The following is a 57,031-nucleotide window of genomic DNA, read 5'->3' as shown; positions in this document are numbered from 1 at the left end:
GGCGAACGCGAGGCGGTCGCGCACGCCCGAGACCGTCGTGTCCGCCGCGCCCGCGATCACGGGGACGCGCCCGTCGACGGCCTCGGTGACGGTCTCGATCACGGTCCGGTACTCCGCGTCGGTCAGGCTGGCGAACTCGCCGGTCGTCCCGCAGGGGACGATCCCGTCGAGGCCGGCGTCGACGAGCGTCTCGGCGTGGCTCGCGAGCGCGTCGGCGTCGACGTCGCCGTCGGCGTCGAACGGCGTCACGATCGGGGGCGAGACGGCTCCGTGGCGGAACTCGGGTCCGGTCATGCGTGTCGATTCGGCAGGCCGTCACAAAGGCGTTCGTCCCTCCGCGGCGGTTGCCGGGAGTGAGGGGCCGGACGCGGGAGTCGAGGGCAGGGTTCGGATGCGGGAGTCGAGGGCAGGGTTCGGATGCGGGAGTCGAGAGCAGGGTTCGGATGCGGGAGTCGAGAGCAGGGGGTCGGACGCGGGAATCGAGAACGGGGTGGCCGAACGACGCTCGGGACACGCTCACGGGTCGGCGGCGGTACAACTATAATAGCCGGTCTCGACGTACCGGTCGGAGTATATCATGGAAATCTCCGAGAAGCTCCTTTGTCTGTTCAGCGCCGACGTCCGCGAGGAGGACGGCGAGTACGTCGTGGAAGTACCGCGCCGCGAGGTCGAGACCGGGTCCGTGGAGCCGGGCGAGACCTATCGGGTCGCGCTCATCGAGCGGGGCGGGACCGACGGCGGGGTCGCCGAGCGCGACGACGCGTCCACGTCCGCCGGCGACGGCCCGCAGCCGCCGGTCGAACCCGGCGAGATGCGGTACGTGGAGATCGAGGACCTCGGCAAGCAGGGCGACGGGATCGCCCGCGTCGAGCGCGGATACGTGATCATCGTCCCCGACACGGAGGTCGGCGAGCGCGTGAAGATCGAGGTGACGGAAGTGAAATCGAACTTCGCGGTCGGCGAAGTGATAGACGAGGACGTCTAGACGGACCGAGTCGGCGAGTTCGGTCCGCGAGGCGTTTCCTTCCGGCGACTCGTTTCCCCGTGAGTCGGTGGCCTACTCGTCCGCGATCCGGGCGTCCCAGTAGGAGACCGAGGCGACGTAGTCGCCGGGGACCGTGTTCCCGATCAGTTCGTCGACGGCCCGGAAGGGTTTCGCGACGACGCTCGGGAGCCCGCGGTAGAACCCGTAGGGCAACACGAAGTCGTGTTCCTCGCCCGCGAGAGTCATGTCGACTTCCCCGAGCAGGTCCGCGACCTGTCGTTCCGAGTAGAGCCGGGAGCCCATCGGGAGCAGCCACGTGTACAGCACCCGGAGGCTGCGGGCGTTGAACGTGTCGAAGAACACCTGCTCGCTGCTCACCCGGCGGAGCTCCCGCATGAACTCGAGCGGGTCGTCCATCAGGTGGAAGAAACGCATCGCGACCACCGAGTCGAAGTGGTCGTCGGGAAACGGCAGTCTGGAGGCGTCACCCCGCAGGAACTCGACGGTGCCGGAGAGGCCGGCGTCGGCCGCGTTCTCGCGGCCCTGTTCGAGCATCTCCCTGGAGATGTCGAGTCCGACGATGTCCGCTCCTCGGTCGGCGAGCATGGTCGTGAACCGACCGGTGCCGCAGGCGACCTCCAACACCCGGTGGCCGTCGTCGATCGGTCCGAGCGCGGAGAGCACCGCCTCCCTCTCGCGCCGGTCGATGAGGGCCCCGCCGCCCGAAAAGCGGAGGTCCTCGTACTCCTCGGCGACCTCGTCGGCCTGATACCAGTCCTGACCCTTCACGTTGTCTCCGGTGGACGCCGAACGACCAAAACCGTACTGGATGTGCGTCGCCGGAAGCCGTCCTCGTCGCCCCGACCGCTCGGGGGCCGACCGGATGGCCGCGGGAGCGGCCGGGCGATCGTGATATTAACACCTTATATAATAACGATCGTATACTTCCATATGTAGCCAACCTTTACCACCGATCGGGAGTTTTTCCGGACGTATGAGTACCAGTCCCGTGGGATCAGCCGAAACAGACCGTCTCTCCGAGAGCGAATACCGCGACCGCCTGCGCGAACTCCCGCCGAGCGCCAAGCTCGTCGCGAAGGTCCTGGAGGGCGACGCGCCCCTCTCGCAGGGCGGACTCGCCGAGGAGTCGCTCCTGCCCGACCGCACCGTTCGCTACGCGCTCAACCGTCTGGAGGAGGAGGAGCTCGTCGACTCCCGGTACAGCTTCAAGGACGCCCGCAAACAGGTCTACTTCCTGACGGTCTAGTTCGGATCGACCGCGCTCGTCGTCTCACCACGGAGCCCTTTTTTATCCTCGACCCGATGGACACGCGTATGGACCTGTCGGTCGTCGTCCCGACGCTCAACGGTCGGGACCGGTTAGCCGCCTGCCTCGACGCGCTGGCGGCGCATGCGCCCGACACGGAGGTGGTCGTCGTCAACGGCCCGTCCGCTGACGGCACCACCGGAATGGTTCGCGACCGCGACGACGTCGACGTGCTCGTCGAGATCTCCGACCGGACCGTCAACGTCGCCCGCAACGCCGGCATCGAGGTCGCGAGCGGCGACGCGGTCGCGTTGGTCGATTACGACAACCGGATCGACGAGTCGTGGCTCGAGGGCGTCCGTGAGGGGCTCGCCGACGCCGACGTGGTGACCGGACCGGTCCGATCGACCGAGTCCGAAACCGACGAGGACGGAAGCGGTGACGGAGGGGACGGAAGCGGTGACGGAGGGGACGGAAGCGGTGACGGAGGGGACGGAAGCGGTGACGGAGGGGCCGAAAGCCCGGACGGTCCGGAGCGCCGCCGGATCGCGGGTCGGTCGGTGACGTACTTCGCGGGCGGGAACGTCGCGTTCCGCCGGGAGACGCTCCGTGACCTCGACGGGTTCGACGAGTACCTTCGGGTCGGCGGCGCGCGGGACGCCGCCCACCGGCTCGCGCGGATGGACCGCGAGGTCGCCTGGCGTCCCGGGATGGCGGTTCGTGAGGAGCCGCCGAACCCGACCGCGGCCGACGGCGGACGGACCGCCCGCGACTGGGGCTGGAAGTACCGGGCGCTCGCGTACCGGCTCGTCAAGAACTACGGGGTCCGCCCGACCGCGCTCGCCCGGACGGGCAAGCACGCGGTCACGGACGCGGTGGACGTCGCCCGCGACGTGGTCCGCGGCGAGGCCACGCCCTCGGGGTGGGTCTCGAACGGCCGCGACGTGCTGACCGGGATCCTCTCCGGGGGTTCGGACGGACTCGTCGCTCGGGCACGCGACCGAAGCCCCGCGCGCAACCCGAACGGCGTCTCGACGCGCGCGGACCGCGCGGTGTCCCGGTACGACGCCCGGGAGTGAATCGGCGACCCCGCCGATGGGAGGGGGAAACGGCCGACTCCGTCCCCGCGCCTTTTACTTCCCTCGTCGCCAACGGTCGGTAACGAATGGGACTCACGAAGCGGATCATCCCCTGTATCGACGTCGACCTCGACGACGACGGCGACGCCGCCGTCTACACGGGGGTCAACTTCGAGAACCTGGAGTACACCGGCGACCCCGTCGAGCTGGCGAAGAAGTACAACGCCGCGGGCGCGGACGAGTTCGTCTTCCTCGACATCACCGCCAGCGCCGAGGGGCGCGAGACGATGCTCGACGTGGTGAACGCGGTCGCCGACGAGTGTTTCATCCCGCTCACGGTCGGCGGCGGCATCCGGACGAAAGCCGACATCAAGGAGACGCTCCGCGCGGGCGCGGACAAGGTGTCGATCACGACCGGCGCGCTCGAACGGCCCGAGCTCATCGAGGAGGGCGCGGCCGCCTTCGGCAGCCAGTGCATCGTCATCTCCGTCGACGCCCGGCGACGCCACGACGACGCGGGCGAGCACTTCTATCGGGACGCCGACGGCGAGGAGGTGTGGTTCGAGTGTACGAAGAAGGGCGGCCGCGAGGGAACCGGGATCGACGCCGTCTCGTGGGCGAAGGAGGCCGAGGAGCGCGGCGCGGGCGAGCTGTTCGTCAACTCCATCGACATGGACGGCACGAAGGACGGGTACGACGTCCCGCTGATGAAGGCGGTGTGTGACGCCGTCTCGACGCCCGTCATCGCCTCCTCCGGCTGTGGCGGCCCCGAGGACATGTACGAGGTGTTCACCGAGGCGAACGCCGACGCCGGCCTCGCCGCCTCAATCTTCCACTTCGGCGACTACTCCATCGAGGAGACGAAGGAGTACCTCGACGAACGCGGCGTTCCGGTCCGCCTGTAGGTCTCAGAAACGGACGTTCGATCAATATTCCGTCGAACGGTGTGGTTTCGACGGATCAGCCGACGGATCCTCTCCGATGGAGACGAACCAACAGCTATTATCCGATGGACCATGAACGATCATGTATGTCCACGTCACCGATGCGTGTTCGCGGCGAGCGGCCGGAGATCGTCTGCCGATCGGCGGGTGAGGAGTCCCCGGACGCCGAGGTGACGTTCTTCGAGGCCGACCGCGACCCCGACGAGCGGACGACGCGGTGGATCACGGTGCGGGCGGACGACTGCGTGCCGCGCGAGGAGTGGCGGTAGCGAAGACGTTCGGCGTGGCTTCGCGAGCGATCACTACCGCTTTATTATCGACCGCCAGCAACGCCCCATCCGACGTGAAATCCGGATGATACGGAGGTTCGTCTCGCGGTTCTCGAACCTGCTCCTCGTGCTCGGGTCCGTCGCCGTCGGCGTTCTCGTTCCACAGCCGTCGCCGTATCTCGATCCGCTGATCACGCCGCTCGTCGTGTTCCTCGTGTTCACGTCGCTCCGAGGGGTTCGGCTCGCGGCGATCGACTACTCGTCGTACGCCGCGGTGGTCGCCCTCTCGCTCTGTCTCTCGTACGCCGTGTTGCCGCTCGCGGGGATCCGTCTCGTCGAGTTCGCGTTCGCGGAGGCGGACGCGGCCGTCCTCGGGTTCGCGATCGCGCTCTCGGTTCCGACGACCGCGGGAAGCGCGATCATCTGGACGCGGCTCGCGCGCGGCGACGTACAACTGGCGACGATCACCTCGATCGCGTCGCTGCTCCTCGCGCCCGTGGCGACCCCCCTCGTACTCACCCGGCTCGTCGGCTCGCGGATCGCCGTTCCCACCGCGTCGATCCTCACGGATCTGGCCGTGATCGTGGGTGGCGGGGTGCTGCTCACGGCGGCCGTTCCGGCCGGCGCGTTGTCGGCCGACGCGATCGAGCGGGGGTCGACGCTCGCGATACTCCTCCTGATCTACACGGCCGTCGCCGGCGCGGGCGTCGGCGGGATCGACGCCACGGCGCTGCTCGCCGTCATCGGCGTCGCGGTCTCCCTCTTCGGTCTCGGTGCGGCGCTCGCCGTCGGCTGTCAACGCGCGTTCGGCATCGAACGAGGCCGGGCGTTCTCCCTGTTGTTCACCACGAACCTGAAGAACCTCGGGATCGCGCTGTTGGTCTCGATCCCGTTCGCCGACCCGCTGGTCACCGTCTCGATAATCGTCTACTACGTCGTCCAGCAGACCGGCGGTGCCGTGCTCGCGGACGCGACGTGAGACGGGGACCGTCCGCCGTCGACGCGCCCGAGCGCGCCCGAGCGCCGCAGCGGTGGATCCCCGCCGTCGACCGCCCCGGTCAGTCGTCGGCGGGAACGGGCTCGACCGCCAGCAGGTCGTGCGCGTCGAGCAGTCCGACCGTCGCCAGCCGGATGGCGTGGGGCCACCCCAGCGGCGTGGCGCTGTCGGGCGTCCCGTCGTCGAAGAACTGCTCGGGGAGGTAGCCGGTCGGCTCACACAGCGGGCCGTCCGGCGAGACGATCCCGAGCAGGTCGCGGGCGCGCTCGGCGAACCGCTCGGCCCGCGGGTCGTCGCGGGCGGCGAGCAGGGCCGAGAGCTCCCCGCAGGCGTGAGCGCCCCACGCGGTCGAGACCGTCCACACCTTCTCGACCGGCTGGTCGCCCCGCCGCCAGCCGTCACCTTCGTAGCGGAACAGCCCCGAGACCGCGTCGGTCTCGCGGGTCAGCCCGTCGACGACGCGGTCGACGTGTGAGACCAGCCGGTCGAGCCGCTCGTCGTCGACGCCGCCGGCTCCGGGCGACTCGTCGTTCCCGACCCTCCCGTCGTCGCCGAGCGCGTCGTACGCGCGGTGTGCGCTCGCGAGCGCGAGCGTCGCGGAGTCGATCCGGTCGTCGAGGTCGCCGTGGACCGTCTCGCGGAGCGCGTACCGGCCGCGGTCGGGGACCCAGAGGTCGTCGAGCGCGTCGTACACCTCTCGGGCCCGGCGGCGGGCGTGGGCGGCGGGGTCCCCGCCGAACCGGTCGGCGTCATCGACGAGCCCGTCGCCGTGACGCGCAAGCGCGCCGTACGCCTCGAGGAACGTCGCGGCGGTGTGCGTGAACCGGCCGCCGGAGTCCTCCCAGGCGTTCTGACAGACGACGGGGCGGCCGTCGTCCGCGAGGGTCGAATCGAGGCTCGCGAGCGCGTCGACGAGGGTCCGATCGAGTTCGTCGACATCGACTCCCGCTCCCCGCGCCCGCGCGAGAAAGGCGATGACGCTGCCGGTCTGGTCGGCCTGGTAGTCCACGTCGGGACCGTCCTCGATGCGCGCGTTCGCCCAGCCGGGCGCGAGCGCGCCGTTCCGCGGCCAGACGCGGTGCGGCCAGGAGCCGTCGGGTCGCTGGGTCTCGACGTACATCTCGGCCGAGCGGGCGTGCCAGTCATCGAGCCCGAGCCCGAGCCGGTCGTCCGACTCGAGGAGGAACGTCGCGATCTCGGCGTCGTCCCGGAACCAGGTGTAGCCGTAGCCGCCCGAGTGCTGGTAGTGCGGGTCGAAGTCGGGGCCGGCGATCCGCAGGCCGCTCTCGGCCGACAGCAACGACAGCACCCGCAGGTCCGCGACGACCGACTCGCGCTCCGGGGTCGACGCGGAAACCGTCGGGACCGTGTCGGCGGCGGCGTCCGCCAGCGCCTCCGGGGAGTCGAGCTCGGCGAACAGCGTCGAGAGGCGGCCCCGGGCCTCCTCGCAGGGCGTCTCCGAGCCGTCCGTGAGCAGCGTGCCGACGGTCGTCGTCCCCCCCTCGAAGGGGGCTTCGATGACGACCTCGCCGGAGAGCCGCTCCTCCTCGTAGCGGGCCGCGCCGCGGTCGCGGGGAAGGTCCATCGGCGCGTCGTCGAGCACCTCGGGGAACGTGGGCGGGAGCTGGCCGCGGAGGTCGGCGAGGCCGGTGGCGCTCGCGAGGAAGTCGTGCTCGTCGGCGTGGTACACCTCGACCGCGTCGTCGTAGCGGAGCTGTCCGACGCGCTCGTCGCGGCCGTCGGGGGCGAACGCCGCGTACGCGACGAGCACGAAGTCGTCGGCGTCGAGGCCGGCGTCCGGCGCGGGGTCGACCGTCGCGCGCGTGAGGTGGGCGTCGCCGACCGTGAGGTCGTACCGGCGCACGGTCGCGCGGTCGGTCTCGTGGACCGTCTCGACGAGCGGCGTGTCGTCGACGTAGCGCTGCCGGGAGCGGGACGCCTCGAACCACGTCACGTCGCCGTGGACGGCCAGCCCGAACCGCGAGCGGGAGAGCCCGCTCCCGCCGGTGAGCGGGTACCCGAAGTCGCGGAGTCCGCCGTCGGGATCGACGTGGACGAGCCGGCCGTCCCCGCCCGTGAACCGTCCGGTTACGGTACGTCGCTCGCCGGCGAAGAGCCGGTCGTCGCCCGCGTTGCGCTTGTAGTCGTCGAGCGCGTCGCGTAGTTGCATTGGTCGAGGGGACGTGTCGAGTAGGAATGAATCTTTGGTGAAATTATCAATCACGATTTTTCACGACGGAAACCCTCAAGCGAGTCCGCTTCCGGATGGGAGTATGCACGAGCCCGGACCGCCGCGAGCGACGAGCGTCGGTCGGTCGGTCGAGTTGGCCCCGCGCGACCCGGACCCGTCGGGACGCTACGAGTGGACGTTACTCGAGACGCCCGCCGACGGCGACGACATCGACATCGACGGCGGCGTCGACGACGACGGAGGTGACGGCGACCGCGCTGACGACGTCCTCGAGCCCGGCGAGACGGGCCGTCCGGACGACCCGGTCGTTCACCTCCACCCGGACGCGCCGGGGACCTACGTCCTGCGGCTCGACGCTCCCGACGGGACACACCGGCAGCGCGTGCTGGTCTTCCCGGACGAGCGACGCGAGACCGAGATCCGCGTGCCGGCGGGCGACCTCCCGGTCGAGGACGACGCGGTCGATCGGGTCTCCTTGCTGTGGCGACACAACGACCGACTGCTCGCGCGCGACCGGCCGACGCGCGAGGGCGACGAGTGGGTCTACCGGACCCGCGTCCCGCCCGGCCGTCACGGCGTCGGGTTCGTCGCCAACGACGACCGCGCGACCGAACGCCACGTCGTCCACGAGGTCGAGGGACCGGGACGCCCCCGACTCTCGCTCGACGGACGGATCGAGGCGGCCGAGGGAGTCGAAACCGGCGACGCCAGCGATGCCGACGATGTCGACCGTCGCCGCCTCGTCGTCGACGCGGAGGTCGGCGTCCCGCGGGACTCCGACATCGATCCGGAGGACGTCGACGTGACGTTCCTCGTCGACGACCGGGACGCCGACCCCGGGACCGTCGAACGGGTCGAGGGGTTCTCGGACGGACACGCGCTCGCCGTGCCCCTCGAGGAACTGGACGGAGTCGACGACGGGCTCAGGATCCACGCCGTCCCGCACGCGGAGCGGCACGGCGCGATGGCGACGGTCCGGGTCGAGCCGGACGGGGACGGGTCGGCGGCGGCGGGACCGGTGACCGTCACGAACCCGCACGCCCGACCGGCGTGGGCGGAGTCGCCGACGGTGTACGAGGCGTACGTCCGGTCGTTCGCGGGCGACACGCTCCCGACGACGTTCCGGGAGATCGAGCGGCGGATCCCCTATCTGGAGGGTCTCGGGATCGACGCGCTCTGGTTGACCCCCGTGCTCGCCTCGCCGACCGAACACGGCTACCACGTCACCGACTACTTCGAGACGGCCGACGACCTCGGGTCGCGGGCGGCGTTCGAGTCGCTCGTCGACGCCTGCCACGACGCCGGGATCCGGGTCGTCTTCGACCTGGTGATCAACCACACCTCCCGGGACCACCCGGCGTTCCAGCTCCACTCGGCCGGCGTCCCGGCGTACGCCGACCGCTACCGCCGGGCCGACGCCGCCGTCGACGTGACGGGGATCGACTGGGCGGCGCTGCCGGCGGGCGAGGTCCCCGAGTACCACTTCGACTGGGGGCGGATCCCGAACCTGAACTACGACGACCCGGCCGTCCGAGCGTGGATGCTGTCGGTCGTCGACGAGTGGGCGAGCGTGGTCGACGGGTTCCGCGCGGACGTGGCCTGGGGCGTCCCGCACGGGTTCTGGAAGGAGGTCGCCGACCGCGTCCCCGACGGCTTCCTGCTGCTTGACGAGACGCTCCCCCACGACCCCTTCTACGGCGAGGGGGAGTTCGACCTCCACTACGACACCTCGCTGTACGGGACGTTGAACGCGGTCGGCGCGGGGCGGGAGTCGGCCGACGCGCTGGCGGACGCGTTCGAGCGCGCGCGCTGGCTCGGGTTCGACGACCCGAGCGCGCAGTTGCGCTACGTCGAGAACCACGACGAGGACCGATACCTGGCGTCACACGGCGAGGCGGCGCTGCGCGCGGCGGTCGCGGTGACGTTCACCCTCCCGGGCGCGCCGATGGTGTATGCGGGCCAGGAGCGCGGCAACGAGACGACGCGCGGGCCGTTCCGCTGGCACGACGGCGACAACGCGCTCACGGCGTACCACCGGCGGCTCTCGGCGCTCCGGGACGCCGAGCCGTCGCTTCGCTCCGGGACGGTCGACTTCGCGGCCGGAGCGGAGGCGATCGAGGTCGTCGACGGCGACCCGGACCGAGTGACCGCGTACGCACGGGCCGTCGATCCGGCGCACACGGAGGGAACCGCCGACCGGCTGCTCGTCGTCGTGAACTTCGGCACGGGATCCGCGACCGTCGCGGTCCCGGATCGGATCGACCGGGAGCTGTTCGCCGACCAGCCCGTCGACGGGGACGTGACGGTCGAGAGCGTCGCGGTGCTCGCGTGAGGCGGCCGCTTCGTCCGTCACCGACCGGTATAAGTGTCGCCTCCTCCCGTTCGACGTATGGACGACCGGACGCTGGCCGACCTCCTCCGTCGGTTCGGGCTCTCCGAGAAGGAGACGGACACGTACCTCGCTCTCCTCGAGTACGGCGAGGCGAAGGCCAGCACCGTTGCCGACGCCGCCGGCGTCTCCAAACGATACGTGTACAGCGTGAGCGAGTCGCTCGCGGACCGGGGGTTCGTCGAGGTCCACGACCACGCCGTGCCGACGACGATCCGCGCGAACCCCCCCGAGGAGGTGATAGAGCGGCTCCGGTCGGACGCGGACGCGATCCGGCCCGGGCTCGAGGAGCGGTATTCGCGGGCGGAACGTGAGACCGAACAGTTCGAGGTGGTCAAATCCCGCGTCACGGTCATCAAGCGGATCCGGTCGCTGCTCGAGGGCGCCGACGCTGAGTTGACGCTCTCGATCCCCGCGAAGCACCTCCCTACGGTCCGGGACGCGCTCGCGGACGCGCTCGACCGCGGCGTCCTCGTGTTGCTCATCGTCACGGACGTCGAGGACGCCGCGGAGGTCCGTGACGTTCTCGGGGGAACGGAGGGTCCGGAGGACTCCGTCGACCTCGTGACGATCGCGAGCGTCGTCAGAACCTGGAGCGAGGCGATGTCGACGATGCTCACCGTCGATTCGGCGCGGGGGCTCGTCGCGCCGCCGGAGCTGTTGCGCCGGTCGGACTCGGACCGCCAGGCGATCGCCTTCTCGCAAGCACAGCTCGCTCCCGTCATCGTCGGGGCGTTCATGGGCAACTACTGGCCCGCCGCCGACGAGGTGGCGCTCGCGGAACCGACCGCCCTACCGGTCGAGTACGAGGACTTCAGACAGGCGGTGTTTCAGGCCACGCTCCACCTCCGGGCCGGACGGACCGTCCACGCGACCGTCGCCGGGAGGTGGATCGACGAGGACGCCGAACCGGTGGAGGTGTCCGGTCCGGTCGGCTCAGTCAAACAGGCGATGATCGAGCCGACGAACAACGAGTTCCCCGTCGAGAACTCGCTCACCGTCGAGACCGACGAGGGGCCCGTCTCGGTGGGCGGACGGGGCGCGTTCGTCGAGGACGTGGAGGCGGAGCTCACTCGCCTGGCGGTCGAGTGACTCGCCGGCGGCTCAGATCCGCCGGTCCCGGAACGCGCGGATCACGTCCTGTCGAGCGATGAGCCCGACCAGAGTGCCGTCGTCGTCGACGACCGGCAGACGGTTGATGTCGGGGTCGCCGCCGGAGAGCAACTCGAGCACCTCGTCGACGTCGGCGTCGGGGGTCACCGTGGCCGGGTCGGCGGTCATCACCTCGGAGATGGGGCGGTCGGCGTTGCGGACGAGGTCGATCCCGAGGTCGAGGTCGGCCCACGGCGGCTTCACCTGATACGTCAGCGTGTCGACGAACGGCGGGAGCCCGATCGGGATCCACAGCGTCTCCTCCTCCGGTTCGAAGAGATCGACGAGGTCCGACTCCGTGATCACGCCGACGACCCTGTCGTCGTCGTCGACGACCGGGAACCCCGAGAAGGGGTTGCGGGCGAACTTGTGGAAGACGTCGCTCACGTCGTCCTCCGGGGAGACCGTCTTCACGTCCTCGACCATCAGGTCGCGTGCGTTCATACCGAACCCTCGCGGTCGCGGGTGGTAGGCGTTACGACGAGGATCGCGACGAGACAGAAATTTCGTATCGCGGAATGTGATTTATGACTCGCCGAACGCCCGAACGGTCTCGAAGGAGCCGTCGGCGATCGCGGCGGCGATCGCGGCGGTATCGGTCTCACGGTCTATCTCGTGGGGATACTTCCGTCCGAAGTACCGCAGCAGGTTGGCCACGTCGCGTTCGAGGAACTCCCGGGCGTTCTCGTGGTCGGTCGAGACCGCCTGGGGCCAGTCGAACACCGTGACCCCGTCCTCGGCGACCGCGACGTTGTGTTCGGACATGTCGGCGTGGATCCAGCCGAGCTCGTGGGCGGTCACCAGTTGGCGGTAGATCAGGTCCAGAACGCCCGCGGCCTGTTCGGGCTCGAGCTTGGCGCGGGCGAGCTCGACGCCGGCGAACTTGTCCATCACGATCGCGTGACGGTTGTGGTCGACCGGACGCGGAACCGACACGTCGGGGTACAGGTCCTCCATGGCCTCGTACTCCCGTTCGGCCGCCTTGCGCGCGGTGTACAGCCAGGAGACGTGGTCGCGGTCGGCGGTGTACTCGCGCTCGCGGTTGACCGCCCGGAAGTTGGTGTATCCCTCACGGTGGTACTTCAGCGCGAGCGGCTTGAACGACTGGACCTCGTAGACGTCGCCCTCCTTGCCGAGCCCGAGCGGGGAGCCGACGCCGTCTATCGTTCCACGCTCGGAGAACGTGTGAAGCGCGAGCGCGTCGTACCCCTCGAAGGTGAGCTGGTACCCCTCGTACTGGATCGTCTTCCGTTCTATCAGTTCGCGGTCGAGACACCGGTCGATCCGGTAGGAGATCTCCTCGGGCGTCAGGTCGGCGTAGTCGGGCAGTTTGTCGCGGCGCACCCACTCGGAGAAGCGCATCCCCTGCTCGACGCCCGAGAGGAGGTAGAAGTCCTCGGGGTCCAGCTCCGCCATCTCGCCGGCGACGTTGCGTACCATACGGCCCCTACTCCGGGGATTCGTAAAAACGGCCCGCGTTCGACGGGCGCACGCGATAAACCAAATGCTGCGATAGCAAATCCGAACCGACCGCGATCGACCGGCGAACGCAACCGCTTTCGGGCCGCCCCGTCGACGGAGGGACATGACCGCGCCGGAGGGCGACTGGCGGTTGATCCGCGAGGAGCGGCGACCGGGACCGATGCAGATGGCGCTCGACGAGGTCGCGGCCGAGACCGCGAGCGGGGGCGGGCCCGCCACGGTCCGGACCTACCGGTGGGACCCGACGTGTCTCACGCTCGGGTACGGACAGGACCCGGAAACGGTCGATTGGGCGGCCTGCGAGCGTGCGGGCGTCGACGTCACCCGCAGACGGACCGGCGGCGGCGGGATCGTCCACGACTCCCACGGCGACGTCGCCTACTCGATCGCCGTGCCCGCCGAGGACGTGCCCGGAAAACTCCTCGACGCCTACCATCAGTTGTGTGAGCCGATACTCGAGGCGTTCGCCCGGCTCGGGATCGACGCCGACTACGTCGAGGAGGCCGTCCCGGAGCTGTACCACCCCGCGTGTTACCTCCGGGAGTTACACCCCGCTCACGACGTGGTCGCCGCGGGACGGAAGATCGCCGGCAACGCGCAGTACCGCACCCGCGACGCGGTCGTCCAACACGGCTCGCTCTCCTTCTCGGTCGACGCCGACGCGCACCTCGACGCGTTCGCGGACCCACCGGTGGATTCGACGACGTTCCGCGAGCGCGTCGTCGGGATGGACGAACTGGCCGACGTCGACCGCGCGGAGGCGGTTCGAGCGGTCGAAGCGTCGCTCCTCGAGTGGGTCGAGGCGGGGATCGGCTCGGAGGACGGCCCCGAGGGTGGCGACGGGTCGGTGGACCGGGACGGCTCGTGGACCGACGCCGAACTCGAGCGAGCGCGCGAGCTCGTCGAGGAGAGGTACCGCGACGACGACTGGGTCCGGTCCCGTCCGGGCGACCGGAAGTAGCCGACGCGACGGCCCGGCCCGTTGGGGGCCGACCGCTTCCGAAGCGGCTTTTCCCCTCGCCCGCCTACCGAGCGTATGAGCCTGAGAGTCGGCGCACACGTCTCCATCTCCACGTCGAGAGCATCGAACGACCCCGAGACGCCCCCGCACGGGAACATCGCGAACGCGGTGTTCAGACAGACGCAGTTCGGCGGCAACTGCGGACAGATCTTCACCCACTCCCCGCAGGTGTGGGAGGACCCGAACATCGACGAGGAGGAGGCGAAGCTGTTCCGCGAGCACACCGAGCGCGACCTCGACGGGCCGTGGGTGATCCACACCTCCTACCTCGTCAACCTCTGTACGCCCAAGGAGGGGCTCCGCGAGAAGTCCCTCGAGTCGATGCAGCGGGAGGTCGATGCCGCCGCCGAACTGGGGATCCCGTACGTGAACGTCCACCTCGGGGCCCACACCGGCGCGGGCGTCGAGGGTGGCCTCGACAACGCGGCGAGCGTCATCGACGACGTCGACGTCCCGGAGGGCGTGACGATCCTGATCGAGAGCGACGCCGGCGCGGGAACGAAACTCGGCGGCGAGTTCGAACACCTCGCGGGCGTCATCGACCGGACGGACACCGACATCGACGTCTGTATCGACACCGCCCACGCGTTCGCGGCCGGCTACGACCTCTCCTCGGCCGAGGCGGTCGACGAGACGGTCGCGGAGTTCGACGACGTCGTGGGGCTCGACCGCCTGAAGTGCATCCACCTCAACGACTCGAAACACGCCTGCGGCACCCACAAGGACGAGCATGCCCACGTCGGCGAGGGGCTCATCGGCGAGGAGGGGATGGAGCGGGTGATCAACCATCCCGACCTCGCGGACGTCCCGTTCGTGTTGGAGACGCCGACGGAGGACGGCAAGAGTTTCGCGTGGAACGTCGACCGCGTCCGGGAGCTTCGTCACGAGTGAGGACGCGAGAGACCCGAGAGACGCGAAGAACGTGGAAAGGGAGATCCCGTCTGACGCGCTTTTAAGTCCGTTCGGCGTGTGAACGCGACCCATGACGACCACGAAAGCGCTGCTGTTCGGTCGCCGACGCGAGCGAGCGATCGGGCTCGTGGTCGGGTTCACCGTCGCCGTGGGGCTCGTGGCGGCGGCGACCCTCGTCGCGAGCGCGGTCGATCACCGGACGGTGGCGGCCCTCTCGGCGCGGACGCTCCCGGTAGTGGCGGTGTACGCGCCCGCGCCGATCGCCGCCGTCGGCGCGTACGCTCGCTGCGGCGGACCGGCCTGTCTGGCGGTCGGGATCGTCCCCGTCGTCGTCCTCGGCGCGCTCCTCGCGGTCGCGAGCGCGATCGGAGTCTCGGGCGTCGACGGCGTGTGGATCGCCGAACTCACGGGCTCGTTTCTGATCCACAGCGTCGCGAGCGCGTTCGTCGGCTTCTGTGCGGGAGTCACCGCCGCGCTGGTCGCCGACCTCGTCGGGATCGGCTCGGGGATCGGCTTGGACGGCTGAGCGGTCGTCGGTTCGATCGGTCCGCAACCCCGCCGCTTAATCCCCGTCGCCGCGAACGGGGCGGCGTGAGACGGTTCTCAGCCGAGTACCTCGAGTTCACTCGCGAGGGGATGTGGGCCGACGGGCGCGAGGCGCTCGCGGACTGCTCGCTTCCCGGCCGCGAGCGCGTCCTCGACGTCGGCTGCGGAACGGGCGAGTTCACCCGCGTGCTCGCCGAGGAGACCGGACCGAACGCGACCGTTATCGGCGTCGACGCCGACACGGATCTGCTCGACGTCGCCCGTGAGGAGACGGCCGCCTCGTACGCCGCCGGCGACGCGACTCGGCTGCCGCTCCGCGAGGACGCCGTCGACCTCGCGGCGTGTCAGGCGCTGCTGGTCAACCTCCCCGAGCCGGCGCGGGCAATACGGGAGCTCGCGCGGGTCTCCTCGGACCTCGTCGCGGCCGTGGAGCCGAACAACGCCGACGTGGCCGTCTCCTCGACGGTCGACCGCGAGGCCGACCTCGAGCGGGAGGCGCGGGAGGCGTATCTCGCCGGCGTCGGGACCGACGTGGCCCTCGGCGACCGCGTCGAGTCGATGTTCGCGGACGCCGGCCTCGTCGACGTTCGGACGCGGCGGTACCTCCACGAGAAACGGACGGCCCCGCCGTACGCCGAGTCCGCCCTCGAGTCGGCCGCGCGGAAGGCGTCCGGCGCGGGCCTCGCCGACCACCGCGAGGAGCTGGAGGCCGCGCTGTCGCCCGCGGCGTACGACGACCTCCGCCGGCGCTGGCGCGGAATGGGTCGTGACGTCGTCGCGGCGATGCGCGAGCGCGAGTACGAGCGCGTCGAGCTGGTTCCCTTCGAGGTGACGGTGGGTCGCGTGCGGTGAGACTCGGATCTTCGGCCCGTCCTTCGCCGGGTCCGGAAGGACGAAGTCGGTCGGCCCGGACCGGAGAGACATGCCAGCCGCAGTCGTGACGGGGTCGTCGCGAGGGATCGGTCGAGGGATCGCGCTCCGGTTCGCCGAGGACGGCTACGACGTCGCCGTCAACTATCACACGAGCGAGGACGCCGCCGAGTCGGTCGCGGCGGAGGTCCGGGATCGGGGGCAAGAGGCGGTCGTCGTCGGGGCGGACGTCTCCGACCCGGACGCCGCCGCGCGACTGGTCGAGACCGCCGCCGACGCGTTCGGCGGCGTCGACCACGTCGTCAACAACGCCGGGATCGACCAGCACGTGTACACCGAGAACCTGGACCCGGCGGACTTCGACCGGGTCATGGACGTGAACGTCAACTCCGCGTTCAACACCACGAAGGCGGCGCTCCCGTACCTTCGGGACTCCGAGGACGGCCCCTCGGTGACGAACGTCTCCTCCATTCTCGCACACACGGGCGCGCCGATCGAGTGTCACTACGCCGCCTCGAAGGGGGCGCTGGTCTCTCTCACTCGGAGCCACGCCGGCGACTTCGCGCCGGACGTGCGGGTGAACGCCATCGCGCCCGGCCACATCGAGACGGACATGACCGGCGACCGGACGCCGGAGGAGGAGCGCGAGCAACTGGCGGCGATCCCGGTCGACCGCTACGGCCAGCCCGCTGACATCGCCGAGGCGGCCGCCTACCTCCGGGACGCGGGGTTCGTCACCGGCGAGACGCTGAACGTGAACGGCGGCGAGTTGATGAACTGACCGGCGGGGAAGGGGTCTCCCGTTGGACCTCAGTCGTGACTCACTGACAGCGGCGGGTCCGCGTCGTCGAAGCCGCTCCCGTACGAGTCGACGACCTCCGTAACGACGACTTCGTAGGCGTCGTACCACTCCGTCCACCGCTTTTTCGCCCGTTCGTGGGTGGAATCCGCACCGAACGACTCGAGCGCGTCCAGGGACTCCCAATAGTACACGACGAGGACCGCTCCGCTCTCCGGGTCGTGCCACGTCCGCTTGTCAAGGTACCCGTCCGTCTCCTCGGCGACCGCCTGTATCGCGTCGTTCAACTCGTGAAACTCCGCGTCGTACTCCCCTGGATCGAGACGGAACGTAACGAGATACATCACCGTGATCGACTCCGTGTGCGGCCAAGAACGTTCCTCTTCGGGGGTGAGACGACACGACGAACCGAGTCGACTTCGTCGAGATCCCCAGCAGGCGAGACGTTCCGATCCGGCTCCGGTCAATACACCACTTTTTTCGTCGAGTCCCCTCGCTCACTGCGTTCGCTTCGGGAACCGCTCCTCGAAAACTCTGGAGGGAAAAACCCGACTCCGCCGTCTTCGACGGCTCCGTCGGTGAGCCACTCTATCACCAGTTCAGTACAGACGAAAGAACGAGCGATCTCCCGAGCGGTGGCGTGCCGGTGAGCGCCCGGAGGGCGCGAACTCGACCGCGAGGGACGCTGCGAGCGCTTGAAAAGCGCGAGCAGCGAGGCTGGGGAGGCGTGAGGTGCGGCGCGGTTGTGGTGCGGTTATGGTGAGGGGTGGGATTCAAAGGAGCAGCCGGCTTCGGTCGAGGGCCTCGCTGCGCTCCTCGCTCACTTCGCTCGCTGCGGTGTCGCCGGCTGCCCGTGGCGCGGAGCGCCACGCTGCTTGCGTCGGCCGTCTTCTCGGAGCCGGCTGGGGCTTTGGTGGTGTTCACCGCGCCAGCAACGATCTCCTTCTACTCATCCCGATCCCCATCGAAACAACCGTATAACTAGTATCTTTCAGCGACCAGCCGTTTCGGACGAGAAACGATCCGAGGGTACGATAACGGAGCCGACCCTCAGTACTCGGCCAGCCCGGCCTCGATCCGGTCGAATCCCTCCTCGATCCGCTCGGTGGAGTTCGCGAAGGAGAGCCGGAGTCGGCCGGGCGTGGAGTCGCCGAAGCCGTCGCCGGGGGCGAGGACGACGCCGTGTTCCCGCAACAGGAACTTCGCGACGTCGATCGCGGGCGCGTCGAGTCCGGGGTCGAGGTAGGCGTAGAACGCGCCCTCCGGCCGGGGACACGAGAGGCCGTCGATCCCCTCGACGCGGTCGACCACGAGGTCCCGGCGCTCGCGGAAGGCGTCGTACATCTCCTCGTACGGTTCCTGCGGGCCGGTGAGCGCGGCGATCGCCGCGTGCTGAGCGACGCTCGACGCGCAGGCGGTCGTCGACTCGTGGACCCGAACCACGTCGTCGATCACGTGGTCGTCGCCGGCGAGCCAGCCGAGCCGCCAGCCGGTCATGGCGTACCGCTTCGAACAGGAGCCGACGGTCAACACGTGGTCGGGGTGGCCGGTGTAGGCGGCGATCCCCTCGGCGGGGCCGTCGTAGGTGAGCCCGAGGTACACCTCGTCGGCGATCACGTAGGCGTCGTGGTCGGCGGCGGCCTCGACGACCGCCCGGCACTCCTCGGGGTCGAAGACGCGGCCGGTCGGGTTCGAGGGCGTCGTGAGCACGACCGCGGCGGTGTCCTCGCTCATCGCGTCTATCACGCGGTCCGCGTCGAGGGCGAACCCCGTCTCCGCTGGCATGGGTACCTCGCGGAAGGTCCCGTCCGCGAGCGCCGCCTGCGTCGCGTAGTTGGGCCAAGTCGGCCCGGGAACGAGCAGCTCCTCGCCCGGGGAGACGGTCGCGAGCGTGGCCAGATGGAGCGCCTCCATGCCGCCGACGGTGACGACGACCTCGTCGGGGTCGTGTTCGACGCCGTAGTCGCGCACGAGCGTGTCGCTGATCGCCCGCCGACAGTCGAGCAACCCGGCGTTGGAGGTGTAGTGGGTCGCGCCGCCGCGGGCGGCGTCCGCGGCCGCGTCGATCACGTGTCCGGGCGTGTCGAAGTCGGGTTCGCCGACCTCGAGTCGGACGAGGTCGCCGCCCTGCTGCTGTGCGAGGTCGTACATCACGCGGATGCTCGATCGGTCCGCGTTCCGGACGCGATCGGTCGGGGTGGGCATACCGTCCCCACGCGGATCCGTCCCAAAAGGTGTCGGGTCGCGGAAATCGTCGGACCCGGAAACGCGTCGAACTGGGGTCACACCATGTCGCCGCGCACCGACGACCCGTCCTGGTCGGCGCGCTCGGTTGCGAGCGCGTCCGCGACCGCCCCGGCGACGTCGTCGTCGACGCCGAGCGACGAGAGCGCGGCGGGCAGCGTCGGCATCGCGAACGACGCCTCCCGGAGCCGCTCGAAGGCCTCCCCGTCCCGCCGGCCGTCGACCCACAGACAGACGCCGCGGGGGTCGAGGACCTCCCCGTACGCCTCCCTCGCGAGCGCGCCCTTCAGCCGCTGGGTCACGTTGTCCCCGAAGCTCGCGTTACAGACCTCGAGGTGGATCGGGGCGTCGTCGCCGTCGTCGCCGGCGGCGTCCGCGTCCATCCCGGCGAGCAGCTCGGCTGCGAGACACTTCTCCGGGGCGGCGTACCCGTTGTCGCTGGCGCGCACGCGGTCGGGGTTCGCCTCCGCCCACGACGCGCGGACCGTCGTCCCCACGCCCTTGATCCCGTACTCGTCCTCGAACGCCGCGGCGGCGTCCGCGTCGCTCTCCATCAGCACGTCCTTCGTGAGGTAGACGTCGAGCCGGTCGATCGGGTCGAGCCCGAGCGCCACGTCGCCGAACGCCCACACCTCGCGCACGGGCACGGGCATCGGCTCGCGTTCGACGCGGTCGACGATCGCCTCCAGCCGGTCGACGGCCCGCTCCAGTTCCATCGGCCCGTGATACGGGCGGGCGAGGCATACGGGTTGTGTTCGGCGACCGCTCGGGAGCGCGCGAGCCGGCACGGTCGGGCGCGATGGCCTACCCGAGGAACTCGCGAAGCTCGGCGAGCGAGTACGCGTTGAGCACGTCGGCGGTCTCCGCCCAGCCGCGGCGGGCGGTGTGGAGGCCGTACCGGGCGTTGTCCAGCTCTCGGGGCGCGTGTGCGTCCGTGTTCACGGCGACCGTCGCCCCCGCCTCGACCGCGGCGCGGACGGCGGATCCGTCGGCGTCGAGGCGCGCGGGGTTCGCGTTCACCTCGATCGCGACGCCCTCGCTCGCGGCCGCGGCCGCGACCCGTTCCATGTCCGGGTCGAGTCCCTGCCGTTCGTTGATGAGTCTGCCAGTGGGATGCCCGAGAACGTCGACTTCCGGGTGTTCGACCGCCCGAACGAGCCGCTCGGTGGCGGCGTCGGCGTCCGCGTCGAGCGCGGCGTGCGGCGAGGCGACCACGACGTCGAGGTCGGCGAGCGTCGCGTCGTCGGTCGTGACCGCGCCGTCGGCGTCGATGTTGGCCTCGATCCCGTGGAGCACCTCGACATCGGCGTCAACGGCGTCGGCCGCCTCGGCGACCGCCGCCGCCTGCTCCGCGATCTCGTCCTCCTCGAGCCCGACGTTCCCGAACACGCCCGGTCCGGCGGCGTGGTCGGTGACGGCGTGGTACTCGTACCCGCGCTCGGCGGCGGCCGCGACCATCTCCGCGATCGTGAACCCGCCGTCGGACCAGTCGGTGTGGGTGTGGAGGTCGCCGTGGAGATCGTCGAGGCCGACGAGGTCCGGGAGATCGTCGGCCGCCGCGGCCGCGACCTCCCCGGCGTCCTCGCGGAGCTCCGGCGGGACGAACGCCATGTCGAGCGCGTCGTACACTCCCTCCTCCGTCTCGCCGGCGACGCGCTCGCCGACGCGTTGGCCGGCGTCGGGGTCATCGACGTCGCTCACGTCGAACAGCCCGTACTCGTTGAGCTTGAGCCCGCGGTCGATCGCGCGGTTGCGGACCGCGACGTTGTGCGCCCGCGAGCCCGTGAAGTACTGGAGGGCCGCCCCGAACTCCGCGTCGTCGACGACCCGCAGGTCGACGCGGGTGCCGTCCGCGCGGACGCTCGCCTTCCCCGTGCCGGCCTCGATCGTCGCGTCCGCGGCCGGCCACTCGACGAACGCCTCGACGATCGGCTCGCGCTCGTCGCTCGCGACGAGCAGGTCGACGTCGCCGATCGTGTCCCGCCACCGGCGGATCGACCCGCACACCTCGACGCGCGCGATCGCCTCGACGTCCGCGAGGTACGCGAGGGCGTCGTCGGCGACGGGACGGGCGTCGCCGAGACGGGTCCGCTCCTGTGATTCGCGCGCGAACGGAACGTTCTCGAGGATCGACTCCTCGGTCCTCGCGCCGAATCCCTTCACCTCGCGGATCTCGCCGGCCTCGGCTGCGGCCTCCATCTCGTCGAGCGTGGTGATCCCGAGCGCCTCGTAGAGCGTCCCGACGGTCTTCGGACCCACGCCCTCGATCGCGGTCAGCGCCCCGATGTCGACCGGCAGCTCCGCCCGGAGCTCCTCGAGCTCCTCGATCTCGCCCGTCTCGACGTACTCGACGACCTTCGCGGCGATGGCGTCGCCGACGCGGTCGATCTCCGCGACCGCCTCCTCGCCGTCGGCCGCGAGGTCCTCGATCGGGGTCGGGTGCTCGCGGACGTTCTCGGCCGCGCGACGGTACGCCGTCGGCTTGTACTCTACGCCCGTCGCCTCGAGGCGGTCCGCGAACTCCTCGAGACGGGCCGCGACCTCGTCGTTCCGGCTCATTCGACGGATCGTTCGGCCGGATGGGTCTTATATCGTCGGCCGTGCGGGTCGATCGCGGAAGGAGTCGCTCAGTATAGACGAAGGAATGGGCGATTATGTGGTGCGGTTGGCGCGCCTCCGAGTGCCCGCCAGGGCACGAGGAGCCCGCGAGGGATGTCGCGACCGGAGGGAGCGACGAGGCTGGGGAGGTGTGAGGTGCGGTGCTGTGCGGGGTGGGACTCAAAGGGGCAGTCGTGATTCCCGCGAGCGTAAGCGAGACGGGAAGTCGAGAGACAAAGTCTCTCGGAAGGACGAAGCACGGCGCAGTAAGCACCGCAGCGAAGGAGCAAAGCGACTGAGCGAGGCGCGCAGCAAGCCGCGCGAGTCCTCGCGACTGGGGCTTTGGAAGAGTTCACCGCCCCAGCAACAGTCTCAGTTTTATCAACTCGTTTCCGAACGAAACATCCGTACCACAAGCAGACGAACGCCGGCGCTCGCCTTACTACCTCGGATCGGCCAAAAAAACCGGCTACCGCGACGCCCTCAGTCGTCCGACGGCGAGGACTGCTGTTGGGTCCGCGTCGCCTGCGGCACGAGGTCCTTCCGGCTGGCGTCCCACTCCGAGAGCCCGTAGACGAGCCCGTAGAGTATCCCGACGCCGATCGGCAGGAGCACGAGCGGCGTAATCCGGGTCGCGCCCCAGACGAGCAGCATCGCCGAGGCAACGAGGATGACGGTCACCGCGTAGTACATCTGCGTCCGCACGTGGTCGATGTGGTCCGCCCCGGTGAACGTCGACGACAGGATCGTCGTGTCCGAGATGGGCGAACAGTGGTCGCCGAAGATGGCGCCGCTGAACACCGTCCCCACCGCGACCGGCAGGAGCGTCGGGGCGGAGCCGCCGATGCTCCACGCCAGCGGAATGGCGATGGGCGTGACGATGGCCATCGTCCCCCACGACGTCCCGGTGGAGAAGGCGATCACCGCCGAGGCGAAGAGGATGACGACGGGCAGCAGCATCGGGGAGATGATCGACTCCGCGACGTTGGTCACGTAGATCCCCGTCCCGAGTTCGGTCGTGACGGTGCCGATGGTCCACGCCATGACCAGGATGGACGCGGCGGTCAGCATCATGCTGAAGCCGTCGATGATCGTCTCCATCGCCTCCTCGAGGTCCATCAGGCCGCCGGCGACGCCGGTGATCAGGCCCATGGAAACCATCGAGAACGACCCCCACAGCAGGGCGTCGACGAACGCGGCGCTGCCGACGATGTCGACGAGCGCCGCACCCTCTCCGGCTCCCGCAACGCCCGTGTAGGCGGAGCCGACGAAGACGACGGTGATGAGCGAGCCGACGGGAATGAGGAAGTAGCGGAGCTGCGGCGAGTCCGTCACCATCTCGCCGAGGCTGTCCTCCGCGCTCTGCATCGGGACCGCGTTGTCCCGGAGCAGCTTCCCGTGTTTCCACGAACGGTGCTCGGCGTCGAGCATCTCGCCGAAGTCACGCTGCGTGATGATGATGATCCCCACCATCACGATGGCGAACAGACAGTACATGTTGAACGGGATGCTCTGGAGGAAGAGGCTGAACGCCTCGGGAGCCTCCCCCGAGATCCCGGCCGCCTCGTACCCCTGTTCGATCATGCTCAGCTGGTAGACGACCCAACTGGAGATGCCGAACGTCGCCACCGGCGCGGCGGTGGAGTCGATGATGTACGAGAGCTTCTCTCTCGACATCCGCATCTCGTCGGCCATGTCCCGCATCGTCGTGCCGACGATGGCGGTGTTGGAGTAGTCGCCGAAGAACCAGAGCATGCCGAAGATCCAGGTCGCGAGCCCGACCTTCCGTTGTGAGTCGAGTCGCGAGGTGGCGGCGTTCGCGATGGCTTTCGCCCCGCCGAGCCGCCATATCATGGCGACTCCGCCGCCGAGGAACATCACGATCGTGAGGATCTTGGCGTTGAACAGGCTCTCGCCGAGCGACGAGACCGTCCAGTTGAGCGTCTGGATGATCCCGTGGCTCCCGGTGAAGATGATCCCGCCGGACCAGATCCCGAGGAACAACGAGAGGATCGCCCGACGGGTGACGATCGCCAGAACGATCGCCAGAAGCGGCGGGACGACCGAGATCGCCCCGAACGTCTCCGCTCCCGTCATCCGTCTCCCCCCACGCCGCGGCGCGTTTCGAGACGATGACCCCCGTCCATCGGGTCGTCTCTCGGCCCGTACTCCGCTTCCGGTCGGGTAGTTAGGCTGTTTACGTGTAACATATGCTACTCCCTACCATGTCCGGTGTAGTGTCGCGACAAGATATACATAAACCCACCGATGTTCGAGCAAAATATGTCACTTCTCACGGAGAGTCCCGGAAGGCATGGCAGATCGAACACTTCCATCGATTAGACATCGAAACAAACCGAACAAATACCGGATCGAGTACGTGATCCCCCGATGTCCTCGCCGTGCCTGAAGACGGGGACCCCCGCTCGGTTCTCGGTCAAAAGCGCGAACGCGGCTGGAAAACCGACGACGACCGACCGCACCGACCCGCTCCCGAGCCGCGTCGGGCCGCCCCGTCGATCGCCGCCTCGAATCACCGTCTCGATCGCCACGTCGTTCGCCGCGCTCGTCGTCTCACGGCTCGTCGTCGCCGAACACCCCCTCGGCCGCCAGCGCGTCGATCTCCGCGTCTGAGTAGCCGAGTTCGCGGAACACCTCGCGGTTGTGCTCGCCCAAAAGCGGCGGCGCGCGGTCGAACCCGCTCTCCGCTCCCTCGTACCGCAACGGATGTTCGATCACCGGGACCTCGCCGAGTTCCGGGTGCTCGATCTCGGTCACCGTCCCCCGGGCGTCGATCTGGGGGTTGTTCAGCGCCTCCTCGACCTCGTACACCGGGCCGGCGGGGACGCCCGCGTCCTCGGCGATCGTCTCGATCCACTCGTCGGTCGTCCGCTCGGTCAGCGTCGCCTCGATCTCCGCCTCCAGCTCGTCGAGGTGATCGACCCGTTCGGCGTTGGTCTCGAAGCGGTCGTCCTCGGGCAGGTCCGGGCGGTCGATCGCCTCGCACAGCTCGCCCCACAGCTTCTCGTTGAGGATACAGACGTTGATGTAGCCGTCCTTCGTCTCGAAGGTCTGGTACGGGGCGAGCACCGGGTCCTTCGTTCCCATCCGCCGCGTCTCCTCGCCGGCGAAGGTCATCCCGGCCTGCTTGGTGAGCCACGGCAGCGCCGCCTCCAGCATGCCCAGATCGATGTACTCGCCCTCGCCGGTCCGCTCCCGGCGATACAGCGCCGTCATCGTGCCGAACGCCGCCCACATGGCCGTGATGAGGTCCGTCATCGGCAACCCCACCTTCACCGGCTGGCGGCCCTCCTCGCCGGTGACGCTCATGATCCCGCTCATCCCCTGGATGAGCAGGTCGTACCCCGACCGCTCGCGCCACGGCCCGGTCTGTCCGAACGCGGAGATGGCGAGGTAGATCAGGTCGTCGTTGTACTCGGCGAGCGTCTCGTGGTCCACGTCGAGCCGCTCGGCCGTCCCCGGCCGGAAGTTCTGGATGAACACGTCGGCCTCCTCGACGAGCTCGTACAGCGCCTCCTTGGCCCGGTCGTTCTTTAAGTCGAGCTCGAGGCTCCGCTTGCCGTAGTTCAGCGACCAGTAGTACGGCGACTCGCCCTGGATAAAGGGCGGCCCGGAGTGACGGACCGCGTCGCCGTAGCCGGGCTGTTCGATCTTCACGACCTCCGCGCCCTGGTTCGCGAGCATCGCCGAACAGAACCCGCCGGTGACGAAGGTGGAGAGGTCGACGACCTTGATCCCCTCCAGGATCTTGCCCCGATCGGTCATCGTCCGGCCCCCGCTCGGCGGTCGAATCGCTTCGCGCCATGCGTCGAGTCACCCGCCGATGTCCCGTCGCGAACGGCTTCGGTCCGTCCCCGACCGTCGCTTCCGATTTCCGACCGATCCGTGTACATTGGTGACTGGACATTGATCTACCACGTCCTGAAACTACCGGCGAGCGCGCTCACTCCGTGAGCCACAGCCCGGCGGCCACGACCGCCGCCAGCCCCATCGACCCCGCGAGCAGCGCGAACGCGGGTCGGAACCCGGCGGCGTCGGCGACGGTCCCGACGACCGCCGGCGACAACGCCCCCGCGCCCATGAGCAGGGTCCGGACGACGCCGAGTCCGCCGCCGGCGAGCCAGTCGGGGAGGATCTCCATCAGGTAGGCGCTCCGGACCGGGCGAAACCCGTGGGATCCGAGCCCGAGCAGGACGACGACGACCGCGGCGGAGCCCACGCCGACGCCGGGGACGACCACCAGCGCCGCGAGCGCCACGGCCGCCAGCCCGAGCGTGGCCACCATCACCGGAAAGCGACCGACCCGATCGGAGAGGTCGCCCGTCACGAGTTGGACGAACGTCACGGCGAACAGGAGCGAGTACAGGAGGTTCCCCATCGTCGTCGCCAGCCCGACCTCCCGCGAGAGGTACAGCGGGAGGAACGCGACGAGCCCGTTGTACCCGAACGAGAACCCGATCGTCGCCAGCACGAACGCCGAGAACCGGGGGTTCCGGAACAGCCCGAGGTAGTCGCGCGTCCCCGGCTCCGCGCCGTTCCCGCCCCCGGCGTCGGGGCCGGTCGGCAGTCGCCCGGGAATGCGTAGGCCGAAGGCGATCGCGAGCGAGAGCGCGGCGATCCCCGTGAGCAGGAAGAGCGCGCGCCAGTCGGCCCCCGGCAACCGGTCGAGGGCGAGCGCGAGCGCCGCGGGCGGCGAGAGGAAGACCACGACGACCGCGGGGGCCGCGATCCCGCTCAGCGCGCCGAACGTGTCGTGAACGCCGAGCATCCGCCCGGTCCGGGCCGGGTAGACGCGGGCGAGCAGCCGCACGGCGACCGTCTTGTGGACGCCCGTTCCGACGCCGATGACGACCATGGCGGCGACGAGCGCCGCGAACGGCGAGTCGACGACGAGCGCGAGCGCGCCGACCCCCGCGACCGACGCGCCGGCGACGATCACGCGGACCGGGCCGATCCGGTCGGCGACCGCGCCGCTGGGGAACTGCATCAGCGCGTACGCGACCATGAACCCGGAGAAGGCGGCCCCGATCGTGGCGTTGCTCACGCCGTACGTCGACTGGAGCGGCCCGAAAAGCGGCGGAAAGAGGTAGCGAACGAACTTCCCGAGGAACCAGATGAGGGAGACGAGGATCAGCACGTCGTAGTCGCCGATCCGCCGGAGGTTCATCGCCAGTCCGTAGCCCGGTCACCACTATAAAAGGCCTGAACTGCCCGGAGTCTGCCGGCAGGCGCTCCTCGATCGTTCCACGGTGGCGCGTGCCGTGAGCGGCCCGCCGGGCCGCGAACGTACCGCGCGAGGGAGTCAGTCGCCGGAGGCGACTGACGAGGCTGGGGAGGCGTGAGGTGCGGTCCCGCGAGCGAAGCGAGTGGGAGTACGGAAGTCGCAGCGCCGAGCCGAGCGAGGCGATCGTCTTCCGGTGGTGCCGTGCGGGCGGGATTCGAGGAGGTAGCCGAGGGGTTTGGGATTTGGCAGTGCTCACCCGATCACGAAGGCCTCGAAACCGCCGAAAAACGAACCGCCGAATCGCCTTCGACGGGGTATCTAGAACGGTCCCTTGCCGCCGCCCATCATGTCGCCGAGGCCGCCACCGCCGCCGCCCATCTTCTTCATCATGCGTTGCATGTCGCCCTCGCCCATCCCCTGGAACTGCTGGATGGTTCGTTCCATCATCGAGTGTTGCTCGAGCAGCTGTTGGACCGTCTCCTCGTCGGTCCCCGAGCCGCGGGCGATCCGGCGGGTGCGCTCCTGCCCGACGACGCGGGGGTTTTCCAGCTCCTCCTCGGTCATCGAGTCCATGATCCGCTCGAACTTGCGCATCCGGTCCTGGGTGACGTCCATCGCGTCGTCGGGCAGTTGGTCCATCATCCCGCCGCCCATCCCGGGGATCATGTCCATCACCTGGTCGAGCGGTCCCATCCGGTTCATCGCGTCCATCTGCCTCTTCATGTCCTTCAGGGTGAACTCCCCCTGAAGCATGTCCTCGGGGTCCCAGTCGTCGTCCTCCTCGCCCGCCTCCTGCATCGCGCGCTCGACGCGCTCGGAGAGCTGCTTGAGGTCGCCCATCCCGAGCAGCCGGGAGATGAACCCGGAGGGCTCGAACCGCTCGATGTCCTGGACCGTCTCGCCGGAGCCGAGGAAGGCGATCGACGAGCCCGTCTCGTTGACGGCGGTGAGCGCTCCGCCGCCCTTCGCGGTCCCATCGAGTTTGGTGATAACGACGCCGTCGATCCCGATCGACTCCTCGAACTGGCGGGCCTGTTCCTTGGCCCCCTGACCGATCGCGGCGTCGAGCACGAGCAGCGACCGGTCGGGGTCGACCGCCTCGTCGATCTCCTCGATCTCGGCGATGAGGTCGTCCTCGAGCGCGTGTCGGCCCGCGGTGTCGACGATGCGCACGTCGGCGTCCGCGGTCGCCTCCATCCCCTCGCGGGCGATCTCGACGGGGTCGTCGGCGTCGGGGTCGCCGTAGAAGTCGACCTCCGCCCGATCGGCCATCTGTTCCGCCTGGTCGTACGCGCCGGGCCGGAAGGTGTCCGTCTGGATCACCGCCGGGCGGAGCCCCTTCGTCGAGAACCACCACGCCATCTTGGCGGCGGAGGTGGTCTTCCCGGAGCCCTGAAGCCCCGCGAGAAGGATCGTCTGCGGTTCGAGCGGCAGTGCGGTGGAGTCGCCGACGAGGGCGACCATCTCCTCGTAGACGATCTTGAGGACGTGGTCGCGGGCGGTCGTGCCGCCGGGCGGCTCCTCCTCCAGCGCGCGCGTCTCGATCGAGTCCGACAGCTCCATGACGAGGGAGACGTCGACGTCGGCGGAGAGCAGCGACCGCTGGATCTCCTTGACGATCTCCTCGACGTCGTCCTCGTCGAGACGCGTCTTCCCCTGGAGCTTGTCGAGGCTGCTCCGCAGGGACGTTCCGAGGTCGTCGAGCACCATTTGCCGGAGGTAGGCGGGCCACGCGGTAAAGGCTTTGTTCGTCGCGGAAGCGGCTCCGGACGACTTCCGTCGGACGCCCCGGCGACTACTTTCGGACGGCTCGACCGGCCAGGTTGCCGGTGGTCTCGGCGTCGCGAACCACGAACTCGCCGTTCACGAGCACGTGGTCGATCCCCCTCGGATGCCGTCTCGGGGCCTCGAAGGTCGCCCGGCTCTCCACGGTGACCGGGTCGAACACCACCAGGTCGGCGTCCATTCCCGGCCGGAGGACGCCCTTCCGGTCGAGCCCCATAGCGCGCGCCGGCAGCGACGTCATCTTTCGCACCGCCTCCTCGACGGTCAGGAGGTTCTCCTCGCGGACGTAGTGTCCCAGGATCCGCGGGTACGTGCCGTAGACGCGGGGATGCGGTTTGCCGCCGAACAGCCCGTCGGACCCGACACAGACCCGCTCGTACGAGAGGATGTCCTGCACGTCCGACTCCTCGAGCATGTGGATCGTCATGCTGACGGCGAGGTCCTCCTCGACGAGGAGGTCGCAGACCGCGTCGACCGGCTCGACGTCGCGCTCCGCGGCGATCGCGGCCACGTCCATCCCCTCGACGTGCTCGTTCGCCGCCGTCTCGACGTTCGCGATGACGACGTTCTCCCACCCGGTGAGCTTGCCGATGTTCTCCCAGCCGTCGATGCGCCACTCCTCGACGTCGCGGCGGATCCGTTCTCTGGCCGTCTCGTCGGCCAGGAGTTCGAGCGTTCCGTCCGGCCCCTCCGCGTGAACCCACGGCGGGAGAACGGCCGAGAGCATCGTGCTGCCGGCCGTGTAGGGGTACTGCTCGGCCGTGAGGTCAACGCCCCGCTCGCGGGCAGCCTCGACGAGCGCCGTCGCCCGGTCGACCTTCCCGTGTTGCATCGGGCCGGCGACCTTGAAGTGTGAGAGGTGGAGCGGGACGTTCTCGTCGGCGCCGATATCGACGAACTCGTCGAGCGCCTCCCAGATCCACCGCCCCTCGCTTCGGACGTGTGCGACGAACGGCCGCCCGTACGGCCCGAGACGGGCGGCCAGCTCCCGTATCTCGTGTGTGTCCGCGTAGGTACACGGCGTGTAGATCAGCCCCGTCGAGAGGCCGACCGCCCCGTCCTCCAACGCCTCGGTGACCAGCTCGCCCATCTCCTCGAGTTCGTCGTCGGTGGGGGCGCGGTCGGCCATTCCGAGCACGTCGAACCGAACGGCCCCGTGTCCCACGAGGAGCGCCACGTTGGGCGCGACGCCGTTTTCCTCGACGGCGTCGAGGTAGTCGGCGACGCTTCCCCAGGTCCACTCGACGTCGGCCCGGCCGGCGAGCGCGCCGAGCTGTTTCGCCCACTGGTCGGCACCGCCGTCGCGGTACATCGGCGCCATCGAGAACCCGTCCTGACCGAGGACCTCGGTGGTGATCCCCTGTCTGATCTTGGGTGCGAGCGTCGGGTCCTCGAACAGCTCCAGATCCGAATGCGAGTGCGTGTCGATGAACCCCGGACACGCCACCTTTCCCTCGGCGTCGACGATCGCTTCCGGATCGGCGTCTGGGGACGACTCGCGGTGTATCGACTCGATCCGGCCGTTCTCGACGGCCACCGAACCACGGAACCACGGCGCGCCCGTCCCGTCGACGATCCGAGCGTTCTCGATGAGCAGATCCGTCATGGGGTGTGGTCCCGTTCCGTCCTAGAAAAACCCGCCCCCGTCCATCCTCGGGTCGGACCGATCGTTCTCGGATCGATCGGCCCGGTCCACCTCACGCCGGGGAGAGCGCGTTCCGGAGCTTCTCAGTCGAGAGGTTTCGGCCGGTGATCGGGACGACGACGTTCTCGCCGGCGACGTCGTCCATCGATCGCACCGCGGCGATCGCTGCCGCGGAGGCACCCTCGGCGACGATCCGTTCGTCCGTCAACAGGTCCGCGACGCCCTCCCAGATCGACTCCTCCGGGACGGTGATCATGTCGTCCAGCCGGTCGCGGAGGACCTCAACGGTGAGCGCGAATGGGGCGCGCGAGGAGATCCCCTCAGCCTCGGTCATCGCCGAGTCCACTGGATCGAGGTGGCCCTCGTGGTACGCCCGGTACGTCGCATCGGCAGCCACCGACTGGACGCCGACGATGTCGGCGCCGCCGATCGCACCAACCGTGAGACAGTAGCCCGCTGCGCCGCTCCCGCCGCCGACCGGACACACGACCCGGTCGACGGCAGGCAGCGTCTCGAGCACCTCCAATCCGGCCGTGGCGACGCCGGCGACGAGGTCGGGCTCGTTCGCCGAGTGGACGTAGCGGAGCCCCTCCGACGCCGCCCGGCCCTCGGCCCACTCCCGCGCCTCGTCGTAATCGGCCCCGATCGCGACCACCTCGGCACCGAACCGCTCCATCGCGGCCACCTTCTCCGGGTTCGGGTCCGCGGGGACGGCGACGGTCACCGGAACGTCGAACTCCCTGCCGGCGTAGGCGACGGACTGGCCGTGGTTCCCCGTCGACGCGGCGATGAGCCCGGCCTCGCGGAACTCCTCGGAGAGTCGGTGGCCGAGCGTGACGCCGCCACGCACCTTGAACGCCCCGGTCGGAAGGGTGTCCTCGCGTTTGAGGTAGACGTTCGCGCCGGTCTCCGCGGAGAGCATCTCGCTTTTCACCAGCGGCGTTCGCGGGAGGTACCGTCGAACGACCTCGCGGGCCTCGTACACGTCGACCGGTTCGGGCGGCGTGAGGTCGTGGTAGGGGAACGTCGTGGTCGAATCGGGCGACTCGACCGGTTCGTATCGGGTCATTTGTCCCGTCTCACGCCTCCGCGGGTCGTTCGTTCGCCTTCCCGACCGCCGCGTTCAGGAGGACGTTCACGCCCGTGACGACGTCGTCCCATTCGGTAAACTCGTCCTCGGTGTGGCTGACGCCGCCGACGCTGGGGACGAACACCATCCCGGTCGGACAGACGCGGTTGAGGTAGCTCGCGTCGTGGCCCGCCCCGCTGACGAGCCGGGTGGCGTCGGCGTCGAGCGCGTCGGCCGCGTCGGCGACCGCCTCGACCACGTCGTCGTCGAACGACTGGGACTCGATCCGCATGATCACCTCGCGTTCGGCCTCGATCCCCTCGCGCGAGGCGGCGTGGTCGATCTCCTCGCGAACCCGGTCGGCCGCCCGGTCGACGACCGCGTCGTCGTACGAGCGGAAGTCAACGGTGAACTCCACGCGTTCCGGGATAACGTTGATCGAGTTGGGGTCGATGTCGAGCGATCCGACCGTCCCCACGAGGTCGTCGCCGCCCGTCCCGGCGATGCGCCGGACCGACTCGATCACGTCGCCGGTCGCGACCAGCGCGTCGTTCCGTAGGTGCATCGGCGTCGGGCCGGCGTGGTCCGCGCTGCCCGTGAACGCGGCGTCAAACCAGACGAAGCCGTAGACGCCCTCGACGACGCCGACGGCCAGGTCGCGGTCCTCGAGTTTCGGTCCCTGTTCGACGTGGAGCTCGAGATAACAGTGGAGGTCGCGAGGTTCACATGGCTCCTCGCCGCGGTAGCCGATCCGCTCCAGCTCCTCGCCGAAGGTGTTCCCCTCCTTGTCCTCGAGAGAGTACGCGAACTCGAGGTCGAACTTCCCCGCGAACACCCCACTTCCCAGCATGTCCGGCTGGAACCGGACACCCTCCTCGTTGGTCCAGGAGACCACCTCGATGGGCCGTTCCGTCTCGATGCCGGCGTCGTTCAGCGTCTCGACGATCTCGAGGCCGCCGAGCACGCCGATGACGCCGTCGTACCGGCCGCCGTTGTACTGGCTGTCGACGTGCGAGCCGACCATCACCGGTGGGAGGTCGTCGTTTCTCCCTTCGCGCCGTCCGAAGAGGTTCCCCATCTCGTCGACACGGACATCGAGGCCGGCCTCCTCGAACCACTCGACCAGCGTGTCCCGTGCTCGCGCGTTCTCGTCGGAGAGCGTCGGCCTGTTCACGCCGTCCCGCTCCGTCGCCCCGATCTCGTTGAAGCGGTCGAACCGCTCTCTGAACCGTTCGCCCGATATCGTTCGTGGCATGTTTCGATGGAACGGCCGTCCCGGCTTTCACTCCTCCGCCTCCCATGTGTGGGGGTACGATTTAGCGTGGCGGGCGGGTTTTCCCGTCCATGACCGAGGACGTCGAGTTCAGCGGAGCGACCGTATACGACGGGTCGGGCGCCCCGGCGATCGAGGCGAACGTTCGACTCGTCGACGGACGGATCGACGAGGTATCCGCCGACCCGATCGGAGCCGAGCGCGTGATCGACGTCGACGGGGCCGCGCTCGCTCCCGGCTTCGTCGACATGCACGCACACTCCGAGCTTCGCCTGTTGGATCGGCCCGAGACGGTCGAGAAGGTGACGCAGGGAGTGACACTGGAGGTGTTAGGACAGGACGGCGTTAGCGTCGCACCCGTCCCCGAGGGGAGACGCGAGGAGTGGGCTCGCCGCGTCCAAACGCTTCTCGGGACCCACGAATCGTGGGGATGGCAGACGACGGACGGATTCCTCGACGCGCTCGAGCGGGCGGAACCGGCGGTGAACTGCGCGTACTACGCCCCACACGGGAACCTGCGGTCGTTGGCCGCGGGCTTCGAGGACCGACCGCTCGAACCCGCCGAGCTCGAACGGGTCTCGGACGCGCTCGATACCGCGATCGGCGACGGCGCGTTCGCGCTCTCGACCGGAATGATCTACCCGCCGAGTTCGTACGGGACCGACGAGGAGCTCGAGGCGCTCGGTGAACGGCTGGCGACCCGCGACTCGTTCATGGTCTCGCACGTCTGGAACGAGAGCGACGCGGTGGTCGAGTCCATCGACAGGTTCGTCCAGCTCTGTGAGTCCGCCGGCTGTCAGCCGCACGTCTCCCACCTGAAGGTCGCCGGCGAGGACAACTGGGGAGCCTCGGAGGAGATCCTCGAGGTCTTCGACGCCGCGAACGAGCGCGGCGTCCGGGTGACGTTCGACCAGTATCCGTGGACGGCGGGGAGCACGATGCTGACGGCGCTCCTCCCGCCGTGGGCGCGAACGGGCGAGACGGACGAGATCCTCGAGCGACTGACCGATCCCGACGCCCGCGACCGGATCCGACACGACATCGAATCCGGTGACGGCGACTGGGAGAACCTCGCGAAAGCCGCCGGGTCGTGGGAGAACGTGCTCATCACCGACACGGGAAGCGGGCGAGCCGAGGGCGAGACCGTCGCGGGGATCGGGGCCGAACACGATGCGGACCCGGTCGACGCGATCTGCGACCTCCTCGTCGAGGAGGACCTCGACGTCACCATGGCGGACTTCGTGATGGACGACGAGGACATCGACCGGTTCTTGTCCGACCTCCGCGGGACGATCTGTACCGACGGGATCTTCGGCGGGAAGCCACACCCGCGGGCCGTCGGAACGTACCCTCGGCTGCTGGAGCGGTACGTCCGTGACCGCGAGGTGCTCCCACTCGAGGACGCGGTGTACAAGGCGGCCGGTCACCCGGCCGACGTGCTCGGCCTCCCGGACCGTGGCCGCGTGTTCGAGGGATACGTCGCCGACCTGGTCGTTTTCGACCCGGATCGAGTCCGGGCGAACGCGACGTTCAACGACCCGATGCGGCTATCGGACGGGATCGAACACGTCGTGGTCGGCGGCGAGTTCGTCGTCGAGGACGGCGAGCCGACTGGGACCCGTCCGGGACGGGTGCTCCGCTCCGTCGAGGAGTGGGAGGACCCACGTCGTCCGGACCTCTCGGACCGGTGATTCGGGACCCCGTTCGGGTCACGCCTCGTCGGGATACCGGTCGACCACGTCGTCGATCTCCGGGGAGATCGCGTCGACCTCGCCGCCGGCCCGCATCGCGCTCTCGGTGTCCTTCAGCCCGTTTCCGGTGACGACGACGACGACGGAGTCGCCCGCCTCGACGACCCCCGCCTCGCGCGCCTTCCGGAGGCCGGCGACCGGGGTGGCCCCCGCGGGTTCGGCGTAGATCCCCTCGGTCCGTCCCAGAAGCGACTCGGCGGCGAGGATCTCCTCGTCGCTCACGAGGACCGACTCGCCGCCGCTCTCCTCGAGCGCCGAGCACGCCTTCACCGTGTTCCGTGGCCGGCCGACGGAGATGCTGTCCGCGACGGTGTCGGCGACGTCGTCGACGTCGTCGTGGTCGTGGAACGTGTCGTGGATCGCGCTCGCGCCCTCGGCTTGAACGCCGAGCATCCTCGGAGCCTCGTCCACGAAGCCGAGGTCGTGGAACTCGCGGAACCCCTTCCAACCGCCGGCGATCGTACAGCCGTCGCCCATCGAGAAGACGAGCCAGTCGGGAACGTCGCCGCGTGTCTGTTCGGCCAGTTCGTGGCCGACGGTCCGTTTCCCCTCAACCTGGAAGGGGTTGACAGCGGCGTTGCGGTTGTACCAGCCGAACCGCTCCGTGACCTCCATGCTGAGGTCGTACGCCTCGTCGTAGCTCCCCTCCACGCCGAGCACGTCCGCGCCGTAGACGAGCGGCTGTGCCAACTTCCCCTCCGGCGCGTCGCCGGGGACGAAGAGCCGACAGTCGAGTCCGCCCCGGGCGGCGAAGCCGGCGAGCGACGCCGCCGCGTTCCCGGTCGAGGCGCAGGTGACGACCTCCCGCCCGAACTCGCCCGCCTTCGTCACCGAGATCGAGGTCGCCCGGTCCTTCAACACGCCCGTCGGGTTGCGGCCGTCGTCCTTCACGCGGAGGTCGACGCCGAGTTCCGTCCCGAGCCGGGGCGTCTCGAGGAGGGGAGTCCCGCCCTCACCGAGCGTCACCGGTTCCGAGTCATCCGCGACCGGGAGGAACGCCCGGTACTTCCACTGCGAGCGGATGTCCCCGTCGAGGGGTTCGTCGAACCGGTCGACGACGGCGTCGTAATCGTACGTGACGTCGAGGATGCCCTTCACGCCGGGGTGGTTCGGACACGTGTAGATCACCTGGTCGGGGTCGTACTCCGCGCCACAGAGGGTACACTCCAACGTTTCGACGTGGTCCATACACCGCGGTCGGGCGGGAACGAAGAGAATCCACCGCCTCTCATGGACGGCACCGATCGGTAGCTAGATCTAGTCCATCTTGCCGAGAATTTTGGCCTCCGCCTTACGGAGGTGTTCGAGGAAGGTCGTCTTCGAGATGTCGACCTCGTCCGCAAGATCGGTGGCGGACGTCTCGCGGGGCCACATGTAATACCCCTCCTCCTGTGCGAGCTCGAAGATCTCCCGCTGTCGTTCCGACAACTGATCGTTTTGTTGGCGCTGAGCGGTAGTCGTCTGTGCCGATTTCATTCCCTCGATCCGGATCTCGGCGTCCATCTCCTGGCGGATCTCGTCCAACCGCTCCTGGATCATGTTCCGGGACGCACGGACGATGACGGTCCAGTACTCAAAGCCGTCGTTCATCCGGATCTCCTCCTCGGGAACGAAGCCACGCGAGACGAAGGCGTCGTGGATGCTATTTTCCGGCTCGTATTCGACGAGGAGCTCCTGTGTGGCGTTTCCGGCCGGATTCGTCTGTAATCCGGGATTGAAATACTCGTTGATTACTTTGGCCCGTTCGGTCAGCGGCGATTCCTTGATCTCTGCTACGAGGTCGTCGATCCGATCGGTGGTGTCTGCATGAGCCGTCAGTCGCGCACTCACGATGTCGTCGTACTCGTAGACTCCGTGTGCGATGAGTCCGGCGTCGACGGCCGCGGTCGTCTGTAGCGTCCAACAGTCCGGATGCCAGATGCGGAGCGCGAGTTGCGACGTCCGAGGGATCGTAGTTGATGATCTATTGAGAGCTTCTCCCATGCCATCAGGCGCCAGATGTAGAATTATAAATGTTTCGGCAGTCATAACCAAATTATATGGATACTACCAAGAATAATAGTAGATCGCAAGGATTTGGATATACGCTCATGCGTAGCACATTGTTGATGTAGTGCCGTCTTACGATTCTGCCATAGAAAAACCTAGATGAGAACCAGCTGTCTGAGCGGTTTACCGGTCACTTTCTATCCTCACTCTCTTCGGGAGAACTGTATCAACAACCTACGCCACAAGAGCGTTGGATATATAACAGTGTATCCCACATAAAGCTCCATTATCCCATACTATTTGAAAAAGCGATCGAAATTGACGATAAATATATCTTTATATGGAAATAGTAGCAGCATGGTTTCCCATTTCAAAATTTTTGTCTATCGCTCTTCCGAAGCAGATTGTTGGTCGGGTAGAGCTGTCGCTGTGAAAGCGTAGCGGGCAAGGGTGACGCGAACGCGTCACCCGAACGCAATGTTCCCATTTGAATTGCTGAGCTCAGAGGCGAGCGCCGCGAACCTGCTGGAGCAGGTTCGCTGGCGCGAGGGGCTCTGTTGCCCGCGCTGCCGGTCTGAATCGGTGATCAAACACGGCAGCTATCGAGAGTACCAACGGTATCTCTGTAAGGATTGCGACCGCACGTTCAACGACAAGACCGGCACGATCTTCGCGCACGCGAAGATCGGCCTCGACAAGCTGTTGTTCGCGTTCTACTCGTTCCTCCGGTTCAACACGAGTATCCGCCAGCTAGACGCTGAAATTGACGTTTCGTATCGCTCGCTCCGCCGGCGCGTCGAGCAGTTCGCCAGAACGCTCGACGCGCCAGACATCTCTCTCGTTGGCCCGGTTGAGATCGACGAGTTCTACGTCTCTGCCGGGAAGAAAGGCCGCGAGCGCGACTCTCGGTCGCGCTCGCGTGCCCTCTCGAAACGCGGACGAGGAACGTATGAAGAGGACAAACCGCCGGTGTTCACGCTCGTTGATCGCGGCACCGGTCAGCGGTACGTCGTCCCGGCGAAATCCGCCGACGAAGCGACGGTGCGACTCCTTCTCGACAACCACAAGAAGGAGTCGCTGACCGTCTATACGGACGGATTTCGGGCCTACGATCCGCTTGACGATGACGAGAACTTCCACCGAGAAGCAGTTATTCACGGTGACGGCGAGTACGTTGATGGAGACGCGCACGTGAACACGTGCGAGAGCCACGCGTCGCTGGCGCGACGGTGGCTCTCGCCACATCGAGGCGTCTCAAAGGACAAACTGACAGCGTATCTCAGACCGCTCCAACTTCGGCGACGAATCCTCCGCAAACCAGGACGAGAAGCACTGAAACAGATTATTCGAGAAGTTCTCTGACTCACCAACAATTTACGTCACAAGAGCGTTGTCTATTATCCTGTGTATCTGAACCAATGATGTAGACAACCGTTTTGAGAGTATACAGACGACCACCTCCTGATGAAGAAATATCGTGGATGCCTGTTTTATAAGGTATCTCCAACGAAAACGCCGCCAGGCCGGCGGCAAGACTTTTGTCGTCGTTTTTTGTATTTCACCCATGCCCATCCCGACGACCGCGGAGACGCGACCAGCTCTAGGGACGCCGAAAGACGAGATCGAGACGCCGGCGCTGTTGGTCAACCTCGACACGATGGAAGCGAACGTCCGGGAGTACGTCTCGTTCGCGGAGGCAAACGACGTCCGACTCCGTTCGCACGTCAAGACACACAAGAACGCCGAACTCGCCAAGCGACAGAGCGAGTATGGAGGTGACAGCGGGATCGTCTGTCAGACCCTCAGTGAGGTCGAAGTCATGGCGAGGAACGGCATTGACGACGTCTATCTCTCGTATATGATCGTCGGCCGACGGAAACTTGAGCGGCTCGTATGGTTGTCCGAGAAACTCGATCGATTCGCCACGACCGTCGACGGGCCAGGAAACATCGAACCGCTCCAGGAGGCCGCGGCGGAGCGGGGCGAGGACATCGATGTGATCCTGGAGGTCGACGTCGGATTACACCGCACGGGCGTCGCACCGGGCGAACCTGCGCTGGAGACGGCACGGTTCGTGCGCGAGCAGCCGAACCTGAACTTCCAAGGGCTTCTCGCCTACGAGGCCCACGTCAAATCCGAAGCTGAGACGCAAGCGGAGTACGAGACGTACTGTGCGGAGGCAATGGATCGTGTACAGGAGACAGTTGACCTGCTGGAATCCGAGGGTATCTCCGTCCCGGAAGTCAAAGTGGGCGGGACGGCCACCTCGAGATACAGTGGACGACATCCGGTCGTCACCGAGATCAATCCGGGAATGTATCCGTTTATGGACGTGGGTGAACTCGAACATCGACCGTTCGAAGTCGATCGGACCGACTGCGCGGCGACCGTCGTCTCGAGCGTGATATCCACCCCTAGCGAGGACCGTGCGGTCGTCGACGCCGGGAGCAAAACGCTCTCGATGGACACGTCGCAACTGCCCGTGCCCAGATACCGTGACGACATCGAATACGTGAACGCGTCCGAGGAGCACGGCTGGCTCGACACCGCCGACGTCGATGGGTCACTCGCGGTTGGGGATCGAATCGAGTTCATTGTTCCCCACGTCTGTACGACTGTCAATCTCCACGACATGATCATCGGCGTGCGTGACGGCCGTGTCGAGGAATTCTGGCCCGTTCAAGCACGTGGAAAAGTGAAATAATGTAACCGTCGACGACGAACCCAGTTATTTCCTGATCGTAGTCCCCGGTCGTGCGTCGGTCACCTCGCCGTCCCGGACGACGAAGGTGCCGTCGACCATGACGTGAGGAATCCCGGCCGGGAACCGTCGCGGGTTCTCGAACGTCGCCCGATTCTCCACGGTGACCGGATCGAACACGACCAGGTCGGCATCCATTCCCGGCCGGAGAACACCCTTCCGGTCGAGCCCCATCGCACGCGCTGGCAGTGACGTCATCTTCCTGACGGCCTCTTCCAAGGAGAGGTGGTTCTCCTCACGGACGTACGTTCCCAGAACGCGGGGATAGGTCCCGTATGTTCGGGGATGTGGATACGCGCCGAACAGCCCGTCGGTGGCGATGCCGACCCGTTCGTTCGCCATGATGTCGCGCACGTCGGGCTCGGTGACCGTGTGGAGGATCATGGCCGGTGACAGTTCCTCGTCGAGGAGGATATCACAGACGGTGAAGACGGGATTCTGATCACGGTCCGAGGCGATGTCGGCGACGGACTCGCCCTCGTACTCACGCCATGCCTCGGTGTCGAGATTGCGGACGACGATATTCTCCCACCCGGAGCGAGCGCCTTGGTTCTCCCAGCTGTCGATTCGCCACTCCTCGATGTCGCGGCGGATCCGTTCTCTGGCCGTCTCGTCTCGAAGGACCTCGAGTACGTGGTCGGGTCCTTCCGCGTGAACCCACGGCGGGAGAACCGCAGAAAGGAGGGTGTTTCCGGCCGTGTAGGGGTACTGCTCGGCCGTGATATCGACGCCCCGTTCACGGGCAGTCTCGACGAGTTCCGTCGCCCGCTCGGCCTTTCCCTGTTGTTCGGTGCCAGAGACCTTGAAGTGTGAGAGGTGAAGCGGAACGTTCTCGTCGGCACCAATGTCGACGAACTCGTCGAGCGCCTCCCAGATCCACCGTCCCTCGCTCCGGATGTGTGCGACGAACGGCCGCCCGTACGGCTCGAGTTCGGCGGCGAGACGCTGCGTCTCCTCCGTCGATGCGTTCACCTGTGGCGAGTACACGAGACCGGTCGAGAAGCCGATAGCCCCGTCCTCGAGCGCATCAGCGACGAGCGACGCCATCTCCTCGAGTTCGTCGTCGGTGGGGGCGCGGTCAGCCATCTCGAGCACGTCGAACCGAACGGTTCCGTGCCCCACGAGCGTGGCCACGTTGGGCGCGATGCCGTTCTCTTCGACGGCGTCGAGGTAGTCGGCGACGCTTCCCCAGGTCCACTCGACGTCGACGTCGCCGGCGAGTCCAGAGAGGTGCCGTGCCCACAGGTCGGCACCGCCGTCGCGGTACATCGGAGCCATCGAGAATCCATCCTGACCCAGTATCTCGGTGGTGATCCCCTGTCTGAGTTTGGGCGCGAGCGTCGGGTCCTCGAACAGCTCCAAGTCCGAATGCGAGTGCGTGTCGATGAACCCCGGACACACCGCCTTTCCCTCCAAGTCGATGGACTGGTTCGCCGCGACGTCGACGTCTCCACGGATCACGTCCGTTATCAGGCCGTCCTCGACGGCCACGGCACCGCGGAACCACGGTGCGCCCGTCCCGTCGACGACCCGAGCGTTCTCGAGAAGTACGTCGTTCGTCATCGATCTACCCTCCCGGTTCGAACAGGCATGGCCATACGGACGCACGGAGAGTAGGACACCTAACACCACTACCTCACATCCACGGGTGTCGGCCGGTCCGGCATCGATGGCACACCCCTGACCATGATAGGTCCCGGCTTTAATCGGGAGTAGTCGGGAGGAAGGGACATGTCAAACGAGACAGTTTTGCTCGGTGGTTTCGCTCACGAGACGAACACGTTCGCGAGCGGGAGAACCGGTCGGTCGTTGTTCCAGGAGCGCCGGGAGTACTTCGGGGAAGAGATCCCCGAACGGATGGGAGGAACCAACACCTGTGAGGGGGGCGCAATGGAGGTCGCGGAGAAGGAAGGAGTCGATCTCCGGTACACCGTGTCCGCGTCGGCGACGCCCAGCGGCGTCGTCGCGTCGGACGCCTACGACTTCTACACCGGGCAGATCCTGGACGGCGTCGAGGAACACGCCGACGAACTGGACGGGATCTGTCTCTGTCTCCACGGGGCGATGGTTCCGGAGGAGATGGACGACGGCGAGGGGCCGCTGGTGGCCGCGGTCCGCGAACGGGTCGGCCCCGACGTCCCGATCGCCGTGACCCTCGACCTCCACGGCAACAACACCGACCAGCTCGTGGAGGAGGCGGACGTTCTGGTCGCCTACGAGGAGTATCCGCACACGGACATGGGCGACACCGGCCGCCGGGCGATGCGATACCTCACCCGAACGATGCGTGGCGAGATCGATCCGACGATGGCCATCGAACGCCCGCCGGTCCTCCCCTTCGGTCCCAAACAGAACACGCGTGAGGGGCCGATGGCCGAGGTGATGGAGCTCGCGCGGGAGTACGAGGAACGCGACGGGGTGGTGAAGGTGAACGTGTTCCCCGGGTTCCATCAGGCGGACGTCCCGTCGATGGGGTTCTCGCTCCCCGTCGTGACCGACGACGACCCCGATCTCGCCCGAGAGATCTCCCGCGAGCTGGCCACACACGTCTGGGAGCGTCGGGAGGACTTCATCGGGGATTATCCCGAACCCGCAGAGGCGGTCGCGGAGGCGCGGCGGCTCCTCGACGGGCTCGATGAGGACGCCGGGCCGATCGTGATGGCCGACGTCGGCGACAATCCCGGCGGCGGCGGGGCCGCCGACGGGACCACCGTTCTCCGGGAGATGATCGATCAGGGGCTGACGAACGCCGGATTCGCCATCATTCGCGATCCGGAAGTGGTCGACGCCTGCGTCGAGGCGGGCGTCGGAGAACGGGTGACCGTCGATCTCGGGGGGAAGACCGACGACAAACACGGCGACCCGATCGCGGACCTCGACGGCTACGTGAAGGCGATCACCGACGGGGAGTTCCGCAACACCGGACCGATGGGTACCGGGAGCGAGAACCACCTCGGTACGGGGATCCACCTCCAGTGCGGCCGCGACGACGGCGTCTCCGTGATCGTCACCGAGAATCGCATGCAGCCGTTGGACGCCGAGATCTGGCGACACGTGGGGATCCAACCCGAGCGACTCGACGTGTTGACCGTCAAGAGCACCAACCACTTCCGGGCGGATTACGAGCCGATGTCGAGCGAGGTCATCCCGATCAACAGCATCGGACAGGTCCCGATGGACCCGCGGAAGTACGAGTTCGACCGGATCCGCCGGCCACAGTTCCCGCTCGACGAGATGGACGACGAGGCCTATCCGGACTGGGAATGAAGTGACTCGCCGGCAATCAGATCCAACGAACCGACGTTGACGATTCGAGCGGATCCGTGGTCGAAGGAGGATTATGGGGCGGTCCCCGGTCGGCGCGCTCAGTAGGCCGTGATGTCCGACTCGGGATCGGCGTCCTGCGTTTCCTCGAGAGGGATCGCTCGGTGCGGCTCCTCTTTTACGTCTTCCGGAACCAGGTCCATCGATCGGAGTTCCGACTCGTAGGCCGCGGCGTCGTCGTCCTCGTAGTAGGCGTGACAGGCGACCTCGCGCTTCGAGCCGGGCTCGCCCTCCACCTCGATCGGTCGGAGACCGGGGTCGACGTGGTCACAGATCGCCTCCCGCTCCGGACACCGATCCTTGAACCGACAACCGTTCGGCAGGTTGATCGGGTCGGGGATCGACCCTTGGATCTCGACGTGCTCGCGCTCGCGGAACGGATCGGGTTCGGGGGCGGCCCCGATCAGTGCCTTCGAGTAAGGATGAATCGGATTACTAATTATCCGCTCCGTTTCTCCGGATTCGATTATCCGCCCCAAGTACATGATCCCGATCCGGTCACACACCTGTCGGAGCAACGAGAGGTCGTGGCTGATGAAGAGGATCGTCAGATCGAGCTCCTCGTTCAGCCGCTGGAGCAGACCGAGGACGCCGGCACGGATCGAGACGTCGAGCATCGACACCGGCTCGTCGGCCAACAGGAAGTCCGGTTCGAGCACGAGCGCGCGAGCGATGGCGACCCGCTGGCGCTCGCCGCCGGAGAGCTGATGGGGGTAGCTCTCGAACCACGTCTCCGGCGGCGTGAGCTCCGCCCGTTCGAGCGCCTCAACGACCCGCTCGTACCGTTCCTCTCCGTCGATCCCGTGGATCTTCAGTGGTTCGACCACCGCGTCATACACGGTCATCCGCGGGTTCAGGCTCTCGAAGGGGTCCTGGAAGATGATCTGAACGTCCCGACGGAATTGCTGAAGCTCCGATCCGGTGATGTCCGTCACGTCGCGGCCGCGGAACCGGATGGTGCCCTCCGTCGAGTCGAGCAGACGGATGAGCGTCTTGCCGGCCGTCGTCTTTCCACAGCCAGATTCACCCGCGAGACCGACGATCTCTCCCTTCTGGATCTGGAGATCGATCCCGTCGACGGCACGGACCTGGTCCTGCCCGCCGAACAGCCCGCCGAGGAGTCCCTGTTGGGTATTGAAGTACTTCTTCAATCCCTCACACTCCATGATGTACTCGGGGTCGTCACCGTCAGCAGTGGACGCCTCCTCAGTCATCCCCGACACCTCCGGAGGTGGCGGCGTCAGCTCCCGTTCGGTTCCACGTCTCCCGGTTCTTCGAGTCCTCGCGCATCCGTTCGATCGAATCGTGATGATAACACGCCGACGCGTGGTCCTCGCCGACCGCCTCCAGCGGCGGGTGATCGGTCCCGCACTCGCTGGTGGCGAAGGGACACCGGTCCATGAACCGACAGCCGTCGGGTAGGTCCGCGATGTCCGGTGGGCTTCCCGGGATGCTGATGAGGTCCGACTGGTCGCCGCGAAGCGTGGGGAAGGCGTTCTGTAATCCCAGCGTGTACGGGTTGTACGGGTTGGCGAAGATCTCCTTGAGGTTGCCGTACTCCATCAGCTTCCCCGAGTACATCACGCCGAGGCGGTTACAGGTCTCCGCGATGACGCTGATGTCGTGGGAGATGATGATGACGGAGATCCCGAGCTCGTCGCGCAGCTCCTTCAGTCGCTTGAGGATCTGGTCTTGAACGATGACGTCGAGCGCCGTGGTCGGCTCGTCGGCGATGATGAGGTCGGGATCGAGCGCGAGCGACATCGCGATGTACGCCCGCTGTTTCATCCCGCCGGAGAACTGGTGCGGGTAGTCGTCCATGCGATCCGGGTCGAGCCCCACCACCTCGAACAGCTCCGCCACCCGCTCGCGAGCCTCGTCGGTGGAGACGTCCCGATGGGCCTGGATCGCCTCGACGATCTGGTTGGATATCCGGTGAACCGGATTGAGCGCATTCATCGCCCCCTGACTGATGAGCGAGAAGTGCTCCCAGCGGAGCGCGTCGAGCTCACGTTTCGACAGCTCGGTCAGTTCGACCCCGCGGAACCGGACGGAGCCGGAGGAAACGCGGCCGTTGCTTGGAAGTAGGCTTAGTATCGCCTGTGCGACCGTGCTCTTTCCACAGCCGGATTCCCCGACCAGCCCGAAGATCTCGTTCTCGTCGACCGAGAAGCTGATCTCGTCGACCGCGGTGAGGTCTCCCTCGCTCGTCGAGTAGGTCACGACGGCATCCTCGACGGCCAGTAACGGTGCGTCGTCGTCGAAGTCGAAGGTCGCTGTTGCTTGTTTCATCTTATTTCTCCTGTAGCTGTGGGTTGACGACTTCCTCGTATCCACGACCGACGAGGTACGCGCCCATTACGACCAGCGTGATCGAAAGCCCCGGCGGGATCGTCCACCACCAGGCTTGTCCGAACGATTGGGTCACGAACGCCCGCTGGAGCATCACGCCCCACGAGGGGACCGCCGGGTCGCCGAACCCGAGGAACGCCACGCTCGCCTGCGCGACGATGGAGTACCCCACCGCGATGGCGGCGTACAGCGCCGACAGCGGGATGACGTTCGGAAGGATGTGGACTGTCATGATGCGGAAGTCGGAGGCACCGGCAGCCTCGGCAGCCTCGACGTATGGACGTTCCCGGACGGTCAACACCTCCGATCGGATCACCCGGGCGGTCGAAAGCCAGTACAACAGGGCGACGCCGAAGATAATGTTCCAGACGCTCGCGCCGAACACCGTCGCCAGCACGATGACAAACGGGATGAACGGAAGCCCGTAGAGGATGTCCACGAGGCGCATCACGACCTCGTCGATCCAGCCGCCGTAATAGCCGGCGACGATGCCGACTGTCGTGCCGATGACGGCCACCATGAACGCCCCCAATATGCCGACGAACATCGCGATGCGCGATCCCAAAAGCAGTTGAGAGAGCACGTCGTATCCCGAGTCCGTCGTCCCGAGCGGATGTGCGAGCGTCGGCGGTTGGAGTGACGCCCACGAGCCATCGAGCATGTAGATCCGCTCGTATGGCCCGTATGGAATGATGTACGGCGAGATCACCGCAAGCACGAGATAGAAGAGAACGATCAGTAATCCTGCCACCGCCATTCGTGATTGGACGAACAGCTGCGCCTGTTCGCGGCTCGATCGCTTGAGGTTCTGAAGGAACCGACGCCATCCTTGTTTCGTTGTGGGTTCAGACACGGTTCTTCCACTCGACTCCGTTTCTTCACTCATGTTAGCTTTCACCCAGACTGACCCGCGGATCGAGGTACGTGTACGCGATGTCCGCGACGAAGTTCATCGTGATGACGATCACGGACAGAAGAGCGAACGCGGCCTGTGCGACGGGATAGTCGCTTCGAAGCGACGCCTGAACCATCTCGCGACCAAGTCCGGGCCACGAGTAGACGGTCTCGATCAACACCTGTCCGCCGACCGCGAAGCCGATCGCGATCGCGAACGCCGTCACTACTGGTAGGATGGCGTTGCGTGCCGCGTGGACGAATAGGACCCGTCGACTGGTGAGTCCCTTGGCACGCGCCGTGTCGATGTAACTCTCGGAGAGAACCTCCAGGAGGTTGTTCCGCATCAACAACAGCGGCAGTCCCGTGTAGTACGTACACAGCGTGAACACCGGCAACGCCACGTGATACAGGAAGTCCGTGCTGAGGAACTTCTCCGCCATCGTGCTGTAACTCGCGCCCGTTCCCCGCATCCCGCCGATCGGGAAGAGACCCAGCTGGAACGAGAACACGTAGAGAACGACCATTCCTGTCCAGAACACCGGCATCGATCGGACGAACAGGACGGCCACCATCCCGAGCCGTTCTTTCGTCGTGCCCCGGATCCACCCGAGCTGTGCGCCGAGATATGTACCGACGGTGTACGAGATAACGAACGCCGTCAGCATCAGACTCATCGTGTTTACGAACCGATCGAATATGAGCGACGACACCGAGTTCCCGTAGTAGAACGACTGGCCGAAGTCGAGCTGGACCACGTTCACCATGTACCGGAGGTACTGCCGCCAGAGAGGATCGTTCAACCCGTACTGTTCGATGATGGCCTGTCGTGCCGCCTGGCTCATCCGGGGGTTCGTGAACGCCGACATCGGACCGCCGGGAACCTGTCTGAAGAGGAAAAACAGGATCGTAATGACGATGAAAATCGAGAGCACCATCAACGCGAGCCGTCGAGCGATGTATCGTTTGTTAACCATGTGTAATGGGAAGGATTAATAACGGATCTGGTCGTCGTCGTCGGATCGACGACTTCACTTCCCGGTCATTCCTTCCGGGTAGTGGATGTTCCCGTCACTGTCCCACACGTAGCCGGCGTCCGCGAGGATCGTCGTCGCACCCTCGATCCCGCCGTCGAAGAACGTCGTGTCCTCGTTGTGCCAGAACGTCAACGAGGGGTTGATGAACGTGTGTGCCTCCTGTCCGAAGCCGTCGAACGCCTCGTTGATGATGGTCTGTTGTGAGTCGTTGACCACCGCGTTGAACGCCTGCCGCATCGGCACGTGATCGAACGGCGGCCGTTGACAGTTCACCCACGCCGACTGTCGCCCGGTCCCGAGCGTCTCGACGGAACCCAAGAAGTCGTTCTCCTCGACGGCCCCCGCGAGCTGTTCGGTGTCGCCGAACCAGAAGTCGAGCAGGTCGTAGTCACCGTTGAGCAACGCCTCGTATTCGGCGTCGGTGGTCGACAGCGGCCGCTGGACCCGCATGTCGATGTTCGGCGCCATGAAGTGGTCGTCGAACGACGGCATCTCGAACCGCGACCCCTGGTCCCACGTTCCCCACTGGAACGGCCCCGAGCCGACGACGGGCCTGTCGTCGGTGATCGAGATCTGCCAGGGCTGCTCCGTCGTCCCCGTCTCCTCCATCAGCTGCGTCCAATAGTGTTCGGGGAGGATCGGCACGATCCCCGCGGTGGTCTTGATGAACGGAACGTACGCCTCCTCGAGGGTGAACGTCACCGTGTAGTCGCCGTCCTGCTCGACGCTGTCGACGACCTGAACGACGTTGTTGAGGTACGCCGGCGGCTCCTTATCGAGCATCATCTGGTAGGTCCACACCACGTCGCTGGCGGTGACCGGTTCCCCGTCGTGGAACGTCATCCCCTCGCGGAGCTGGAAGGTGACCGTAGTGTCGTCCTCCCACTCCCACTCCGTCGCCGCCCACGGCTGGGCTTCGAGCTCCGGCCCCGTCCGGATGAGCATGTCGTGCATGAACCGCGTGGGAACCCAGTTCCGACTCGGACCGATGGCGTTGGCGTTGAGGGGATTAAGCTGGTCGGAGGGGTCCCAGTTGTTCGTGACGATAGTGTTCCCTTCCTCGTTTTTCGGCTCGATCTGGGTGTAGTTCCAGATATTGCGCAGCCCCGTGTCCGTCACGACGACTGAATCCTCCTCAAACCGGTCGCTTCGGAACGCGTAGTAGTACTCGTTGAACAGGAACTGATTCTCGGGACGCTGCTCGCCGATGATGTCCTGTGCCTGATGGACGAGTTCCTGTCTGGCGTCCCGGTCCGTCTCCTGTCGCTGCTCGTAGGCGATCTCGTCGTACTCCTCGCTGGAGAACCCCGTCCAGTTCTCGGATCCGTCCGACGCGAACCGCGTGACGATGATGCTGTCCGGCTCACCGTTGTTCGCGGTCCACCGGTAGGTGACCATGTCGTACTCGCCCGCCTGCTCGCGGGAGCTGACCACGGTCGCCTCCACCGGATCCGTCACCGTCGGGATCCCCATCTCGTCGGTGAGACGTTGGTCGACGAGGCGGTTCGCTTGGTAGCGCCCGGGATTGTACTGTTCGGTGTATGCTAGGTGGATCACGTCGTCCATCATCCGCTCTTCGGGGAGGTCCTCCTCCACCACCCGGGCACCCGATCCGTCACCGCCACCCGATCCGTCGCCTCCGTCGGTCGTGGTGGTTTGCTCCCCGGAACACCCGGCGATGCTGACACTACCGATGGCCGCCCCGGCAGCGCCCATCTTCCGCATGAAGCTGCGTCGGTTGGTAGTCATACACAAGCCCAATGCCAACTTCCGGGGTTATAGCCACCACCAAACTATGGAGGGTGCCGAGTCGATTCCGAGCTTTTCGAACACATCACCCTACGAGCGTACAAAAATAGTCCTAGCACATCCGGCTCGGATCGCTCGTGAGAGTTCTTTTTACAACTCGACGGTTGGGTCACTTACGGGAGATACGCATTCAGGATAGTGAGATTGGTACTCAGGTCCTCGACCGCCTCGTTGTGGTCGTCCAAAGCGTTGCGAGCACGCTCAAACGGTGGCTGTGGGTCCTGTTCGATCGATCCCGGATCACTCGACTCCAACTCGGAGAGGTTCGTCTCGATTCTATCGAGCGCGGTGGTCATCGCGTCGTGGAATTCTCGGAGGTGTTCGTTGTGTGCCTCCAGCTTTTTGATCGTCTGCTCCCGGTGGCGGACCGCCTGATCCACCGTGAAGAACTCGGTTCGTTCGATCAACTGATCGATGTTCCCCTCCTCGGCGTCCAGTTCCTCGGCCAGTTCCTCGAGCGCCGCGCGTTCGTCGGCGATGGCCTCCCGCGTTCGAGGAAACGACTCCGTCTCGCCGGCCTCGTACGCCTCGAACTCCTCGCGGAACGTCGACTGACGGACCTCGTCGCGATCCCCGACCGCCTCGGCCGCGTCGAGTATGTCCCGTAGTCCCATACGCCCATCGCTATCGATGTACGCCTTTCAATGTACGCTTTCGTGCGAAGAGTTTACCCGTCTCAACCCGACATCTCGGACCATGGGCTTCCGTGCCACGAACTCCTGTGGTAGCGTCCTCCGGCGATCGGCAGCGGACTCAAACCGATCCGTAGGGGTCACGCCGGTGCGTGGAGTTTCTCCCACGAGGGGTTCCGGAACCAGTCTCGAGACCGTCGAATCGGTCGGCGTCCGTTCCGGTGTGACCTCTGGAAGCGACGACGGAGGTGAGACGTGACTCGAAGCGATCCCGACCGGGAAGAGTACGCGGACTGGGGACCACCAGGAGGTACCGAAGACTCCGTCGGTGGAAGCGATCCCGGAGACGGAGATACATCCGAATCCGACGAGATCAAGCCTCCGACCGAGTTGCGGGATCCCCTCCCTCGCGACCGGATCCGGAATCAACTCGACGTCACGCCACAGCAGTGGTACATCCTCGAGACGTTCCTTCTGGTCGCTCCGTATCCGGTGTTCGCTCTCGTGTACTTCACGCTCGACGTCAACGAGACGGCGTTCCTCGTTGTCACGCTCCTCTACTCGATCGTCGCGACGTACGTCGGACTGCTCTCGTAGAGCAATTCGATCGACTCCCGGACCCCACAGCACGAATCGCCGGGGATCCGTCTCGGCTCGAACTCGCCGGTTTCGGAGCGTCCGTACCCGTACTTGGACGGTGGCACACTTTACCCATCGGTCCCCGTGAGTTCACTCGATGAGCTATGAACACGTGTTTCGAAACGGGCGGATCGTGGACGGGACCGGCTCACCGTGGTACCGCGGGGACGTTGCCGTCACCGACGGTCGAATCACCGCGGTCGGGACGGTCGAGGGTGAAGGGGACACCGAGGTGGACCTCGACGGCAACGTCGTTGCGCCTGGATTCATCGACATCCACACCCACTCCGACTTCACGCTCCCGGCGAACCGTGACGCCCACAGCAAAGTCCGACAGGGCGTGACGCTCGAGATCGTCGGGAACTGCGGGACGAGCGCCGCTCCCCGATACGGGGCGGCCGCCCGCTCCGTCGACGACTGGTTCGAGAGCAACGGACTCGGGGACGAGGTGGATCCCAACGAGTGGGACTCGATGGCCGGCTACCTCGAGTACCTCGCGGCGGACGGGCTCTCGCTCAACGTCGGCTCGCTCGTCGGCCACGGGAACGTCCGTGCGGCCGTCGTCGGCCACGAGGACCGCGCCCCCTCGCCCGACGAACTCGACGAGATGTGCGACCTCGTCGCCGAGGCGATGGCGGACGGTGCGGTCGGACTCTCCACCGGCCTCTTCTACCCGCCTGGATGTTACGCGGACGTCGACGAGGTCGTCGAACTCGCCGAGGTCGCAGCAGACCACGGGGGCTTCTACGCCACCCACATGCGCTCCGAGAGCGACGGCCTCCTCGAGAGCGTCGAGGAGACCATCGAGATCGGCCGCCGGGCGGACGTGCCGGTACAGGTGTCCCACCACAAGGCCATCGGTCCCGACAACTGGGGCAAGGTCAGAGCCACCCTCCGCCGGATGGAGCTCGTCCGCCAGCGAGAGGGGATAGACGTCCAGTGTGACCAGTACCCGTACGTCGCCTCCTCGACGAGCCTCGGGGCGCTCCTTCCCAACTGGGCTCACGACGGCGGCGACGACGCGCTCCTTGAGCGGCTTCGTGACCCCGAGACTCGAGCCCGGATCCGTGACGACCTGAAGGCCGACCGCACGAGTGACTGGGACGGTATCCTCGTGACGGGGGTCCAGAACCCCGACCTGAAGACGTGTGAGGGGAAGACGATCGCCGAACTCGCATCCCGAGACGGCGAGGAACGCCAACCCGCCGAGATCCTCCTCGACGTCGTCCTCGAGGACAGGAACCGGACCATGCACGTCAACTTCGGCATGGACGAGACCGATGTCCGAACGGTGATGCGCCACGATCTCACCATGGTCGGTAGCGACGGCTCCTCGCTCTGCCAGTCCGGCCCACTCGGGGAGGGCGTCCCACACCCGCGCAACTACGGGACGTTCCCCCGCGTGCTCGGCCACTACGTCCGCGAGGAGGGAGTGATCCCGCTCGAACGCGCCGTCCACAAGATGACGGGCATGCCCGCCGCGCGCCTGGGCCTCGACGACCGGGGCGTGGTGAAACGGGACGCCCGTGCCGACCTGACGGTGTTCGATCCCGAAACCGTCGAGCAGACCGGAGATTTCCTCGATCCCGCCGTCTACCCCGCCGGCATGGAGCACGTCCTTGTCAACGGGGAGTTCGTCCTCCGCAACGGCGACCACACCGGCGCGCGGCCCGGGGACGTGATCGGCGCATGAGTGCCACGATCACTGCCGTCGAGACGATCCCGGTGTCGGTGCCGGTGGAGACTTCCTACGAGACGAGCCTCTCTGTCGCGACCGGTGGGCAGGATTCGTACGATCACGTCCTCGTCCGTGTCGAGATCGACGCCGGCGTCACAGGTGTCGGCGAGGTCGCGCCGCTATCGACGTGGCCACACGGACTGACACAGCGCGCGGTCGTGGACTTGATCGAAGACCGTCTCGCGCCGCTTCTCGAGGGGGAGCCGCTCCACCGCATCCCGCGGCTTGTCGACCGGGCGGAACGGACGCTCTCGGGAGAGCCGTTCCCGATCAGCGGCGTCGACGTCGCGCTGTACGATGCGTTAGGGAAGCTACGCGACCTCCCGGTGTACGATCTGCTCGGCGGCGCACCCGACGACGATCCCACGATCCCTCTCCACTACTCCATCGGCATCCGTCCGCCGGAGGAGGTCCGCGAGCTCGCGGTCGAGGGTCGCGAGGAGGGGTTCACGGCGTTCAAGGTGAAGGTCGGCGGACCAGACTTCGAGGCCGAACGGAAGGCGATCGCGGCGATCGCCGACGCGGTGCCCGACGCGAGGATCCGCGTCGACGCCAACCAGGGGTGGTCGGCTGCGGAGGCGGTGCGTCGCGTCCCCGTCCTCGACGAGGCTGCCGGCGGGCTCGTCCTGATCGAACAGCCGGTACCCTACGACGACGTCGCGGGGCTCCGGCGGGTACGGGAGGCGACGGGGGTGCCGGTGTTGGCCGACGAGGCTTGTTTCTCCCCGTCGGACGTGGCCGATCTCGCGGGAAGAGATGCCTGTGACATCGTCAACATCAAGCTCGCGAAAACCGGCGGGCTCTCGCGTGCGCGTGACGTCGCGACGGTCGCGAGCGCGCATGGACTCCCCTGTTTCATGGGAACAATGCTCGAACTCGGGGTTGGGATGGCCGCCAACGCCCATTTCGCGGCGTCGTCGCCGGCGATCCCTTATCCGTCCGGTGCTCTGAACGTCCACGCGGCGTCGACGCTCATCGAGAATCCGGCTGCGTGGGACGCCTCGGGAGGCCGTTTCTCGGTCCCGAGCGATCCGGGCCTCGGAGTGACGTTGGACGATTCGGCGGTCGAACGGTACCGGACCGATTGAAACCCCACCCGACCTGAACCCGGGGGCATCGAGGACCCATCATGGAAGGTTGTAGGGTTTTGCTTGAATGGGAGAACGATCCCATATCCGATGAATCTTCGAGACACGTTCGACATCCCGGTTCCCGCCATCGTACTCGCGGAGGGAGAGTTCGGGAGCAAAGGTGGGAAGACGGCAAACGGGGTCGTCACACACAGCGAGGTGTTCGACGTCCGGGCGGTAGTCGATTCGGGGACGGCGGGGCAGACCCCGGCCGAAGTCCTCGAGAAACGTGACGCACCCGACGTCCCGATCGTGGAATGTGTGGACGACGCCCTCGACATCGCTCCGGAAGCCGAAGCACTCGTCATCGGCGTCGCGCCGGCGGGGGGACAACTCCCGGACGCGTGGGTAGGAGACATCGAAGACGCCCTTCGTGCCGGCTGTGACATCGTGAGCGGACTCCACTATTTCCTCGGCGACGACGAACACTGGTCGGGGCTGGCCGACGAGCACGACGCCCGCATCCTCGACGTACGGAAACCCCCCGAGGAGGATGCGCTCCGCGTCGGGGACGGATCGGTCGACGACATCGATACCGACGTGGTTCTCACGCTCGGGACCGACTGTGCGGTCGGCAAGCGCACGACGACGTTCGAACTCTATCAGGCGGCCCGCGAGGCGGGCCTCAACGCCGGCTGGGTCGCCACCGGACAGACCGGCATCATGGTTGGCGCACACGAGGGGGTCGTGATCGACCGCGTCCCCGCCGACTTCACGGGTGGCGTCGTCGAGGACATGGTGAAGTCGGTGGGAGCGGATCACGACCTCGTCTTCGTCGAGGGCCAGGCGTCTCTCACCCACCGTGCGTACTCCAGCGTCACGCTCGGTATCCTACACGGAGCGTGGCCCGACGCGGTCGTCCTCGCCGACGACCCGGCTCGAACCCGACGGACACACTTCGATCGGTTTCAAATCGATGGCGTCGAAAAGGAGGCAGACCTCGTTAAAACGCTCTCTGACGCCACCATCGCCGGGGTCTCGACCTGGGGGGATCCCAAAACGGAGCGCGACCGTCACGAGTACCCGGTCGCAAACGTCTACGACGAGGGCGGCTCCGAAGACCTCCTCGGCGCGGTTCGGGACGCCTTACAACCAGAGGCATCGGGTCGGACGACGGGAGGTGGGGCATGAGCACCATCGTCGACCTCACCGTGGAACCGCTCGATCTCCCCCTCTCCGAGCCGTTCGAGATCTCGCTCGGCATTCAACACGAGGCCTCGAACGTGCTCGTCACGGTCGAGACCGAAGAAGGCGTGAGGGGGTACGGCGAGGGTTCTCCCCTTCCACCGGTGACCGGAGAGACGCGCGAGGCGGCGGTCGAAACGGCACGTGCCGCTGCGGACGTCGTCGAAGATCGTCCCGTCGGCGAGTACCGAAGCGTCGTGACGGATCTTCGGAACACGTTTCCTGGAGCCGTTTCGGCGACGTTCGCGGTCGAAACGGCCATTCTCGACGCGTTCTGCCGAGAGCGGGATATCGCGCTCTCGGAGTTGTTCGGCGGCACGCCCTCTCCCGTCGAGACGGACATGACGATCCCCATCGTCGAGCCGGCAGCCGCCAAGAGACGAGCCAAGGAGGCAGTCGATCAGGGATACGAACACCTGAAGATCAAGACGGGAACCGATCTCGACGCAGACATCGACCGAGTGACTGCGATACGGGAGGCCGCGCCGGATGCCGCGCTGAAGGTCGACGCCAACCAGGGATGGAGTCCAAAGGAAACGGCACTGTTCGCGGATCGCGTCACTCAACGCGGGATACACCTCGAGCTGATCGAACAGCCGGTTCCGGCAAGCGACTTCGCGGGCCTCGCGGACGCACGTCGTCGCATCGACATCCCCATCGCGGCCGATGAAACCGTCTTTACACCCCAGGACGCGGTCCGAGTCGTCCGGGAGGAGGCGGCAGACATCATCAACGTCAAGCTGGGGAAGTCCGGCCCGCTCGCGGTCGCGGAGATCGCCGCCATCGCGAACGGTGCGGACCTCGATCTGATGGTCGGCTGTATGCTGGAGAGTTCGATCGGCATCCACACTAGCGCCCACGTCGTTGCCGGACTGGGAGCGTTCTCGTACGTTGACCTCGACGGTAATCGACTGTTGGCTGAGGACGTCGTCGACAGCGGCGAGGGCCCGATACACGACATCGGCGGCCCGGGACACGGCGTAACTCCCGACCGGTAGGCCGGCCACGTCCTCTCCCCCGAAACTTATTGTACGACTGGTATCTGTTGCCGGTATGGCATCCGACTCCGCACGCATCCGCGACGATTTCCCGATACTGGACCGGGAGGTCGACGGCGAGCCGCTCGTCTACCTCGACAACGCCGCGACGACGCAGACGCCGACGCAGGTGTACGACGTGTTCCGCGAGTACTACGAGGAGTACAACGCCAACGTCCACCGCGGGATCCACGGATTGAGCCACGAGGCGTCGGTGGCCTACGAGGAGGCACACGAGCGGATCGCCGAGTTCGTCGGTGCGAGCGGCGGGCTCGAGGAGATCGTGTTCACGAAGAACGCCACGGAGGCGGTGAACCTCGTCGCGTACGGCTTCGGGATGCAGGAGTTCGGCCCCGGCGACAACGTGGTCGTGACCGAGATGGAACACCACGCCTCGCTCGTCACCTGGCAGCAGGTCGCCCGCCGGACCGGCGCGGAGATCCGGTACGTCCGCGTCGACGAGGAGGGCCACCTCGACATGGAGCACGCGGCCGAGGTGGTCGACGACGACACGCGGATGCTGTCGGTGGCGCACGTCTCGAACGTCCTCGGAACCGTGAACCCCGTCGCCGAGCTCGCCGAGCTCGCCCACGACCACGGCGCGATGGTGTTCGTCGACGGGGCCCAGTCGGTGCCGAACCGCCCGGTCGACGTGGAGGCGCTCGACGCCGACTTCCTCGCCTTCTCGGGCCACAAGATGGCCGGGCCGACCGGGATCGGCGTGCTCTACGGGAAACGCCACCTCCTCGAGGAGATGGAGCCGTTCCTCTACGGCGGCGAGATGATCCGGCACGTCACCTTCGAGGGGTCGACGTGGAACCGGCCACCCTGGAAGTTCGAGGCCGGGACCCCGCCGATAGCCGAGGGGATCGCGCTCGCGGCCGCGGCCGACTACCTCGACGACATCGGGATGGAGGCCGTCGCCGCCCACGAGAACGAGCTCGCCCAGTACGCGATGGAGCGGCTCGGCGAGCGCGACGACGTGGCCGTCTACGGCGTCCCGCCCGGCGAGGAGCGCTCCGGGCTCGTCGCCTTCAACGTCGACGGCGTTCACGGCCACGACCTCTCCTCGGTGTTGAACGACCGCGGAATCGCCGTCCGCGCCGGCGACCACTGTACGCAGCCGCTTCACGACCGCCTCGACGTTCCCGGCTCCGTGCGGGCCTCGTTCTACGTCTACAACACGGAACGGGAGGTCGACGCCCTGATCGACGCGCTGGAGAACACCCGGGAGCGCCGGGACGACCTCGTCGCGTCCGACCGATTCCACGACCGCTTCGCGGACCACTACCACGCGCCGCGAAACGCGGGCGCGATCGCCGACCCGACGTTCACGAAGCACTCGGCCGAGACCTCCTGTGGCGACGACGGCGAGTTCTTCGTCGAGATCGACGACGACGGCACCGTCGTCGACATCGGCTTCGAGAGCGAGAGCTGCGCGGTGAGCACCGCGGTCGCGAGCATGGTCTCCGAGGCGCTCCGCGGCGAGCCGATCGAGCGAGCGCTCGAGGCCGAGGAGCTCGTCGAGGGACTCGTCGACGGCCACTACCCGGACCTGCGCCGCGACTGCGTGCGCGGTCCCGGCGAGGTGATAGCCGAGGCGGCCCGCGACCACCTCGACGCGCGGCACCCGGCGACCGCGCGGACGGACTGACGACGGGGACCGGGAGTCGGCTACTGGGCTTCGCCGACCAGCCGCGCGCCCGCGGGGTGGGTGTGACAGACCGCGGGGTCGTAGCCGGCGTCGGAGAGGCCGGTACCGAGCGCGAAGACGGTGCGGCCGAGCATCGCCATCGCCGCGGAGCCGCCGAAGCCGTCGGGGTCCTCGGAGTCGCCGGCAGTCGCGACCGCCTCGATCGCCTCGGCGACCTCGGGGACGAGGAGGTCCGCCCGCTCCGCGAACTCGCGTGAGGCGTCCATCAGGGTGGGGAGTCGCGGATCGGCCCGGAGCCGCGAGAGGGCGCGCTCGCCGGCCTGGGTGAGCGCGGCGG

The 57,031-nt window shown here is 67.2% G+C and carries 49 protein-coding genes (2 of these 49 running past the window's edge); 23 read left to right on the top strand and 26 right to left on the bottom strand.

Features of this window, described 5'->3' with window-relative positions; translation table 11 throughout:
* On the bottom strand, positions 1-294 hold the 5' end (the start) of the coding sequence (locus F3H10_RS04440) for a dihydrodipicolinate synthase family protein (RefSeq protein ID WP_149783632.1). Its footprint begins 612 nt before the window's first position; 294 of the gene's 906 nt are visible here — the first part of the coding sequence; the start codon lies at positions 292-294; its stop codon lies off the left edge, out of view.
* A gap of 283 nt (positions 295-577) precedes the next feature.
* Between F3H10_RS04440 and F3H10_RS04435 the strand changes: the two genes are divergently transcribed.
* Entirely contained in the window at positions 578-985 is a 408-nt protein-coding gene (locus tag F3H10_RS04435) for a TRAM domain-containing protein (RefSeq protein WP_149783631.1), read from the top strand.
* 72 nt (positions 986-1,057) lie between these two features.
* Here F3H10_RS04435 and F3H10_RS04430 read toward each other — a convergent pair whose 3' ends face one another.
* The gene (locus tag F3H10_RS04430) at positions 1,058-1,774 is read right to left on the bottom strand and encodes a class I SAM-dependent methyltransferase (RefSeq protein ID WP_149783630.1); all 717 of its coding nucleotides are present in this window, start codon (positions 1,772-1,774) and stop codon (positions 1,058-1,060) included.
* A gap of 205 nt (positions 1,775-1,979) precedes the next feature.
* On the opposite strand from F3H10_RS04430, the gene F3H10_RS04425 reads away from it, so the two are divergent.
* The 5 genes from F3H10_RS04425 to F3H10_RS04405 all read left to right on the top strand — a co-directional run bounded on the left by F3H10_RS04425 (position 1,980) and on the right by F3H10_RS04405 (position 5,523).
* Positions 1,980-2,252 carry a MarR family transcriptional regulator gene (locus F3H10_RS04425; protein ID WP_149783629.1) on the top strand — a complete coding sequence of 91 codons (273 nt, stop codon included), beginning with the start codon at positions 1,980-1,982 and terminating at the stop codon, positions 2,250-2,252.
* 68 nt (positions 2,253-2,320) lie between these two features.
* On the top strand, positions 2,321-3,331 hold the full coding sequence (locus F3H10_RS04420; RefSeq protein WP_149783628.1) for a glycosyltransferase family 2 protein: 1,011 nt from the start codon (positions 2,321-2,323) through the stop codon (positions 3,329-3,331).
* An 86-nt stretch (positions 3,332-3,417) separates the two neighbouring features.
* Positions 3,418-4,236, top strand: coding sequence for an imidazole glycerol phosphate synthase subunit HisF (gene hisF / locus F3H10_RS04415; RefSeq protein ID WP_149783627.1), 819 nt, complete (start codon positions 3,418-3,420; stop codon positions 4,234-4,236).
* A 125-nt stretch (positions 4,237-4,361) separates the two neighbouring features.
* Positions 4,362-4,544 carry a DUF7511 domain-containing protein gene (locus F3H10_RS04410; RefSeq protein WP_149783626.1) on the top strand — a complete coding sequence of 61 codons (183 nt, stop codon included), beginning with the start codon at positions 4,362-4,364 and terminating at the stop codon, positions 4,542-4,544.
* A gap of 85 nt (positions 4,545-4,629) precedes the next feature.
* Positions 4,630-5,523 carry a bile acid:sodium symporter gene (locus tag F3H10_RS04405; protein WP_149783625.1) on the top strand — a complete coding sequence of 298 codons (894 nt, stop codon included), beginning with the start codon at positions 4,630-4,632 and terminating at the stop codon, positions 5,521-5,523.
* Positions 5,524-5,602: 79 nt separating this feature from the next.
* Here the strand turns inward: F3H10_RS04405 and F3H10_RS04400 are convergent, their stop codons facing one another.
* Positions 5,603-7,711: a glycoside hydrolase family 15 protein gene (locus F3H10_RS04400; RefSeq protein ID WP_149783624.1), complete on the bottom strand. Its 2,109-nt coding sequence runs from the start codon at positions 7,709-7,711 to the stop codon at positions 5,603-5,605.
* Positions 7,712-7,814: 103 nt separating this feature from the next.
* On the opposite strand from F3H10_RS04400, the gene F3H10_RS04395 reads away from it, so the two are divergent.
* Together F3H10_RS04395 and F3H10_RS04390 are read left to right on the top strand one after the other, a co-directional pair.
* Positions 7,815-10,064, top strand: a complete 2,250-nt coding sequence (locus F3H10_RS04395; protein ID WP_149783623.1) for an alpha-amylase family glycosyl hydrolase — start codon at positions 7,815-7,817, stop codon at positions 10,062-10,064.
* A 57-nt stretch (positions 10,065-10,121) separates the two neighbouring features.
* Positions 10,122-11,213, top strand: coding sequence for a TrmB family transcriptional regulator (locus F3H10_RS04390; RefSeq protein WP_149783622.1), 1,092 nt, complete (start codon positions 10,122-10,124; stop codon positions 11,211-11,213).
* Between the two features lie 12 nt (positions 11,214-11,225).
* Here F3H10_RS04390 and F3H10_RS04385 read toward each other — a convergent pair whose 3' ends face one another.
* Both F3H10_RS04385 and F3H10_RS04380 read right to left on the bottom strand, forming a co-directional pair.
* Entirely contained in the window at positions 11,226-11,717 is a 492-nt protein-coding gene (locus F3H10_RS04385; protein ID WP_149783621.1) for a CBS domain-containing protein, read from the bottom strand.
* Positions 11,718-11,798: 81 nt separating this feature from the next.
* The gene (locus F3H10_RS04380; RefSeq protein WP_149783620.1) at positions 11,799-12,713 is read right to left on the bottom strand and encodes a serine/threonine-protein kinase RIO2; all 915 of its coding nucleotides are present in this window, start codon (positions 12,711-12,713) and stop codon (positions 11,799-11,801) included.
* Between the two features lie 145 nt (positions 12,714-12,858).
* On the opposite strand from F3H10_RS04380, the gene F3H10_RS04375 reads away from it, so the two are divergent.
* The 5 genes from F3H10_RS04375 (at position 12,859) to F3H10_RS04355 (ending at position 16,885) form a co-directional block, all read left to right on the top strand.
* Positions 12,859-13,716, top strand: coding sequence for a lipoate--protein ligase family protein (locus F3H10_RS04375; RefSeq protein ID WP_149783619.1), 858 nt, complete (start codon positions 12,859-12,861; stop codon positions 13,714-13,716).
* A 75-nt stretch (positions 13,717-13,791) separates the two neighbouring features.
* Complete coding sequence (locus tag F3H10_RS04370) at positions 13,792-14,667, top strand: deoxyribonuclease IV (protein WP_149783618.1); 876 nt, start codon at positions 13,792-13,794, stop codon at positions 14,665-14,667.
* 91 nt (positions 14,668-14,758) lie between these two features.
* A complete protein-coding gene (locus F3H10_RS04365; protein ID WP_149783617.1) occupies positions 14,759-15,214 on the top strand; it encodes a hypothetical protein in 456 nt (151 codons plus the stop codon).
* A 65-nt stretch (positions 15,215-15,279) separates the two neighbouring features.
* The gene (locus tag F3H10_RS04360; protein WP_149783616.1) at positions 15,280-16,086 is read left to right on the top strand and encodes a class I SAM-dependent methyltransferase; all 807 of its coding nucleotides are present in this window, start codon (positions 15,280-15,282) and stop codon (positions 16,084-16,086) included.
* Positions 16,087-16,156: 70 nt separating this feature from the next.
* Complete coding sequence (locus F3H10_RS04355; protein ID WP_149783615.1) at positions 16,157-16,885, top strand: 3-oxoacyl-ACP reductase family protein; 729 nt, start codon at positions 16,157-16,159, stop codon at positions 16,883-16,885.
* Between the two features lie 29 nt (positions 16,886-16,914).
* Here F3H10_RS04355 and F3H10_RS04350 read toward each other — a convergent pair whose 3' ends face one another.
* The 11 genes from F3H10_RS04350 to F3H10_RS04300 all read right to left on the bottom strand — a co-directional run bounded on the left by F3H10_RS04350 (position 16,915) and on the right by F3H10_RS04300 (position 32,744).
* The gene (locus F3H10_RS04350) at positions 16,915-17,247 is read right to left on the bottom strand and encodes an antibiotic biosynthesis monooxygenase family protein (RefSeq protein ID WP_149783614.1); all 333 of its coding nucleotides are present in this window, start codon (positions 17,245-17,247) and stop codon (positions 16,915-16,917) included.
* 706 nt (positions 17,248-17,953) lie between these two features.
* The gene (locus F3H10_RS04345; RefSeq protein WP_149783613.1) at positions 17,954-19,108 is read right to left on the bottom strand and encodes a pyridoxal phosphate-dependent aminotransferase; all 1,155 of its coding nucleotides are present in this window, start codon (positions 19,106-19,108) and stop codon (positions 17,954-17,956) included.
* Positions 19,109-19,185: 77 nt separating this feature from the next.
* A complete protein-coding gene (locus F3H10_RS04340) occupies positions 19,186-19,863 on the bottom strand; it encodes a DUF7095 family protein (RefSeq protein WP_149783612.1) in 678 nt (225 codons plus the stop codon).
* An 88-nt stretch (positions 19,864-19,951) separates the two neighbouring features.
* A complete protein-coding gene (gene polX, locus F3H10_RS04335) occupies positions 19,952-21,706 on the bottom strand; it encodes a DNA polymerase/3'-5' exonuclease PolX (protein ID WP_149783611.1) in 1,755 nt (584 codons plus the stop codon).
* A 522-nt stretch (positions 21,707-22,228) separates the two neighbouring features.
* Positions 22,229-23,842 (bottom strand): Na+/H+ antiporter NhaC family protein, encoded by a 1,614-nt coding sequence (locus F3H10_RS04330; RefSeq protein ID WP_149783610.1) that lies wholly within the window; start codon positions 23,840-23,842, stop codon positions 22,229-22,231.
* A 477-nt stretch (positions 23,843-24,319) separates the two neighbouring features.
* A complete protein-coding gene (locus tag F3H10_RS04325; protein ID WP_149783609.1) occupies positions 24,320-25,531 on the bottom strand; it encodes a CaiB/BaiF CoA transferase family protein in 1,212 nt (403 codons plus the stop codon).
* Positions 25,532-25,709: 178 nt separating this feature from the next.
* A complete protein-coding gene (locus F3H10_RS04320) occupies positions 25,710-26,933 on the bottom strand; it encodes an MFS transporter (protein WP_149783608.1) in 1,224 nt (407 codons plus the stop codon).
* A gap of 375 nt (positions 26,934-27,308) precedes the next feature.
* Positions 27,309-28,700, bottom strand: coding sequence for a signal recognition particle protein Srp54 (locus F3H10_RS04315; protein ID WP_149783607.1), 1,392 nt, complete (start codon positions 28,698-28,700; stop codon positions 27,309-27,311).
* Between the two features lie 85 nt (positions 28,701-28,785).
* The gene (locus F3H10_RS04310) at positions 28,786-30,381 is read right to left on the bottom strand and encodes an N-acyl-D-amino-acid deacylase family protein (RefSeq protein WP_149783606.1); all 1,596 of its coding nucleotides are present in this window, start codon (positions 30,379-30,381) and stop codon (positions 28,786-28,788) included.
* Positions 30,382-30,472: 91 nt separating this feature from the next.
* Positions 30,473-31,489, bottom strand: a complete 1,017-nt coding sequence (locus tag F3H10_RS04305) for a threonine ammonia-lyase (protein WP_149783605.1) — start codon at positions 31,487-31,489, stop codon at positions 30,473-30,475.
* A 10-nt stretch (positions 31,490-31,499) separates the two neighbouring features.
* The gene (locus F3H10_RS04300; protein ID WP_149783604.1) at positions 31,500-32,744 is read right to left on the bottom strand and encodes a Zn-dependent hydrolase; all 1,245 of its coding nucleotides are present in this window, start codon (positions 32,742-32,744) and stop codon (positions 31,500-31,502) included.
* Between the two features lie 89 nt (positions 32,745-32,833).
* Between F3H10_RS04300 and F3H10_RS04295 the strand changes: the two genes are divergently transcribed.
* Positions 32,834-34,453 carry an N-acyl-D-amino-acid deacylase family protein gene (locus F3H10_RS04295; RefSeq protein WP_149783603.1) on the top strand — a complete coding sequence of 540 codons (1,620 nt, stop codon included), beginning with the start codon at positions 32,834-32,836 and terminating at the stop codon, positions 34,451-34,453.
* Positions 34,454-34,471: 18 nt separating this feature from the next.
* On the opposite strand, the gene thrC is transcribed toward F3H10_RS04295, so the two are convergent.
* Together thrC and F3H10_RS04285 are read right to left on the bottom strand one after the other, a co-directional pair.
* A complete protein-coding gene (gene thrC / locus F3H10_RS04290; RefSeq protein WP_149783602.1) occupies positions 34,472-35,701 on the bottom strand; it encodes a threonine synthase in 1,230 nt (409 codons plus the stop codon).
* Between the two features lie 69 nt (positions 35,702-35,770).
* Positions 35,771-36,496, bottom strand: coding sequence for a helix-turn-helix domain-containing protein (locus tag F3H10_RS04285; RefSeq protein WP_149783670.1), 726 nt, complete (start codon positions 36,494-36,496; stop codon positions 35,771-35,773).
* A gap of 483 nt (positions 36,497-36,979) precedes the next feature.
* Between F3H10_RS04285 and F3H10_RS04280 the strand changes: the two genes are divergently transcribed.
* Together F3H10_RS04280 and F3H10_RS04275 are read left to right on the top strand one after the other, a co-directional pair.
* Positions 36,980-37,864, top strand: coding sequence for an IS1595 family transposase (locus F3H10_RS04280; protein ID WP_149783601.1), 885 nt, complete (start codon positions 36,980-36,982; stop codon positions 37,862-37,864).
* Between the two features lie 202 nt (positions 37,865-38,066).
* Positions 38,067-39,206 (top strand): alanine racemase, encoded by a 1,140-nt coding sequence (locus F3H10_RS04275; RefSeq protein ID WP_149783600.1) that lies wholly within the window; start codon positions 38,067-38,069, stop codon positions 39,204-39,206.
* A 24-nt stretch (positions 39,207-39,230) separates the two neighbouring features.
* Here the strand turns inward: F3H10_RS04275 and F3H10_RS04270 are convergent, their stop codons facing one another.
* The gene (locus F3H10_RS04270) at positions 39,231-40,826 is read right to left on the bottom strand and encodes an N-acyl-D-amino-acid deacylase family protein (protein ID WP_149783599.1); all 1,596 of its coding nucleotides are present in this window, start codon (positions 40,824-40,826) and stop codon (positions 39,231-39,233) included.
* 168 nt (positions 40,827-40,994) lie between these two features.
* Between F3H10_RS04270 and F3H10_RS04265 the strand changes: the two genes are divergently transcribed.
* Entirely contained in the window at positions 40,995-42,530 is a 1,536-nt protein-coding gene (locus tag F3H10_RS04265; protein ID WP_149783598.1) for a M81 family metallopeptidase, read from the top strand.
* A 98-nt stretch (positions 42,531-42,628) separates the two neighbouring features.
* On the opposite strand, the gene F3H10_RS04260 is transcribed toward F3H10_RS04265, so the two are convergent.
* The 6 genes from F3H10_RS04260 to F3H10_RS04235 form a co-directional block, all read right to left on the bottom strand.
* Positions 42,629-43,801, bottom strand: coding sequence for an ABC transporter ATP-binding protein (locus F3H10_RS04260; RefSeq protein WP_149783597.1), 1,173 nt, complete (start codon positions 43,799-43,801; stop codon positions 42,629-42,631).
* Complete coding sequence (locus tag F3H10_RS04255) at positions 43,794-44,879, bottom strand: ABC transporter ATP-binding protein (RefSeq protein ID WP_149783596.1); 1,086 nt, start codon at positions 44,877-44,879, stop codon at positions 43,794-43,796. Before F3H10_RS04255 ends, F3H10_RS04260 begins: the two co-directional genes overlap by 8 nt.
* A gap of 1 nt (position 44,880) precedes the next feature.
* A complete protein-coding gene (locus tag F3H10_RS04250; RefSeq protein ID WP_149783595.1) occupies positions 44,881-45,825 on the bottom strand; it encodes an ABC transporter permease in 945 nt (314 codons plus the stop codon).
* A gap of 1 nt (position 45,826) precedes the next feature.
* Positions 45,827-46,810 (bottom strand): ABC transporter permease, encoded by a 984-nt coding sequence (locus F3H10_RS04245; RefSeq protein WP_149783594.1) that lies wholly within the window; start codon positions 46,808-46,810, stop codon positions 45,827-45,829.
* Positions 46,811-46,864: 54 nt separating this feature from the next.
* On the bottom strand, positions 46,865-48,619 hold the full coding sequence (locus tag F3H10_RS04240; protein WP_149783593.1) for an ABC transporter substrate-binding protein: 1,755 nt from the start codon (positions 48,617-48,619) through the stop codon (positions 46,865-46,867).
* 173 nt (positions 48,620-48,792) lie between these two features.
* Entirely contained in the window at positions 48,793-49,293 is a 501-nt protein-coding gene (locus tag F3H10_RS04235; protein WP_149783592.1) for a hypothetical protein, read from the bottom strand.
* A 273-nt stretch (positions 49,294-49,566) separates the two neighbouring features.
* Between F3H10_RS04235 and F3H10_RS04230 the strand changes: the two genes are divergently transcribed.
* From F3H10_RS04230 to F3H10_RS04205, 6 genes are all read left to right on the top strand, one after another.
* On the top strand, positions 49,567-49,908 hold the full coding sequence (locus F3H10_RS04230) for a hypothetical protein (protein ID WP_149783591.1): 342 nt from the start codon (positions 49,567-49,569) through the stop codon (positions 49,906-49,908).
* Positions 49,909-50,047: 139 nt separating this feature from the next.
* Positions 50,048-51,643, top strand: coding sequence for an N-acyl-D-amino-acid deacylase family protein (locus tag F3H10_RS04225; protein WP_188127862.1), 1,596 nt, complete (start codon positions 50,048-50,050; stop codon positions 51,641-51,643).
* Positions 51,640-52,776, top strand: coding sequence for a mandelate racemase/muconate lactonizing enzyme family protein (locus F3H10_RS04220; RefSeq protein WP_149783590.1), 1,137 nt, complete (start codon positions 51,640-51,642; stop codon positions 52,774-52,776). The genes F3H10_RS04225 and F3H10_RS04220 overlap by 4 nt, the downstream gene beginning before the upstream one ends.
* Positions 52,777-52,866: 90 nt before the next feature.
* On the top strand, positions 52,867-53,949 hold the full coding sequence (locus F3H10_RS04215; protein ID WP_149783589.1) for a DUF1611 domain-containing protein: 1,083 nt from the start codon (positions 52,867-52,869) through the stop codon (positions 53,947-53,949).
* Positions 53,946-55,001, top strand: coding sequence for a dipeptide epimerase (locus F3H10_RS04210; protein ID WP_149783588.1), 1,056 nt, complete (start codon positions 53,946-53,948; stop codon positions 54,999-55,001). Before F3H10_RS04215 ends, F3H10_RS04210 begins: the two co-directional genes overlap by 4 nt.
* 55 nt (positions 55,002-55,056) lie before the next feature.
* Complete coding sequence (locus tag F3H10_RS04205; RefSeq protein ID WP_149783587.1) at positions 55,057-56,694, top strand: SufS family cysteine desulfurase; 1,638 nt, start codon at positions 55,057-55,059, stop codon at positions 56,692-56,694.
* A 20-nt stretch (positions 56,695-56,714) separates the two neighbouring features.
* Here F3H10_RS04205 and F3H10_RS04200 read toward each other — a convergent pair whose 3' ends face one another.
* On the bottom strand, positions 56,715-57,031 hold the end of the coding sequence (locus F3H10_RS04200) for a pantoate kinase (protein WP_149783586.1). The gene runs 577 nt beyond the window's last position; only the last 317 of its 894 coding nucleotides appear in the window; its start codon lies beyond the right edge, outside the window; it ends in the stop codon at positions 56,715-56,717.

It is taken from the genome of Halorubrum aquaticum (assembly GCF_900113615.1).
Classification (GTDB): Archaea; Halobacteriota; Halobacteria; order Halobacteriales; family Haloferacaceae; genus Halorubrum; species Halorubrum aquaticum.
The sequence above is the reverse complement of the archived record's forward strand: the minus strand, read 5'-3'. Positions and strand labels throughout refer to the sequence as shown.

Excerpts from the sequence above, each read along its gene's own strand:
- F3H10_RS04435 (WP_149783631.1), top strand. The coding sequence starts at position 578 with ATGGAAATCTCCGAGAAGCTCCTTTGTCTGTTCAGCGCCGACGTCCGC.
- F3H10_RS04425 (WP_149783629.1), top strand. The coding sequence starts at position 1,980 with ATGAGTACCAGTCCCGTGGGATCAGCCGAAACAGACCGTCTCTCCGAG.
- F3H10_RS04420 (WP_149783628.1), top strand. The coding sequence starts at position 2,321 with ATGGACCTGTCGGTCGTCGTCCCGACGCTCAACGGTCGGGACCGGTTA.
- hisF (WP_149783627.1), top strand. The coding sequence starts at position 3,418 with ATGGGACTCACGAAGCGGATCATCCCCTGTATCGACGTCGACCTCGAC.
- F3H10_RS04410 (WP_149783626.1), top strand. The coding sequence starts at position 4,362 with ATGTCCACGTCACCGATGCGTGTTCGCGGCGAGCGGCCGGAGATCGTC.
- F3H10_RS04405 (WP_149783625.1), top strand. The coding sequence starts at position 4,630 with ATGATACGGAGGTTCGTCTCGCGGTTCTCGAACCTGCTCCTCGTGCTC.
- F3H10_RS04400 (WP_149783624.1), bottom strand. The coding sequence starts at position 7,711 with ATGCAACTACGCGACGCGCTCGACGACTACAAGCGCAACGCGGGCGAC.
- F3H10_RS04395 (WP_149783623.1), top strand. The coding sequence starts at position 7,815 with ATGCACGAGCCCGGACCGCCGCGAGCGACGAGCGTCGGTCGGTCGGTC.
- F3H10_RS04390 (WP_149783622.1), top strand. The coding sequence starts at position 10,122 with ATGGACGACCGGACGCTGGCCGACCTCCTCCGTCGGTTCGGGCTCTCC.
- F3H10_RS04385 (WP_149783621.1), bottom strand. The coding sequence starts at position 11,717 with ATGAACGCACGCGACCTGATGGTCGAGGACGTGAAGACGGTCTCCCCG.
- F3H10_RS04380 (WP_149783620.1), bottom strand. The coding sequence starts at position 12,713 with ATGGTACGCAACGTCGCCGGCGAGATGGCGGAGCTGGACCCCGAGGAC.
- F3H10_RS04375 (WP_149783619.1), top strand. The coding sequence starts at position 12,859 with ATGACCGCGCCGGAGGGCGACTGGCGGTTGATCCGCGAGGAGCGGCGA.
- F3H10_RS04370 (WP_149783618.1), top strand. The coding sequence starts at position 13,792 with ATGAGCCTGAGAGTCGGCGCACACGTCTCCATCTCCACGTCGAGAGCA.
- F3H10_RS04365 (WP_149783617.1), top strand. The coding sequence starts at position 14,759 with ATGACGACCACGAAAGCGCTGCTGTTCGGTCGCCGACGCGAGCGAGCG.
- F3H10_RS04355 (WP_149783615.1), top strand. The coding sequence starts at position 16,157 with ATGCCAGCCGCAGTCGTGACGGGGTCGTCGCGAGGGATCGGTCGAGGG.
- F3H10_RS04350 (WP_149783614.1), bottom strand. The coding sequence starts at position 17,247 with ATGTATCTCGTTACGTTCCGTCTCGATCCAGGGGAGTACGACGCGGAG.
- F3H10_RS04345 (WP_149783613.1), bottom strand. The coding sequence starts at position 19,108 with ATGCCCACCCCGACCGATCGCGTCCGGAACGCGGACCGATCGAGCATC.
- F3H10_RS04340 (WP_149783612.1), bottom strand. The coding sequence starts at position 19,863 with ATGGAACTGGAGCGGGCCGTCGACCGGCTGGAGGCGATCGTCGACCGC.
- polX (WP_149783611.1), bottom strand. The coding sequence starts at position 21,706 with ATGAGCCGGAACGACGAGGTCGCGGCCCGTCTCGAGGAGTTCGCGGAC.
- F3H10_RS04330 (WP_149783610.1), bottom strand. The coding sequence starts at position 23,842 with ATGACGGGAGCGGAGACGTTCGGGGCGATCTCGGTCGTCCCGCCGCTT.
- F3H10_RS04325 (WP_149783609.1), bottom strand. The coding sequence starts at position 25,531 with ATGACCGATCGGGGCAAGATCCTGGAGGGGATCAAGGTCGTCGACCTC.
- F3H10_RS04320 (WP_149783608.1), bottom strand. The coding sequence starts at position 26,933 with ATGAACCTCCGGCGGATCGGCGACTACGACGTGCTGATCCTCGTCTCC.
- F3H10_RS04315 (WP_149783607.1), bottom strand. The coding sequence starts at position 28,700 with ATGGTGCTCGACGACCTCGGAACGTCCCTGCGGAGCAGCCTCGACAAG.
- F3H10_RS04310 (WP_149783606.1), bottom strand. The coding sequence starts at position 30,381 with ATGACGGATCTGCTCATCGAGAACGCTCGGATCGTCGACGGGACGGGC.
- F3H10_RS04305 (WP_149783605.1), bottom strand. The coding sequence starts at position 31,489 with ATGACCCGATACGAACCGGTCGAGTCGCCCGATTCGACCACGACGTTC.
- F3H10_RS04300 (WP_149783604.1), bottom strand. The coding sequence starts at position 32,744 with ATGCCACGAACGATATCGGGCGAACGGTTCAGAGAGCGGTTCGACCGC.
- F3H10_RS04295 (WP_149783603.1), top strand. The coding sequence starts at position 32,834 with ATGACCGAGGACGTCGAGTTCAGCGGAGCGACCGTATACGACGGGTCG.
- thrC (WP_149783602.1), bottom strand. The coding sequence starts at position 35,701 with ATGGACCACGTCGAAACGTTGGAGTGTACCCTCTGTGGCGCGGAGTAC.
- F3H10_RS04285 (WP_149783670.1), bottom strand. The coding sequence starts at position 36,496 with ATGGGAGAAGCTCTCAATAGATCATCAACTACGATCCCTCGGACGTCG.
- F3H10_RS04280 (WP_149783601.1), top strand. The coding sequence starts at position 36,980 with ATGTTCCCATTTGAATTGCTGAGCTCAGAGGCGAGCGCCGCGAACCTG.
- F3H10_RS04275 (WP_149783600.1), top strand. The coding sequence starts at position 38,067 with ATGCCCATCCCGACGACCGCGGAGACGCGACCAGCTCTAGGGACGCCG.
- F3H10_RS04270 (WP_149783599.1), bottom strand. The coding sequence starts at position 40,826 with ATGACGAACGACGTACTTCTCGAGAACGCTCGGGTCGTCGACGGGACG.
- F3H10_RS04265 (WP_149783598.1), top strand. The coding sequence starts at position 40,995 with ATGTCAAACGAGACAGTTTTGCTCGGTGGTTTCGCTCACGAGACGAAC.
- F3H10_RS04260 (WP_149783597.1), bottom strand. The coding sequence starts at position 43,801 with ATGACTGAGGAGGCGTCCACTGCTGACGGTGACGACCCCGAGTACATC.
- F3H10_RS04255 (WP_149783596.1), bottom strand. The coding sequence starts at position 44,879 with ATGAAACAAGCAACAGCGACCTTCGACTTCGACGACGACGCACCGTTA.
- F3H10_RS04250 (WP_149783595.1), bottom strand. The coding sequence starts at position 45,825 with ATGAGTGAAGAAACGGAGTCGAGTGGAAGAACCGTGTCTGAACCCACA.
- F3H10_RS04245 (WP_149783594.1), bottom strand. The coding sequence starts at position 46,810 with ATGGTTAACAAACGATACATCGCTCGACGGCTCGCGTTGATGGTGCTC.
- F3H10_RS04240 (WP_149783593.1), bottom strand. The coding sequence starts at position 48,619 with ATGACTACCAACCGACGCAGCTTCATGCGGAAGATGGGCGCTGCCGGG.
- F3H10_RS04235 (WP_149783592.1), bottom strand. The coding sequence starts at position 49,293 with ATGGGACTACGGGACATACTCGACGCGGCCGAGGCGGTCGGGGATCGC.
- F3H10_RS04225 (WP_188127862.1), top strand. The coding sequence starts at position 50,048 with ATGAGCTATGAACACGTGTTTCGAAACGGGCGGATCGTGGACGGGACC.
- F3H10_RS04220 (WP_149783590.1), top strand. The coding sequence starts at position 51,640 with ATGAGTGCCACGATCACTGCCGTCGAGACGATCCCGGTGTCGGTGCCG.
- F3H10_RS04215 (WP_149783589.1), top strand. The coding sequence starts at position 52,867 with ATGAATCTTCGAGACACGTTCGACATCCCGGTTCCCGCCATCGTACTC.
- F3H10_RS04210 (WP_149783588.1), top strand. The coding sequence starts at position 53,946 with ATGAGCACCATCGTCGACCTCACCGTGGAACCGCTCGATCTCCCCCTC.
- F3H10_RS04205 (WP_149783587.1), top strand. The coding sequence starts at position 55,057 with ATGGCATCCGACTCCGCACGCATCCGCGACGATTTCCCGATACTGGAC.